50 protein-coding genes (2 of these 50 only partly in view) are annotated in these 57671 nt (G+C 26.8%); 27 read left to right on the top strand and 23 right to left on the bottom strand.

All coding sequences use genetic code 11. The features are described 5' to 3' along the window. Positions 1-1225 carry the 5' portion of an L-lactate permease gene (locus GCL60_RS07350; RefSeq protein ID WP_153419740.1) on the bottom strand. It extends 251 nt beyond the left edge of the window, so the window shows 1225 of its 1476 coding nt (coding positions 1-1225); its start codon is at positions 1223-1225; its stop codon lies off the left edge, out of view. Between the two features lie 395 nt (positions 1226-1620). On the opposite strand from GCL60_RS07350, the gene GCL60_RS07345 reads away from it, so the two are divergent. Then, positions 1621-1920 carry a hypothetical protein gene (locus GCL60_RS07345; RefSeq protein ID WP_153419738.1) on the top strand — a complete coding sequence of 100 codons (300 nt, stop codon included), beginning with the start codon at positions 1621-1623 and terminating at the stop codon, positions 1918-1920. 49 nt (positions 1921-1969) lie between these two features. Here the strand turns inward: GCL60_RS07345 and GCL60_RS07340 are convergent, their stop codons facing one another. After that, on the bottom strand, positions 1970-2653 hold the full coding sequence (locus tag GCL60_RS07340; protein ID WP_153419736.1) for a DUF2461 domain-containing protein: 684 nt from the start codon (positions 2651-2653) through the stop codon (positions 1970-1972). A gap of 231 nt (positions 2654-2884) precedes the next feature. Between GCL60_RS07340 and GCL60_RS07335 the strand changes: the two genes are divergently transcribed. After that, positions 2885-3352: a hypothetical protein gene (locus GCL60_RS07335; RefSeq protein WP_153419734.1), complete on the top strand. Its 468-nt coding sequence runs from the start codon at positions 2885-2887 to the stop codon at positions 3350-3352. A gap of 171 nt (positions 3353-3523) precedes the next feature. Beyond that, on the top strand, positions 3524-4243 hold the full coding sequence (locus tag GCL60_RS07330; protein ID WP_153419732.1) for a DUF1275 family protein: 720 nt from the start codon (positions 3524-3526) through the stop codon (positions 4241-4243). Positions 4244-4287: 44 nt separating this feature from the next. Here the strand turns inward: GCL60_RS07330 and GCL60_RS07325 are convergent, their stop codons facing one another. From GCL60_RS07325 to rpmH, 8 genes are all read right to left on the bottom strand, one after another. After that, on the bottom strand, positions 4288-4488 hold the full coding sequence (locus tag GCL60_RS07325; RefSeq protein ID WP_153419730.1) for a hypothetical protein: 201 nt from the start codon (positions 4486-4488) through the stop codon (positions 4288-4290). After that, complete coding sequence (locus GCL60_RS07320; RefSeq protein ID WP_153419728.1) at positions 4485-5303, bottom strand: enoyl-CoA hydratase/isomerase family protein; 819 nt, start codon at positions 5301-5303, stop codon at positions 4485-4487. The genes GCL60_RS07325 and GCL60_RS07320 overlap by 4 nt, the downstream gene beginning before the upstream one ends. Then, a complete protein-coding gene (locus GCL60_RS07315; protein ID WP_153419726.1) occupies positions 5303-6139 on the bottom strand; it encodes a hypothetical protein in 837 nt (278 codons plus the stop codon). The genes GCL60_RS07320 and GCL60_RS07315 overlap by 1 nt, the downstream gene beginning before the upstream one ends. Before the next feature lie 119 nt (positions 6140-6258). Then, positions 6259-6939 (bottom strand): SMC-Scp complex subunit ScpB, encoded by a 681-nt coding sequence (scpB, locus tag GCL60_RS07310; protein ID WP_153419724.1) that lies wholly within the window; start codon positions 6937-6939, stop codon positions 6259-6261. Positions 6940-6953: 14 nt separating this feature from the next. Next, the gene (locus GCL60_RS07305) at positions 6954-7514 is read right to left on the bottom strand and encodes a hypothetical protein (RefSeq protein ID WP_153419722.1); all 561 of its coding nucleotides are present in this window, start codon (positions 7512-7514) and stop codon (positions 6954-6956) included. 146 nt (positions 7515-7660) lie between these two features. Continuing rightward, entirely contained in the window at positions 7661-8635 is a 975-nt protein-coding gene (gene fmt / locus GCL60_RS07300; RefSeq protein ID WP_161998118.1) for a methionyl-tRNA formyltransferase, read from the bottom strand. Between the two features lie 111 nt (positions 8636-8746). Further along, the gene (gene folK, locus GCL60_RS07295; RefSeq protein ID WP_153419718.1) at positions 8747-9280 is read right to left on the bottom strand and encodes a 2-amino-4-hydroxy-6-hydroxymethyldihydropteridine diphosphokinase; all 534 of its coding nucleotides are present in this window, start codon (positions 9278-9280) and stop codon (positions 8747-8749) included. A 32-nt stretch (positions 9281-9312) separates the two neighbouring features. After that, entirely contained in the window at positions 9313-9465 is a 153-nt protein-coding gene (rpmH, locus tag GCL60_RS07290) for a 50S ribosomal protein L34 (protein WP_153419716.1), read from the bottom strand. 364 nt (positions 9466-9829) lie between these two features. On the opposite strand from rpmH, the gene rlmB reads away from it, so the two are divergent. From rlmB to GCL60_RS07255, 7 genes are all read left to right on the top strand, one after another. Beyond that, positions 9830-11071 carry a 23S rRNA (guanosine(2251)-2'-O)-methyltransferase RlmB gene (rlmB, locus tag GCL60_RS07285; protein ID WP_153419714.1) on the top strand — a complete coding sequence of 414 codons (1242 nt, stop codon included), beginning with the start codon at positions 9830-9832 and terminating at the stop codon, positions 11069-11071. 12 nt (positions 11072-11083) lie between these two features. Then, entirely contained in the window at positions 11084-12025 is a 942-nt protein-coding gene (locus GCL60_RS07280; RefSeq protein WP_153419712.1) for a laccase domain-containing protein, read from the top strand. Between the two features lie 133 nt (positions 12026-12158). Then, a complete protein-coding gene (secE, locus tag GCL60_RS07275) occupies positions 12159-12575 on the top strand; it encodes a preprotein translocase subunit SecE (protein ID WP_153419710.1) in 417 nt (138 codons plus the stop codon). 36 nt (positions 12576-12611) lie between these two features. Next, entirely contained in the window at positions 12612-13232 is a 621-nt protein-coding gene (gene nusG, locus GCL60_RS07270; RefSeq protein ID WP_153419707.1) for a transcription termination/antitermination protein NusG, read from the top strand. Between the two features lie 136 nt (positions 13233-13368). Next, positions 13369-13746: a PilZ domain-containing protein gene (locus GCL60_RS07265; RefSeq protein WP_153419705.1), complete on the top strand. Its 378-nt coding sequence runs from the start codon at positions 13369-13371 to the stop codon at positions 13744-13746. Between the two features lie 20 nt (positions 13747-13766). Beyond that, positions 13767-14942: a tetratricopeptide repeat protein gene (locus tag GCL60_RS07260; protein ID WP_153419703.1), complete on the top strand. Its 1176-nt coding sequence runs from the start codon at positions 13767-13769 to the stop codon at positions 14940-14942. Between the two features lie 100 nt (positions 14943-15042). After that, positions 15043-16836 carry an FAD-binding oxidoreductase gene (locus tag GCL60_RS07255; protein ID WP_161998117.1) on the top strand — a complete coding sequence of 598 codons (1794 nt, stop codon included), beginning with the start codon at positions 15043-15045 and terminating at the stop codon, positions 16834-16836. Here GCL60_RS07255 and GCL60_RS07250 read toward each other — a convergent pair. Further along, a complete protein-coding gene (locus GCL60_RS07250; RefSeq protein ID WP_153419698.1) occupies positions 16726-17586 on the bottom strand; it encodes an SDR family NAD(P)-dependent oxidoreductase in 861 nt (286 codons plus the stop codon). The genes GCL60_RS07255 and GCL60_RS07250 overlap by 111 nt on opposite strands. Continuing rightward, positions 17543-18418, bottom strand: a complete 876-nt coding sequence (locus tag GCL60_RS07245) for a lysophospholipid acyltransferase family protein (RefSeq protein ID WP_153419695.1) — start codon at positions 18416-18418, stop codon at positions 17543-17545. The genes GCL60_RS07250 and GCL60_RS07245 overlap by 44 nt, the downstream gene beginning before the upstream one ends. 259 nt (positions 18419-18677) lie before the next feature. Here GCL60_RS07245 and GCL60_RS07240 point away from each other — a divergent pair, with 259 nt between their 5' ends. After that, entirely contained in the window at positions 18678-20384 is a 1707-nt protein-coding gene (locus tag GCL60_RS07240; protein WP_153419693.1) for a ParB-like protein, read from the top strand. Between the two features lie 13 nt (positions 20385-20397). Here the strand turns inward: GCL60_RS07240 and GCL60_RS07235 are convergent, their stop codons facing one another. Further along, a complete protein-coding gene (locus GCL60_RS07235) occupies positions 20398-21888 on the bottom strand; it encodes an SDR family oxidoreductase (RefSeq protein ID WP_153419691.1) in 1491 nt (496 codons plus the stop codon). A gap of 151 nt (positions 21889-22039) precedes the next feature. Continuing rightward, positions 22040-23062: a hypothetical protein gene (locus GCL60_RS07230; RefSeq protein WP_153419689.1), complete on the bottom strand. Its 1023-nt coding sequence runs from the start codon at positions 23060-23062 to the stop codon at positions 22040-22042. Between the two features lie 237 nt (positions 23063-23299). On the opposite strand from GCL60_RS07230, the gene GCL60_RS07225 reads away from it, so the two are divergent. The 4 genes from GCL60_RS07225 to GCL60_RS07210 are packed head-to-tail and all read left to right on the top strand — an operon-like array spanning position 23300 to position 29833. Next, entirely contained in the window at positions 23300-23608 is a 309-nt protein-coding gene (locus tag GCL60_RS07225) for a hypothetical protein (RefSeq protein WP_161998116.1), read from the top strand. After that, entirely contained in the window at positions 23605-26871 is a 3267-nt protein-coding gene (locus tag GCL60_RS07220) for an aminotransferase class I/II-fold pyridoxal phosphate-dependent enzyme (protein ID WP_153419685.1), read from the top strand. The genes GCL60_RS07225 and GCL60_RS07220 overlap by 4 nt, the downstream gene beginning before the upstream one ends. Beyond that, positions 26871-28841: an acetate--CoA ligase gene (gene acs / locus GCL60_RS07215; protein WP_153419683.1), complete on the top strand. Its 1971-nt coding sequence runs from the start codon at positions 26871-26873 to the stop codon at positions 28839-28841. Before GCL60_RS07220 ends, acs begins: the two co-directional genes overlap by 1 nt. Positions 28842-28867: 26 nt before the next feature. Next, a complete protein-coding gene (locus tag GCL60_RS07210; protein WP_153419681.1) occupies positions 28868-29833 on the top strand; it encodes a hypothetical protein in 966 nt (321 codons plus the stop codon). On the opposite strand, the gene GCL60_RS07205 is transcribed toward GCL60_RS07210, so the two are convergent. After that, the gene (locus tag GCL60_RS07205; RefSeq protein ID WP_153419680.1) at positions 29761-30873 is read right to left on the bottom strand and encodes a hybrid sensor histidine kinase/response regulator; all 1113 of its coding nucleotides are present in this window, start codon (positions 30871-30873) and stop codon (positions 29761-29763) included. The genes GCL60_RS07210 and GCL60_RS07205 overlap by 73 nt on opposite strands. A gap of 168 nt (positions 30874-31041) precedes the next feature. On the opposite strand from GCL60_RS07205, the gene GCL60_RS07200 reads away from it, so the two are divergent. From GCL60_RS07200 to tssK, 5 genes are all read left to right on the top strand, one after another. Next, complete coding sequence (locus GCL60_RS07200) at positions 31042-32835, top strand: ATP-binding protein (RefSeq protein ID WP_153419678.1); 1794 nt, start codon at positions 31042-31044, stop codon at positions 32833-32835. A gap of 99 nt (positions 32836-32934) precedes the next feature. Next, positions 32935-33069 (top strand): hypothetical protein, encoded by a 135-nt coding sequence (locus GCL60_RS17445; protein WP_272914811.1) that lies wholly within the window; start codon positions 32935-32937, stop codon positions 33067-33069. 125 nt (positions 33070-33194) lie between these two features. Beyond that, a complete protein-coding gene (gene asnA / locus GCL60_RS07195; protein ID WP_153419676.1) occupies positions 33195-34193 on the top strand; it encodes an aspartate--ammonia ligase in 999 nt (332 codons plus the stop codon). A 265-nt stretch (positions 34194-34458) separates the two neighbouring features. Continuing rightward, positions 34459-38634, top strand: a complete 4176-nt coding sequence (locus GCL60_RS07190; RefSeq protein WP_153419674.1) for a hypothetical protein — start codon at positions 34459-34461, stop codon at positions 38632-38634. Between the two features lie 109 nt (positions 38635-38743). Further along, complete coding sequence (tssK, locus tag GCL60_RS07185; protein WP_153419672.1) at positions 38744-40063, top strand: type VI secretion system baseplate subunit TssK; 1320 nt, start codon at positions 38744-38746, stop codon at positions 40061-40063. Between the two features lie 40 nt (positions 40064-40103). Here the strand turns inward: tssK and GCL60_RS07180 are convergent, their stop codons facing one another. Both GCL60_RS07180 and GCL60_RS07175 read right to left on the bottom strand, forming a co-directional pair. Beyond that, positions 40104-41363 carry a hypothetical protein gene (locus tag GCL60_RS07180; protein ID WP_153419671.1) on the bottom strand — a complete coding sequence of 420 codons (1260 nt, stop codon included), beginning with the start codon at positions 41361-41363 and terminating at the stop codon, positions 40104-40106. Between the two features lie 82 nt (positions 41364-41445). After that, on the bottom strand, positions 41446-41958 hold the full coding sequence (locus tag GCL60_RS07175; RefSeq protein WP_153419669.1) for a hypothetical protein: 513 nt from the start codon (positions 41956-41958) through the stop codon (positions 41446-41448). Positions 41959-42476: 518 nt separating this feature from the next. Here GCL60_RS07175 and GCL60_RS07170 point away from each other — a divergent pair. From GCL60_RS07170 to GCL60_RS07140, 7 genes are all read left to right on the top strand, one after another. Beyond that, positions 42477-44387, top strand: coding sequence for a fumarate reductase/succinate dehydrogenase flavoprotein subunit (locus GCL60_RS07170; RefSeq protein WP_153419667.1), 1911 nt, complete (start codon positions 42477-42479; stop codon positions 44385-44387). 198 nt (positions 44388-44585) lie between these two features. Further along, on the top strand, positions 44586-46214 hold the full coding sequence (locus tag GCL60_RS07165; RefSeq protein ID WP_153419665.1) for a hypothetical protein: 1629 nt from the start codon (positions 44586-44588) through the stop codon (positions 46212-46214). Positions 46215-46216: 2 nt separating this feature from the next. After that, on the top strand, positions 46217-46873 hold the full coding sequence (locus GCL60_RS07160; RefSeq protein ID WP_153419663.1) for a hypothetical protein: 657 nt from the start codon (positions 46217-46219) through the stop codon (positions 46871-46873). Then, positions 46870-48489 carry a type VI secretion system baseplate subunit TssF gene (locus GCL60_RS07155; protein WP_153419661.1) on the top strand — a complete coding sequence of 540 codons (1620 nt, stop codon included), beginning with the start codon at positions 46870-46872 and terminating at the stop codon, positions 48487-48489. Before GCL60_RS07160 ends, GCL60_RS07155 begins: the two co-directional genes overlap by 4 nt. 18 nt (positions 48490-48507) lie before the next feature. Further along, entirely contained in the window at positions 48508-50700 is a 2193-nt protein-coding gene (locus GCL60_RS07150; protein ID WP_153419659.1) for a contractile injection system protein, VgrG/Pvc8 family, read from the top strand. Positions 50701-50711: 11 nt separating this feature from the next. Then, a complete protein-coding gene (locus GCL60_RS07145; protein WP_153419657.1) occupies positions 50712-51224 on the top strand; it encodes a PAAR domain-containing protein in 513 nt (170 codons plus the stop codon). A 5-nt stretch (positions 51225-51229) separates the two neighbouring features. Continuing rightward, positions 51230-51940 (top strand): T6SS effector amidase Tae4 family protein, encoded by a 711-nt coding sequence (locus GCL60_RS07140; RefSeq protein ID WP_153419655.1) that lies wholly within the window; start codon positions 51230-51232, stop codon positions 51938-51940. Between the two features lie 1444 nt (positions 51941-53384). On the opposite strand, the gene GCL60_RS07135 is transcribed toward GCL60_RS07140, so the two are convergent. The 6 genes from GCL60_RS07135 to GCL60_RS07110 all read right to left on the bottom strand — a co-directional run. Further along, complete coding sequence (locus GCL60_RS07135) at positions 53385-53675, bottom strand: helix-turn-helix domain-containing protein (protein ID WP_153419653.1); 291 nt, start codon at positions 53673-53675, stop codon at positions 53385-53387. A 31-nt stretch (positions 53676-53706) separates the two neighbouring features. Next, a complete protein-coding gene (locus tag GCL60_RS07130; protein WP_153419651.1) occupies positions 53707-54000 on the bottom strand; it encodes a type II toxin-antitoxin system RelE/ParE family toxin in 294 nt (97 codons plus the stop codon). A gap of 804 nt (positions 54001-54804) precedes the next feature. Then, positions 54805-55632, bottom strand: a complete 828-nt coding sequence (locus tag GCL60_RS07125; RefSeq protein WP_153419649.1) for a hypothetical protein — start codon at positions 55630-55632, stop codon at positions 54805-54807. A 46-nt stretch (positions 55633-55678) separates the two neighbouring features. Next, on the bottom strand, positions 55679-56521 hold the full coding sequence (locus GCL60_RS07120; protein WP_153419646.1) for a hypothetical protein: 843 nt from the start codon (positions 56519-56521) through the stop codon (positions 55679-55681). A 21-nt stretch (positions 56522-56542) separates the two neighbouring features. Further along, complete coding sequence (locus GCL60_RS07115) at positions 56543-57379, bottom strand: hypothetical protein (protein WP_153419644.1); 837 nt, start codon at positions 57377-57379, stop codon at positions 56543-56545. Between the two features lie 207 nt (positions 57380-57586). Beyond that, positions 57587-57671: the end of a hypothetical protein gene (locus GCL60_RS07110; protein ID WP_153419642.1), read on the bottom strand. Its footprint extends 737 nt past the window's final position; the window shows 85 of its 822 coding nt (coding positions 738-822); its start codon lies beyond the right edge, outside the window; its stop codon occupies positions 57587-57589.

Genomic DNA, 57671 nt, shown 5'->3' with positions numbered 1-57671 from the left:
GTACATTCATAATAAGAACATTACCTCCTACATTTGATCCAGTAATAAAACCGCTGATCATTCCAAATAGAGGTAAAGTTATTATTTTAAAAATTCCAGCATCCCAATTTTGTAAAGTTTTTGAAATTTCTGAAACCATATTTGATTCATACATAATACGTGCTAATAAAATAAACATAAATAAACTTGAAATAGCTATTTTTGTTTTAACAAAAATCATTTTATTATCAATTGAGATAGGATTTATAAAATATAAAATTAAACTTGATATAAATAAGCTAAAACCAGGGCTGATGAATGGATTAAAAGAAATATTTTGATATTGAAATTTTATAATATTTTCAAAATAATTGTATAAAAATGGAATTCTAAAAATAATAATTACAATTAATAATAAAATATATGGAAAAATAAGTTTTGACATCCCTTTTATTTTAAAAATAAAATCGGTTTTATTTTTTTCAGATAAATAAAACAATATCAACATAATTAAACTTGTTACAATGCCAGTCAAAATTCCTGCAATTTCGGTAAGTCCAATGAAATTAAAGCTAAAAAGTAATGCTGCAAAAAGTAATCCCTGGCCAATGCCTAAAAACCATTTACGTTTTATTAATTCAAATTTTCCTATAACATACAAAATTATAATTCCAATTAATGGAAAAATTAAAAAGCTAACGAGAGAGCTCATTTTTCCAAGATCATGAGTGGAATAGCCTGTTAATTTAGAACCAATAATTGTAGAAATACCAAGAGTCCCCCATGGAATTGTGTTTAAGCTTAGCATTGATAATTGGAAGGCTTGCATTGGAGAAAATAATTTAAAAAATATTGGAATTCCTAGGAGTAAAGATATTCCAAAGCCAGTAAAAGATTCTAGTGCAGGAAGGATACCTAAAATTAAAATTAGTGATTTTTTTTCATTATCAAGCGGAAAGTTATTTATAGATAATACAAGATTTTTTAAAATGCCTTGTTTATTCAATATTTCATTAAAATAAAGACCCGGAATAATTACAAATGCAACTGTAAGAGTGATAATAATGCTTATCGCAAAAGCATTTGTTATAATTTCTTGATTTATATTGAATTTTGAATATGAAATTATTAATAAAAATGAATAAATTATACCTATTAAAGCTGAAAAAAATGCGCTTTTTTTAAAATAAAAAATAATTAAAATACAAATTAATAGTGGGCTTAAAGATAAAAAAAAGGATAGCAATTCAAACCTCTTATTCTAAAATTATAATATTGAAGTAATGTTATAGAGGAAGATTAAATTTTTTTAATATCCTCTATTTAAATTTTTTTCATTAAAATTTCAAATCGTCAAGAAATTTTTAAAAAATATTAAATATACGTATTATAATAAAATTAATATTTCATGAGTTACAATTGTTTTAAATAAAAAATACTTATAATTATAAATTAAATAATTGACAAATTAAAATTTATAAATTAATAGAGTAGAAACGGCCAAAAAACATATATTATTATAAGGGAATAAAGAAGAAAAAAATTATTTTTTCTTCTTTAATGTTACTTTCAACTTCAGCTTTTGCTCATAACTTACCAGTTAATTCCTCTTGGTCTAGCGACTACTTACCTGGTAAAGGTATGTATAAATTAAATGTAATTTCAAGTGAAGAAGTTCAATTAGTGGAAGATAAAAACACATGTGGTTTTGATCAATTAGGAAATCTTTCTTTTTGTACTAGAATGGCATTTTTCCCTATTGAAGGTTTTTTAGAGGTTCTTAAAATTCGTGCGCCAAGAACAACTTTAGTATATAGTTTAGTAAATAGTGAATTTAGAGTTTTGCATAGTACAGTAGATCAAGCTAATGGATTTATTCGTTTACAAAAAGTTGACAATCATGGAAGTGTTGTTGATTCTATCAGATTATTTAAGGATTAATAAAATAATGTATAGGCGTTAAATATAATAATTTTATACGCCTATTTTTTTATTTAAATTTTAGTCCTACTGAATTTGTTAAAAAAGATACAAAATCAGACGAAAGTTCTGTTAATTTAATAATTTTTTTTAATAGATCCGGACTCATAATTTCTTCTTTAGTTAATAAATGATCAATTACAAAGTCTTTTCGAATTAAATCAATTTCAACTTCTGAACAATCTAAAAATTCTTTTGGTAATTTTTTTAAAGAATTTCCTTTCATCTCAAAATTTTCTTTAAATGATTTTTTATTTTTTATTTTTAACCAATCATCTTGATTATCAAAAATAGATTTTCTGATTTTCCCACATGTTAATGTATCTGGATGCCAAATTCCTGCACCAAAAAAACATTGATTCGGTTCTATATGTAAATAAAATCCTGGGGAAGTATAATCTTTTCCCTTATTATGGCGAAATTGTGCAGAAATCCATGTTTTATAGGGTTCATCCCTATTTCCAAATCGAATATCTTTATTAATTCGGAATAATGATCCTCCAGATTTTTTTGCAATGGCTTCATGCTGCGGTGCTATTTTATTTAAATAGGGTTCATAGTCGACAATAAATTTTAAAAATGGATTTCTAACGTATTCTTCAAATTTATCTTTATTCAAGTGGAACCATTCTTTATTATTATTTCTCTTTAATGCAGATAAAAAAGTAAATGTTTCTTTTGTAAAATAATTCATATTTAACCCTTTTAAAATTTTAGTTAAGATCTGTTCTAAATAGAATCATAATCTTTTTATCAATTTGAATAAAAAAATTAAATATTTATTTAAAAAAACTCAATAAAAATCAAAAAAATTGTTAACTTGATTATTTATTCATAATATATTATGAGAATTAAGCTTCATTTTTTTTTCTTAAAAGTGTGTTGAATATTTTTGTTTTTTTATCTCTTAAGGAGAAGTTATCTTATGAATCTTAAATATATTTTAGCTGTTAGTTCGTTACTTTCTATTACTTCAGCTATGGCTTTAGGAAATGATACTTTCCAAGTAAAAAATCTAGATTATCCAAATTCAGTATACTATAAAATTCAAAATAAAGATAATGGCGGTTATATGCATGGCAGTCTTGATGCGGGAAAAAATTCTGGAGTTGTTAATTTTGGATCTCCCGCTGAAATTAATAAATTTAAATCGTATGAGCTAACAGCAAAAGATGAATCTAATAAGGATCCTTTAACAGGAGCAACAGATAAATGTTCCTTTATATTACGAAGAGTAAATGCTGATCTCATTACATTAGATAACAATACTTGTTCACCAGATCATATTAACATAGAATATAATCTTTCAAACCAAAGATTAACAGCTTTAGTAAAAAAAGCTCAGCTAAAGTCAGCAAAATCTGAATCTTCTGATAAAACTACTGTAAAATAATTCCATATCTACTTATAATTAAATTCAAAGTTTTTTTAGGAATACCTTTGAATTTTTCTTATTTAAAAATCGCTTTCAATTTCTTTGATTCTTTTTTAGAATATCAATCATAAAAAAATTATAATTTTTTATGAAAATATTTAAAATTTAATAATTTTTGGAAAATGATATATGGAGAAAAAAAGATTTTTATATTTTGGAGATTTCCCTTCTGAAATTTCATATTTACTTTGTTTTGTTGGCGGTTGTACTGATTGCATCAGTTTTATTTTATTGTTTCATTCCTTAGTAGGATTTATGACAGTAAATACATTGTATGGAGTTGTTGGATTTGCTCAAAATGCAGTAAGTTTTGCATCTCTTTATCATTTATTAATTGTTATTGTTTTCGTTTTTTTTGTCCTATCTCATCAAATCTATAAACAAATATATTCAAAATCAAAGCATCTTCAACCTCAAAAAGAACTTTTTCATGCATTTTTTACAAAGTGCATTTTTTATTTTTTATTTATGGTAAGTGCTCATATTTTGTATAAGTTAGGACATTTAAAAGAAGCTAATATATGGGCATTAATTGTTGTTTCTATTGCTTCGTTTTCAAGCTATATTCAAAATTACAATATTAAAAGTGGTCATCCTATAGCAATTTCAACAGCAGCAATGACAGGAAATTATGTATCTCTTTTGTCAGAATTAGCTCAAACAATAATAAATCCAAAACAATTTAAATCCAAAAAAAATGTTTTAAAACATCATTTATTTGTACAAGCTCATTTTTGGAGTGGAGTTATAGTAACATGTTTGTTAAGTAAATATTTTGATTTTTTGAGTCTAATAATCCCATTTTTTGTTTTAGTTTATTTGACGTTTAGATCTTGGAAAAAGATTTAATCTATTGTTATAAATTTACGTGTCACCAAATAAAAAATAAATTTCTATTTATTATCTTCTTTTTTATCTGTCTTTTTTTCTTTATTTTCAGAGGTCAATTTTTTTTCCGCTTTTCTTCTAGATACTTCTTGATCTATATAACTGGGAGAGGTCGCAAAAAAGGGCTCTGGAGCTGCTTTATAACCACAGCTCATGAAAAATAGAGATAAAAATAATACTATAAAGATTTTTTTAAATTGAATCATTTTTTCTTTTTACTCGATAAAAATTTATGAATTCTTATTTTGTGCTCATCTTTTAGAAAATATTTATTAAAAATATGGGTGTCATATTCTTCTAGATCGGTTAGATTTTCAATATTTTTTCTATTCATTAACTCTTCAATTAGATATTTTGGGCAGTCTAAAATATGATGAACCCATTCATCTAATGCAGTTTGACAAGCTTTTTTAGTGTTAAATTCTTTATCTACTAAACCTAAATTTAATAATTGTGAATTATCAAATTTTAATTTACCTAAAATTATAGAAGAAACCTTGCGAGGACTTAGCTGAGGACAAAGTTCGGTTAAACGTAACATTCCGCCCCAGCCAGTAGGTATTCCAAATTTTGTTTGAGTAAAATGAAAATCATAAGATTTTCCTATACCCCATCGGTAATCTGTCGCAAGGGCGAATTCGACTCCTCCTCCAAAAGAAGGACCTGAAAGTAACGTAACAGAAGGGGCATTTGTTGAATGAAGGAGTTTACAAAATGCTTTGATAGATGAGGAATAGTATTTACAAGCTTCAGGTTCATTTTTTTCTAATTCAGAAAGATTCCCTCCGCTTGAAAAAATACCCTCTACATCCGATTTGACGACAATTAAAAGACAGTTTTGCTCGTTTATAAATTTCTCAAAAAGGCTAGGATTCCCATTTTCTTCAATAGTAATACTTTGCATAATTGAAGACATTCTTAAACTTATTGCATTTTTTGTTGTTGCGCTATTTAACGTAACAAAGCAAATATTATTTTTTGCTATGATAGAAAATTCTTCGCCATCAACAAGTTTTATCATTAATTTATTCCTGATTTTAAATTTGCTAATTCAGCATCTACAGTGTCTTTATTAGATAAATTTGAGTTTGAATTTGCTTTTGGTAATGAGGCAAAAGGATCATTTTTTATTGCTACTTTATTATCAGATATTGCATTGTCAAATGCAGATAAATGTTTGGATCTTGATCCAGCCATTTGTAATTCTTTATCAAGATCTGTTTTTTCTGCACCAGTTAATTCTGTTGAAAGTTTAGCAACAGCTTTTGATTTTTGTCTTGCATTGCGAATTGCTTCAAGATTTTTAGAAGAAGAGTCAACTGATAATCCTGAAAGACGATCGTTTAATTCTTTTATTTTTTGGGAACTAATAATATCGGCAACAGTTTCTGCTTCTTCTTTATTTAAAGAGTCAATTTGAGTTTGTAATTCAAGTAATCTAACCTTGTAACGTTCGATTGCTTGTTGCTGTTCATCTATTTCAGCCTCAAGTTCTTTTACTCTTTGCTCATTTTTTTCGGATTTATCTGCAAGTTGTGCATAAGCTGACTTGTATCTTTCATCCGGATTTTTTTTGTAAAGTTCAATAGCTCCGGCCATTTTTTGTTGAAGTTCTTCGCTTTCTTTTGAAATTTTTTTAACTTCATCTGATTTCATTTCGCGAATTCGAATAAGTTCTGCAACGGCTTCACGCATTTCTTGATAATCTTTGCTCCAATCTTCTTTTGTTTTTCGGAATTGAGAGCGAATGGCGTCTGCATTTGATGTTACCATTTTATCTGTCATACGTTGGGTTTTTCCTTCAGCAAGACCAAATACACTGGAGAAAAAACGCCCTAAACTATTAAAAAAACTCATAAATTACCTCCAAAATCCATATCACATCAAACTCAATTAAATACGAGAGATGTTCGTGCAAGAAATAATACCAGCAGATTTTACTTCTGTTAAGACGAGAATTTAATTTATGTCTTTTTTTATGACTCTTCTTGTGATGAATATCCAATATCAGAAGCACTAGTATTGTCTTCTTGTTGCTCTTCAATAGAGTTTAGGGCAAGCACTGCTTTTTTCTGATCATCTATATTCATTTGTAATGATCTTAAGCTTGGTAATTCACTTAAACTTGAAAGTCCGAAAACTTCTAAAAACTTTTGAGAGGTTTTATATTCTAGTGGATTACCAACTTCTTTTCTTGTTCCAGAAGCATAAATGAGTTCTTTTTCTTTTAACGTTTGAACAATAGATGAACTATCTACTTGTCTAAGTGCATTTATTTGTGCACGAGTAATAGGCTGTCTATATGCAATAATTGCTAAAGTTTCTAAAGCATTTTTACTTAAAGAACGTGCTTTACCAGCATATTGTTTTTTAATTAAACCAATATGTTCGATACGTGTTCTGATTTGGTATTTATTTCCATTTTCAAAAATTTCAAATGCCCTGTCTTCATATTCAAATGCCAATGCTCTTATAGCCATTCGAATATCAGAAAGAGATACTTCACCAATCCAGTTTCGAATATCTCCGGCTTCTAAAGGTGTATCAGCTACAAATAAAATGGCTTCAACCTTAGATTTTAATAAATCAAACGCAGACTTATTGGAAATATTTGATTCATCCGAATTTTGAAGAGAATTTGTTTTTGAATCTTCCATAATCACCTATTAAATTAATTTGTCTCACGCGCTTTGTGGCGATCTTTTTTATTATGTTTTTTTTCAGGATGTTCAGATACAACTTGAGCATCTATAATATTTCTATCAGATATTCTTTTTTTTGCGTCTGAAATTAATGTTTGTGCAATATTTTTTCTAAAGTTTTTAAACGATTCTATATTTGTTGGGGCATTGCTAACAACAACTGAGTTTACATATTTAACAATAGGTAGTAAATTTTTTCCGCTATTATGTTCAACAAGTATACTTATAATTTCGTTACGAACTTCATTTGTTGCAACTTCTGCAGGTTGTCCTTCTAGAAGTTTGTTTACTAATTTAGAGATGCTTTTTTCAATTTCAGTGCTAGTTTTATGTCCAACATCATTAACTTTTCCAAGAAGAAATTGAATTTCTTCTTTAGAGAAAGAACGAGCTTGATCTACTGCTTTTTTAGCAAGTCCGATCATTGCTTTTGGATTCAGATTTTCTTGATTTTTTTTCAAAGTATCAACAATTTTTTCAGAGTTGATATTTTTTAAATTGCTAATTAAGGAACTCAATTTGCTATCCATTGCTCTTTTCCTTTTGATTTTTCGAAATAGTCAATTTAGCACTTACTCGCAAGCTAAATCGCCGCTATTCCTCTGAGAAACTAAAACCTCTAACGTTTCTCATACACCAAAAAACAAATACTTCAAATGAAGAGACTTCTTTGATTTTAGCTATTTAGCTTAAATAGCTTCCCTTTTACTCCATTTTGAAAATCTTTTGCTGACACTGCTTTTTTGCCAGGTAGTTGCAATTCCAGTATATCAAGTAGTTGATCATCCCCACAGCATACACTTAATGTATTTTGTGTAAATAACAAATCACCAATTTTTAAACCAAGATTATTTTGTGACACTTTTGTTGTAATTATTTTAATTTCTATTTTATCATTATTTAATAAAAAGATTGATTTTGTTCCTGGCCAACCTGAAAAAGCTCTAACCTTATTATGAAGTGTAGAAGCAGGTTTAGAAAAATCTAAATAGCTTTCTTCAGGTTTAATTTTATCTGCTTTTGTGGCTTGCGTATGATCTTGTTCAATAGGTTTGCTTAGTCCTGCAAAATAATTTGGAAGAGCTTTTACTAGTAATTTAGCTCCTTTTTCAAATAAATTTTCTAATAATTCAGGCGATTTTATTTGATCATTTAAAGAAAATTCTTCTTGGGCTAAAATAGGACCAGCGTCCATAGCGGCAACTGAGAAAAGAATAGACACACCTGTTTTTTCATCACCATTTTCGATACAGCGTTGAACAGGTGCGGCTCCTCTATAGAGTGGTAAAAGACTTGGATGAATATTTAAAGTTCCAAAAATGGGAATGTCTAAAAATTCTTTTGGTAAATAATTTCCATAAGCTGCTGTAATGCATAAGTCAGGCTTTAGTTCTTTTAAGTCAGATAAAAATTCAGGGTTTTTTGCTGATTGAGGTGTAAAAACGGGAATTCCTCTTTCAAGTGCGAGTGTGTGCACAGGGGAAGGAGTTTCGCTTCCATTTCTACTTGAACGTGCAGGTGGTTGGCTTACAACCAAAATAACTTTTAAAAAGTGTTCGTATTGTAAAATGATTTTTAATGCCAGTGCAGCAACTTGAGGAGTTCCTAGAAATATAACTTTTTTTCGATTATCTGACTGTAAAAAACTCATAGCATACCTTTTCCGTTTTTTAGGGATAGTAGCTTTTCCCTCAACAAAATAACAAAGAATGAACATATCTGAAATTAAAAAATTGAAAAGTAATTTAAGAAGTATTTGTTATTAATAAAATTTAAAGTGTTTCAAGATTTGTTCTTTCGGAATTTTAAACTCATCTTCAACCATGTCTCTCCAAAATGATCTATTAAAATAGTCTCTGTGAGGCACAAAAAAATTTGGTTCTTCTGAGTAATGATAAGGCTTGCATTCAGAAAAGGGTTTATTTTCAAATTCAGCACATAATAGAATATCTATATCTAAAGATCTTGGCATCCAGCGTCGTTCTCTAGGGTGTCCGATGGCATCTTCTATTTCTGATATAATACAATATAGTTCTAATGGATTATAATGAGTTTCAGCTTCGCAGATAAAATTAACGTAATTTTCGTGATCGCTTGTGTCGTATTCTGGATGAGAAAGGGGTTTTGTTTCTTTCCAGGTCGATTGTTTTGTAATCATTATGTGTTTATTTAGCAATATTAAGGACTTGTGTAGGTTTTTTTGTCTATCTCCAACATTTGAGCCAAATGCCAGAATATATTTATACATATTTTTAAATGGTTGCATTTTTGGGCTTTTACAAAAAAAAAGGCGCATAGAATGCGCCTTTTCGTTATAATTACAGTTGGTTACTTAACGTAAACTGTAGCAGCTAATTTAGTACGGCCTTTTGTACGGCGACGTTTGATAACGTTGCGGCCATTTTTAGTTGCCATGCGTGCACGAAATCCATGCTTGCGTTTACGAACTTTATTACTAGGTTGAAATGTTCTTTTACTCATGTTTAAAATCCTCTCAAATCACAGGAACCCTGTAGCTAGCATAAGCCTAAAGATAGCGCAAGTAGAAAGTATAAAAAATGTTAACCCCTATAATTATTGAATAATAATTTAAATCTTATAAATGTCCTGTTTTTGTATTCAGATAAATAAAAAATTTTAAGATAACTTTCCGTCATAAAATCAAGGAAAACATAGAATGAAATCGGTAGAGTAATCCTTAAAAAATGAGTTATTTTTGTTTCATTTACTTTAAATAATTTCATAAATTCTAGATATAAAGTTTGCTTTGAATTTGTTGTTTTGTATGGCATAGATTTTCTGTGTCTTGATATCACGTTTTTATTAGGAAGAGAGAAACATTATTATGGTTTATAAAAAAAGAGAAGGCTCCCCTTCAAGGTCAAAGTCATCTTCAAAAACAGGGAAGTTTGATAAAAAGGGAAATTCAAGATCGGATAGAAACTCATCCGACAGCAGAGCGCCAAGATCAGACAAAAACTCATCCGATAGCAGAGCTCCTAGATCAGAAAGAAACTCATCTGACAGCAGAGCGCCTAGATCAGATAGAAACTCATCTGACAGCAGAGCTCCTAGATCGGACAGATTTTCAACAGACAGCAGAGCACCACGTCCTGACAGAAATTCATCAGATAGAAGATCGCCAAGATCGGATAGATTTTCAACCGACAGTAGAGCACCACGTCCTGAAAAAAGAGATTATACCTCTTCTCCAGAACGCAATCGCGTTATGAATGAAAGACCGCAAAAATTGGAAAGAAAAGATTTTTCTTCCCCTCTTAGAGCAAAAAAGGGAATGCCAAAAGAAATCTTTATTTGGGGCCGCAGAACGGTTGAAGCATTCTTAGAAAATCTTCATCAACAATCGAAAGATATTGATAGTTCCAAATATGGTCTTCACATCATTGTAGATAAATCTCACAAAGCACCTTCTCAATTAAAGCCTTCTGTTGAATCTGCAAAACTTTTAGGAATTAAAATTGTTCCTCATGATTCCGCAGAAGAAACATGGCCTTTAGCGGATGCATCCGAAGAATTAAATCACCAACGTATTTGTTTGAAAGTTCCTGAGTATCCTATTCAAAATATTGTAGAAGCAATTAATCATGTAAAAGCGGCGAACGAAAATTCAGAGCATGGTTGTGTTGGAATTGTATTGGATCAAATTCAAGATCCACGTAATTTTGGTGCTATTATTCGTAGTGCTGCTTTTTTTGGTGTAAAATTTGTTGTTTACGGTACTGATAGACAAGCAGATATTTCTTCATTGGTATTAAAAACTTCAGCAGGCGGAGCATTTTCTATTTCTTTGATTCCAGCCGTAAATATTAATAGAACTTTACAGCAATTAAAAGAAGCCGGCGCTTGGATAGCAGGGGCTGCTTTGGCTGAAAATGCAGTCGCTTTAAATACAGTTCCGAAAGACAGAGCATGGGTTGCTGTTATGGGGAACGAAGGAAAAGGTCTGCGTAACGAAGTGTTAAAAAATTGTGATTATGTTGTTCAAATACCTGGCGGCCAAGGAACAGTAGATTCATTAAATGTAAGTGTTGCTGCTGGAATTATGATTCATGCTCTTTCAAAATAAGAGGTTTTTCTTATGAGGTTATTGTCTCATTTAAATGAAACGGAATATCCATTTTTTATTCCTAAAAGTTTTTTGCAAAGTATTTCTTTGGAAAAATTTTCTTTAAATTTTGATCCTTTTTCTTCCTTATTAGAAAAAGAATCTATTCCATTAAATGGTTTAAAAAGTTCTGTTACTTATTCATTAAATGAACAATTATCTAAATCTTTTACGGTGAAAGCATTTCATAGCAATATAATTGCAAGAGCGTCTGAAAACTCTCCCGAGGCAGATGCTCAATTTATTGTTGCCCCTTTTTCAAATCTTTCTTCTATTTTTCAAGGCAAACAACATTTAGGATTACGCACAGCCGATTGTCTTGCAGTTGTTTTTAGTTTTGAAAATAAAGAGTACTTTGCTGGCGCTATTAGTCACGCAGGTTGGCGAGGGTATTCTTCTGGTATCTTACAAAATACAATAGAAAAACTTAAAAATGAAACTAAATTGCTTGGCATAAGTGCTTCTGAATTATTAACTGGTTTAAAAGTACACATCGCTCCCGCTATTTTTGGTGTATCTTATGAATGTGGGCAAGAGGTAAATGAAGCTCTTTTAAAGCATGGAAATAATTTATTTTCGAAATACTCTAACCAGTCCCAATTTCAGGATTTATACAATAAATTAATAAATTTAAATCAGGATCCTGAGCTTTCGCTTGTTATTAATGATCTTCTCATAAAAAATCAGCAATCTATTTATATTCCTTGTAAAATATTTCCAGATTTGCAGCTATTAGCTGCTCTTGAATGTTTTCTTTCTGGGATTCCTCATGAGAACATTGAGATTTTGAGAGAAAATACTTATAGTCATCCAGCCCTTTTTAGTTTTCGCGAGGCAAGTCATAAAAAGACGAATGCGAGCCATCGACAATGGACTCACTTGAGTTTTCCTTCTATTCCTAGGAATCTCATTTAATTTGCCCCTAATTGAAAGGGGGCATTTTGTTTATTTTGCCTTGCCCATGTTAATAGAACCGTGTTAGCTCTTTAGCATTTATAGGGCGCTTGACATAAGTTTGGGCATAGGCCCAATAGGAGATAAAAACCAAATGAATGAAGTTTCTCAGATAGCTTATCGTTATGCTGCTCTTTTTTATGGAATCATAGCCGCTTATTTTTGGTATATATTTTATTCTTTGTGGGGATTTTTAGGGAAAAATTATTTTCCTCAAGATGTATCCAGCGTTTTTAGTATCCAAAATAGCAACTTTCATATTGTAAGTATTGTGATAGCTACGGTTCTTACTTTAGCACTTACAGCTGGTTTAATAATACATAGTAAACTCAAAGAATTCATTGTAGATGTTGGAGATGAGCTATCTCGAGTGGCATGGCCTACATTTAAAGAAGCTCAAAAAACAACAGCCATAGTTATTGCACTTGTAATTGTTTCTTCCATCGTTTTGTTTTTTGCAGATATGGTATTTTTAAAAGTGATTAATCTAATTATGAGCACAGCAGCTTAATTTAAAATTATTATCAAAATCAAGGAACATAATTTTATGGTAGATCCAAAAGTAAGTGAACATGAAACTTCAGTAAAACCAACTTCTTTTACACATGAAAGATTCAAATGGTATGCTGTTTTAACTCAATCCGGAATGGAAAAAAAGGCAAAAGCAACTCTTGAAGAACGCATTAAAAAGCTAAAAATGACAGATCATTTTGGCCAAATTTTAATTCCAACAATGACGGTTGAAAAAATTGATGAAGGTGGAAAAAAGAAAAAGGTAGAGCAAAAAATGATGCCTGGATATTTGTTTGTGCAAATGGATCCAAATCATAAAGCAACATTTGGTTGTGTAAAAGATACTCCAAAAATCTCTTCTTTTATTGGTTCAGCTGCAAATCAAGATCCTAAACCAGTGCCAGATGAAGAAATTAGTCGTATTTTCAATCGTGCAGCAGAAGCAACAAAAGCAGCACCTTCTAAACCACTTACAGCCTTTGAAAAGGGTGAAAAAGTAAAAGTGATTGAAGGTCCGTTTACAAACTTTGTTGGTGATATTGATGAAGTTAAAGCTGATAAAATGAAACTTCGTTTACTTATTTCTGTTTTTGGTCGTGCAACACCTGTTGAGTTAGAGTTCAACAAAGTTGAAAAATTAAAAGACGGAGAATAATTCCAAAGGTAACAAATAAATTTTGTTATAAAAATAAAAAGGAGAGCTTACACTGCTCTCCTTTTTTTCGTATGATAATGATATTATGATTTCAAAATAAAGTTTGAACAAATAAATTTTCCTTATTGGAGATTTTATGAGCTTATCTGATAATAATGATGAAAAACGTCAATTTGAGAGATATAAAAGTAGTATTCCTGTTATTATCCAAAAAAAAGGGAATATAGGAACTTGTGAATGCACTTTACTTGATGTTTCGTTAAATGGTTTTTCTGTTCGTTTGGAAAGTGGAAAATTTAAAATTGATGTTGATGATAATTTTTTATTAATTATTGATCCAAAATTATTTGATATTGAAATAAATGATAAAATTATTATAAATTCAATCTGCAAAAGAATTGATCTAGAAACATTAATAATTGGTTCGGTTTTTTATAAAAACACAGAAAGTATTGATAATTATATTAAAATCATTGTAAATAGTTTTAAAAAAATAAATGAAAATGATTATTAAAAAGTAGGAGATTTTTAATTATGTCTCTAGTACTTGAGCTTCCTGACGATTTATCATTTCTTATAATAGATGAAAGTGATTCTTTTCGTAACGTAATGGCTGCAGGGTTAAAATCACTTGGTTTTAAATTTGTGAGTCAAGCTCCATCTTCAATGATTGCATTAGAAAATTTAAGAACTAAAAGTATTAATTTTGTTATTTGTGAACTAGAAATGCCGGTTATTAATGGAATAGAATTATTAAAAGAAATTCGTGATGCGAGTGATATAAATCGTACTGCATTTTTAATGATAAGTAGCAATGCTACAAGAGAAGATATTGCTTTATTAGCAGAATACGAAATTGATGGATTTTTAAAAAAACCGTTTTCATTTCAGTCTTTGGCTCAAAAAATTCCAAGTTGTATGTATAATTATAATGATCCAAATAATATTGAATCCTATTTTCAAGAGGCAAAATCATATTTAAAAAAAGGGGAAATAAGTATTGCCTTAATAAAATATGAAGGGCTTTTAAGAAAATCTCCTAATTCTTGTCGTGCAAGAATAGGATTGGCAACATGTTATCGCGCATTAAAAAATTATGTAAAAGCAGAAAATTTATGTAAACAAGCGATCGAAAAAAATGGATTATATGTTCAATCTTTTGATGAAATGGGTCGAATATATATGGCGATGAATAAAATAGAAGAAGCAATAAAGTTTTTTAAACAGGCTGTTTCTTTAAGTCCAAATAATCCATTAAGGTATGAAAAAATAACAAATTTACTAATTGAGCAACAAAGATTTAAAGAAGCAGAAGGTTTTTTGGAAACAGCAACTTCTGGTGGTGTTGTTTATACAAATATATACGAGCAATATGGCAGAACATTATTTTATCAAAAAAAGTTAGAAAAAGCTTCATTGTATTTTGAAAAAGCTTTAATTCAAGATCCTAATAATCGAAGTTTGATAAATTTAATGGGTATTTGCTTAAAAGATTTAAATAAATATGAAGAAGCTCTTCGCTATTATAATTCAGCAATAAAAGCATACCCATCTGATACAAAAGTTTTATTTAATAAAGCACTTTGTTTTTTTGAAATGAAAGAATTTGAAAAATCAAAAAAATTATGTGAATATATTCTTACATTAGATCCTAATAATCAAAAAGCAATTAAAAAAATTCAAGAAATTGAATTAATGCCTGCACAATAAATACAATTTAATATACTCGGTTGACTTTTTTTGATTAATTTGCGATTTTTTACAGTCAACTTTATTAGTCTGAATCTATAAATAAATGGAGATACATTTTATGATGAAGTGGTGGGGTTGGGGTGATCCTCAAAAAACATTTCCAATGGAAGATAAACCAAATTTATGGTCTTGGGTATGCAACATTTTAGCGTTACAAGATAAAAATAAAATATCTGAGCCTGTTTCAAGAGAGCAAGTGATCCTTCCTGAAGCAAATATAAATCAAGAATTTTTATCTGAAATAACAAGTAAACTAGAAGCAAATCAAATTTATACTTCAGACGACGAAAGATTAGAGCACGCATATGGAAAATCTTATGCAGATCTTTTTTATGCTCGTAAAGGTATTATAAAAAAAGCTCCAGATATCATTATTTATCCCCATACTCATGACGATGTCGAATTTATTATGAAATCTGCTCAAGCTCATAATGTGTGCGTCATTCCATTTGGTGGAGGGACAAATATTGTTGGTGGAGTCGATCCTCGTGATCAAACTATGACTGCAAAAGGAATGCGTTGTATTGTTTCTTTAGACATGAAGCAAATGGACAAAGTAATTTCAATTGATACACAGTCTCAGACTGCCATAATTCAAGCTGGCGCATTAGGTCCTATTTTAGAAAGTCAATTATGTGAAAAAGGTTGGTCTTTAGGACATTATCCAGATTCATTTGAATTTTCTACTTTGGGGGGTTGGCTTGCAACACGTTCTGCAGGTATGCAATCCGATGCTTACGGAAAAATAGAAGACATGCTTGTTTCTTTAAAAATGGTAACACCTACTGGAACCGTTATTACAAGAACAACACCAGCTTCAAGTGCAGGTCCCGATTTAAATCGATTTATTGTTGGCTCGGAAGGAATACTTGGTGTTATTACTGAAGCAACAATGAGAATTCATAAATCACCTGAAGTTAAAGATTATCGTGGCTTTTTGTTTCCTTCTTTTGAAAAAGGGGTGGAAGCAATTAAAGAGTGCATTGATAAAAATTGGATTCCAAGCATGATTCGTTTACAAGATGAATTTGAATCTCAATTGGCTTTTAATATGAAATCTCCTAAAAAAGGATTTGAAGCACTCATTCAAAAGCAAGTAAAAAAATTTCTATTAGCTACAGGGTATCAAAAGCCTTGTATCATGATTGTTGGTTTTGAAGGTGATTTAAAAAATACTCAAGTTATTAGTCAGGAAGCTGTTAAAATATTAAAGAAACATAGAGCCTTTTCATTAGGGAAAAGTGTTGGTAAAACATGGTCAAAAGATAAATTTAATATTCCCTACTTGCGTGATTATATGATGGATTATGCAGTTATGGTTGATGTTGCTGAAACAGCTGCTGTATGGTCAAAACTATTGAACGTTTATCATAAAACAATTGAAGAAATGAAAAAACGTTTTGCTGAAGAAGATAACGGAACAGGAACGGGTTATATTGGATGCCATATATCTCATACATATCATACAGGAGCTTGTTTATATTTTACTTATGCAACAAAACAAAATCCTAATAAAGAAATGGAACAGTATTATGGTTACAAAAAACTAATCACAGATACTTTTCTAAAGAATGGAGCAACATTAACGCATCATCATGCGGTTGGTTATGAACACTCTCCATGGATGGAAACAGAAGTTTCAGCTACAGGATTAAAAGCATTAAAGGCAGTAAAAGATGTTTTAGATCCTAAAAATATTTGTAATCCTGGAAAAGTATTACCAGTTGAAGAAGAAATGAGATTAGGAGTTTTTGGAATTGACGCCCCTGAAGCTGTTCACCAAAGTAAGAGCAGAGCTAAAAAGAGAAGTGGGCAAGTGAGTCGCAATTTGAACGAAAATACGATTAGTTAATCCAGGAATACATATTAAATCACCTCTCATGAGCGCTTTATAGCCTTGTTCAGCTACAAGATCTGCACTCATGCCAGAGGTTTTTTTATGCTTAATTGAATTTATATTTTTACCTATATTAGAGCGAATTCTAAATTCTGTTTGTGTAATGCCAGGGCAAAGAGTTGTTACGTTAATTTTGTACTTTTTATTTTCATGAGCTAGAGATGTTCCAAATGAAAGTAAAAATGATTTACATCCGCCATAAACGGATTGGAATGGTACTGGGCTAAATGAATACACTGAACCTACATTTAGTATAAAACCAGAGCGTCTTTCTTGCATATATGGTAAAACTAACTTTGTTAAAGAAAGGGTAGATTGTATTTGTAAATTTACCATATTTAATTCTTTTTGAAGTTCTGTTTCGTGAAAAGCTCCGTGAACTCCAAATCCAGCATTATTAATTAAAACATCAACCATTAAATTTTCTTTTTTTAAAAATTCAGCTATTTTATCAACCGAATTATTTATTGATAAATCTAAAGGAAGAACATAAATTTTTGCATTAAATTTAGTTAATAATTTATTTTCTAATTCATAAAGACGTTGATGGTCTCTTGCTATTGCGATCACGTCATAACCTTTACTTGCTAAAAGACAAGTAAAGGAATAACCAATTCCACTTGATGCTCCCGTAACTAAGGCAATTGGTTTTTTCTCGGTTTCAATTATTTTTGGTTTCGATTTGATTATTTCCGATATTTTCATGTCTTTCAATTACTCCAGCTTTTCTTTCAAAAAAATAATCATTTTCTTGAGTTTTAATAACACTTGCAATTTGATGAACAATCTCAGAGCATCCTTCGCGCCCAGATAATTCAGTTTTAGGAGTAACAAGATTCATGGAAATATAAAAGGATGAATTTTTAAGTGGATAGTTGGAATAGGTTTCTTGTTTATCGCCTCTAACATAAATACAAAGAACCCTGCAATTAGGAATATTTTGAATGATTTTTCCAACTCCATAAGTCATTTGAGTTTCCTCAAATCTTCCTGTCCGACTTCTTTTTCCTTCTGGAAAAATAGTTATGATTTCTCCTTTTAGTAAGAGATTTTTACATATGTTTAAAATTTCATTATGATGACTTGCAGAAGCATCTCTGTGTATGAAAATACATTTAGCTAAAAAAGCAATGACTCTATAATACCATTTTTTACCAAAAAAATCTCCTGCAGGTAAGTTCCAAGAAAAATATTTATAATTAAATTGATACCAATAATTTGGTGCTAATGCCCAAATAATTAAACATGAATCAATAAATGTAAGATGATTTGCACAAATAACTAATGGTTTTTTATTTTTAAGAATCGATTTAAATTGATTGCGAATGCTTTTAATATTTTCTATTTTATAGCCCATAATAAACTTAAATATAAAAATAATTGTATAACAAAACGGTATTAAAACTAGAAAACTAAACGTTCTTTGAAAAAGAAGTCGTTGGTTGGTATAATTTACGAATATGGAACTTTTATTTTTTTTCTTTTCTTTTATACCAATGACTTCTGAAGTTATTTTTGCATTCTCTTGATCAAGCATATTTTTAAGACCCTCCCTCTTTTTCGTATCATTTATGATATTTGAATCGTTAAAATGAGTAAATACTAGAAATTGAAAATTTAATTTAGCTTTATTGATCCAAAAATTTTTATAAGTATCAATTTGATATCCAAAAAAATTAATACTTGTTGTTATTATTTTATTTTTTTATTTACAAAAATTATGAATTCATTGTTTATTTATTATGTTTTTGGTATATATTAAATACTTGGTGTTTGGCTGTAAGAGGTAAATGTAAATGTTTAAATATTTAAAGAAATACTTTAAAAATTGTGTTTTTTTTGTTATTGTAATAATATTTGTAAGTTGTAAGTCAAGTGTCTCTGATAAAGAGATTTTTTCATATTATATTCAAAGCAAATGTATCAACCCAACAACTAAAACTGAAATCAATTACCCAAAATGCAGCAATAATACTCCTGAAAATCAAATATGTTCGCTTAATTTGCTAGATCTAAAGCCAACTCAATTTAATTATGGGCAAGATTATGTAATAAAATTAAGCGAAAAATTTCGAAATAACACGAGTTCATTGCAGGAGCTTTTGTGCTCTAAGCCTTTGAATGTTGTGATTGGTCCAAAGGCTGAGTCTGGATTTTTTCTTACAGACGGCCATCATAGAGTGAAATTAGTCGAAAGAATAGCAAATGAGAAATCAATAAACTTTACTATTCTTGTAAAAGTTGAAAATAATTTTATGTTAGATGATCCTAAATTAGATAAGAATGTTTTTTGGAATACAATGATTGCAAATAATAATGTTTATTTAAAAGATAAAGGAATTATTAAGTCTTCAAATAAATTACCAACTAAATTTTTAGAATTAACAAACGATCCATATAGATCGCTTGTAGCCTATATTGAAGACGATAAATCTAAATTTTGTTTTGATTCTTCATTATCAACTTTTGGTAATTATGGGGAGTTTTATTGGGCTGATTATTTTAGAAATTATAAAAAATTAGATAAATATACAGATAGAAAAGTATATAATTTTTATAAAAATAAAATACTTTATTTTGTGAATTTAAATAATGGAAAAAAAGAAAACATTTGTAAATTATCAAGTGCAATTCATTTACCTGGTTATACAAACCAAAATAATAAAGAACCAACTTTAGTTATAGATAGCATTAATGAAAAAGGTGAATTAAAGAATTTTAGAACAATGCAAATGATTGAAAAAGTATCTAAAAATAATATAAAAGGTTTAAATAAATTAAAAGCATCTGGAAGTGCTCAGTTTTCAGAAAATCAATTAAACTGGATTATTCAAAATACGTCTAAAAATCTTATATTAGTTGATTTAAGACAAGAGTCTCATGGTTTTATTAATGGAAATCCTGTGACATGGACGGCTCCTTTTAATTGGGCGAATATTGGTAAATCTAAAAATAATATTTTGATAGATGAATCTGTTAGATTGAATGAGCTTTTGTTTCAAGATTATATTGCCATTCCTACTTCTAAAAACTATAAAAACGAAAACTTTAATTTTAATGATTTAATTAAGTTGGAAATCAATGAAATATCTCGAGAAGATGAATTGGCCAGTAAAAATCAAATTGGTTATTTTCGTTTGACAGTTACAGATCATTCCATGCCATCAGATGAAGATGTAGATGAATTTTTATCATTTGTTAAAACTTTAAAAGAAGATACTTGGCTTCATTTTCATTGCAGGGGAGGAAAGGGTCGTACAACAACATTTCTTGCTATGTTTGATATGTTATTTAATGCACATTTAGTTTCGTTCAATGATATTATTCAGAGACAATCTGATGTTAAGCCAAATTATAACTTATTAGATGTTAAAAGATCCAGAAATTCAAGCCTATCTTTAAATAGACTCGAATTTTTAAAAGAATTTTACAAATTTTCTAAAGATTACAATAATGGCTATAAAGGAACATGGAAACAATGGAAATTACAAAAAAACTCTTAACAATTTAGTTATTTTATGGGGCATTTTTTTTACCACTTGTTAATGCCTTTAATTGCGGTAAGCACCATTGTTTTAATCCTGGAATATGAATTTCATTCCAATACTTATCCCATTTAATATCAGTAGGTGTGTATGAAAATTCTTCTTCTACAACTTTATGATTTAGTAAATTATCAGACTTAAAAGTATAATTATAATCATAGATAAATGGTTTATATACTTTCATAATTGTATCAATTGTTCTTGCTTTTCTTTTAATTGTAGTAATTACTTTTTCAATCCCCATTTTAGATATTAATCTTGCAGAATTTTTATCAAGTTTAATTAAATCAAAAACAAAGGATACTGACTTTTCATATTTTGTAATACTAGAGCCTGATAAAATATGCTTTGGTGTAATGAATTTTGGTCTTGGATTAGGAAGTAACATGTGACTTAATGATTTTTGAGCATCTTTTTTAAAGAAATTAAAAACAAAATAAGATGCATGTTCGACGGAAAGTGGATTTACAGAGGAAGTTGAACTTTGGTAAACTTGCGCATGTTTATTTATTAATAATGCAGATGCAGCAATAGTTAATCCTTTTGCAACATAATCTACAGGTATTATATCTAAATTATGATTTGGTTTTGCAACAAGTAGTCTATATCTTGAGCTTAGCATTTGTATAAAAGGGGCTGTTCCATTAAAATCTTCATTCCAACCAGGAAAAGGATATTTTTCAGCAGATTCTACTATGCTTGGTCTAAATATACATAATCTATTTTCAGGAAGTTTTTTAGATAATAAAGATTCTCCTAGGGCTTTTGAATAAGTATATGTATTTGGCCAACCTAATCTTTCAGCACGGATAGCACCTATTTTGATGAGTTCTCTATCATTTGCATTGCGTGAGCGTGCTCCAAGTGATTCTTGTAAACCGCCTTTTAATTCATCTTCTGCGGAAAATTTTGTTCCGTTAGGAGAAACGTCTTTTAATATTTGCTCAGACACAATACCATCTGCCATTCCTGCTACATAACAAGTAGATATATGTAAAAGTTTTGCATGTTTTGTAGATAATATAAAGTCAGCAATTTTTAATGTGCTTTCAGAATTCGTTTTTAGCATTTGATCTAAAGGGGCAATAAATCTTAAATCAGCGGCAAAGTTAACAACAAGATCAAGTTCATTGCATAATTTTTCTTCAATTTGTTTATTTAAGCCAAGATATTCGGAGCAGATATTTCCAGAAACAACTTCAAGTTTTTTAACTTTAGAAAGACTGTTTCCATAAATTTGATGCAAGTTTTTAAAAACAGGAGAGTTAGAATATATTTCATCAAAGCGGGTAAAAGCATTTTTACCTTTATCTGGACGAATAAGAACATAAACTTTTTTTATTTTAGGAATATATTCTAGTAGCATAGAGATCCAGACCTTGCTAATAAATCCACTCCCTCCAATAATTAAAATTGTTTTACCTTCAAATGAGTTATGAATGGAGAGATTAGAAATTGTCATATATGGTACCCTTTCTTGTACACTTTAGCCTAAAAAACAACCTTTGCATAAGTTGGTTTTCCGAAAGCGGTTTTCCTTAGATTTGCGCAATGTCGTAATATACAAGGTTGTCATATTGCTAATATTCTTTCAAGCATTTGGACGTTTCTTATTAAAATTGCCAGCTACCAGCAAGATTGATATAAGGTGACAGCCATCTTCTCGCAGGAATATCAACATCCGCGTTACCTGATTGTGTCGTAGATATTGTGCTTGTTGCAAAATCAAACCCAATACTACTAAGTAAACTAAATCTTCCTGTTTTTGTACCTTCAGAAGATTCATATGATCCCGTTGCGGCAATCCTTATACCAAAATTTTGTTCCGTTTTTTGTAAAGAGACATTATTATAATTAAAATTTAAATTATTTTGGATATAAAATGGTTCTAAATGTGCATAGGTTCTAATTGGGGAACTTAAGCCTGTTTGCTGTGCAGACCAATTTGCAAATTCAATATTAGCTGGTAAGGAAACTTGATAGGTAGGATATTTTTGTGAAACTCTGTAAAAGTAACTAGCGTAATTAGAAAAATTACCGTGATTTTGAGCATCTTTACTTATATCTTGTTGATCATTTGTTGTTGCATTTCCTGCAAAAAAACCAGAAAATGAAATTCCTTGTGTATAAATGGGAGTAATTACTTGTGAGTAATTTACTTTTGTTGTTATTCCTTGGCTATTTAAATTAATTCCATTATAATCGTAATTAATTCTTCTATATCCAATTTGTGCATTCATATAAATTTTATTATCAACATCTCTAAGAATTTGAAAACCACCGAAGGCATCTATGATATAAATATTTCCACCAACCCAATTAGGATCAAAATACTGTCTAAGTGGAGAATAAGCCATTCCAAATACGTCACCTCCGATAACAAGTCCTCTTGTTAATCCAAAAACGCATTGCTCATAACCGCAAAAAATTTCAGCTTCATCTGGATATGAAGAGGGTGTTAATCTTTGAGCGGAAAGTGATCGTGCTTGGGCATTTAAAAAAGGACTAATTCCTTCGGAATAATCTTTTTGAGATTTATATTCAGGTCTTCCATCACTTTGTGCAAATATATTTAAATGTAAAGAACTTATCATGATAGTTAAAGATAAATAATTTGGGACTCTCAATATTTTCATAATATCCTCATTGATTAAATTCAAAAACTAAAAGTATTCGTTTTACCAAATTCCTTTAGTAAGGCTTTACCAAATTAAAGTTATACAGATATTTTTTATTAGTCACAATTTTGATTTCATATTTAATAAAAATTTTAAAACTTACCTTATTCAGTTTAGTTGCGATAATTTGATAATATTGCTACTCTATGGCATAACAATATAAATGTATATTCGGGCTTAACATGGAGGTTATTATTGAGTATGCTTTTTTCAATTGATTCTTTAATGCAACTTAATCTTCCTTTAGAACTTTATTCCTTTGCAATTGTATTTTATTGGGTATTAAGTGGAGCTATTGTTCAGTCTTTATTTATTAAAATAGATAAATATTTACCAGTAGGTTTTTCAAGCCCTACAATTGAAACATCAATGACAAGGCGGTTATTTTATTTTATAGCAGGTGGAGCTATTTTGCCTATGATAATTGTTCTATTTCCACCTGTTTTTTTAGCAACCATTATTGGTAAACATTTAGAAGAAAAAGTTAACAGGAAAAGTTTATGAAATCTGAAAAAGAGGGTAAAAAAAATGCATGGAATTTTGATTTAAATGCATTCCTCAGTAGCTGTAAAAAATCTACTAATCAAACATTCGAAAATTTAAAAGAAATTTTAAAATATTTAGAAGATCCTTCAACAAGAGTCAAGGCTCGTTGTGCTTTAACGGAACTTTACCAACATTTTTTAAATTTAGAATCTGGACATGATGCTGTTCTTAAATATCATTTTTCGATTGATAAATTAATTACTGATGGAGATGAATCAAGTCCAAATACGTTGTTACTTTTGCAATTGCCAAGTATTTTCACTCCTGAAGATTGGTCATTTACTTTTTTTGAAGGATTGGCAAGATACCCTTCTTCCGAATTTCATCATCGTGTTCTTGCAGAACTTGGTTGTGGAAATGGATGGATAAGTATTGCATTAGCAAAAAGAGGAGCTCCTCAGCAAATATATGGTCTCGACATAAATCCGAAAGCAATTATTTGTGCACGTATTAACTTATTTTTAAATGCTCTTGATAATTCAGGACAGGCTTATATAGATTCAGAAGGTAAGTCAATATTAGAAAGAGTTCAATTTCATCATTCCGATCTTTTAGAATATTGTATTACGAATCAAATAAAATTAGATAAAGTAATAGGTTGTATTCCTCAAGTTTTAGCACCTGACTCTAGTTTAATTCCAAACATATTACCTGAATCAGTTACAGATGAATCCTTATATGCATTAAGTAACTACTGTTCTAAACAAGGTTACATTGAAGACCAGTTTGGTTTGGGTTTAATTGCTCGTGCTGTTGAAGAATCAATTGAAGTTATGAAATCGTCAGGAAAAATAATATTAAATTTAGGAGGAAGACCAGGTAAAGCTGTTTTAGATAGATTATTAACAAGGCGTGGTTTTAAAGTAACAACTGTTTGGCAAACAAAAATAGAACAGGCTTTTGATACAGAAATAAAACCTTTAGTTGAAATTGAAAGAAATTCTGCTTATCGTTTTGAATTTTATATGGGTGCCAATTCCTCGGATTCTATTTCTGCACGTACAGCTTATGCATATGCACAAAATGGCGGAAGAATTTTTCATTCCTTACAAGTTTTAGATGCTGAAATGCGTGATAGTCTTAAAATGAAAAAAGTTTTACGTCTATTAAAAAAAGATGAATATTCTGATGCTCGAAGTGGTCTTGATCTTACTTTTAATGATAGATCTTTAGTAGAAGAAAAGCTGTCTTTTTTATCACGATTATCAGAAAAATTAAATTCTTTTTCTGCTTTTGATTATGAAGATATTAGAGGAGAAAATTCATTTAGAAGAAATATTGCTGAATATTTTAGAACGTATTGGAGAGTTCCAATAACAGCAAAAAGTGTTTTGATTGCTCCATCAAGAGTTGCAGTTATAAAAAATATTTTTTCAATTTATGATATTCATAAAGCTATTGTTGATAAAGAATTGTGTAAAGACCTTCCTGCAGAATGGTTACAAGCAGATATTTCCCAAAATAATGATAATATATTTGTGATTGAATCTCCAAAACAATGTGAATTGGTTTGTAAACTTGTTTCGACAATATCTCCAGAATTTGTATTGTGCTCTTTGAGTGATTTTGAGATTAAAGGCCAAGATTCAATTAAAAGACTTATAGATACAACTGAAAAATATGGCACAAGATTAATTATAGATTTTAGCAATGGTTTTGATCTTTCAAGTTATCCCAAAGGCAATGGTATTTTTGAATATTTATCTGACCAGCAATTACCAAGGCATGTAAGTTTAATATGTAGTTTTATTCATAATAGATTGTACTCAGATGTTGAAGTTACTTTTTTATTGAGTGAAAATGATTCTTTTTTAAGTGCAATATGTAATGCCGCAGAACTTACATATAGTAGAACTTCAGTGGTTCTTCAAGAATTTTATAATACTATTTTATTTGATTTATTAAGTTTTCATGTAAAAAATAATAAAAGAAGTTCATCACAATCTTTAAGATTACCTATAACAGAAGATTCTAGCTTTTTAAATAAATTTACTGGGCTATCAAAAGACTGTGCAAAGGCATTTGAACACCCAGCAATAAAAAATTCTCACCATGTAATAGATAGTAATGTTGTAAGATTAGATTATGGAGAAAATACTTTTCCAAGTCCAAATTTTGTAAAAGCAGCTATTTTTGAAAGTTTTGTTAGACAAAATATTTCAAATTCTGAAAATAATCCTGAAAGTGAAATTGCTCATACATTAAGTAAACGATTTGGATTTAAATCAATTCAAAATAAAGATATATTTTTAGCAAATGGTGTTTCTTCTTTATTTGCAGGAATTTCAGAATATTGTTCATTAAATAAAAATCCTATCTTAATTCCTTCTGGAAATTATGGATATTTTGAAGCAACAGCTCTTTTCTTTGGCTCTGAAGTTTTATCACTTAAAACAACTATTGATCAGCAATTTAAAATTCAAGCAACAAAATTAAATGATATTTTATCAAAACAAAAGAAAAAAGTATGGATTTATTTAAACTTGCCTATTGTTAATCCGACAGGAGCAAAATATTCAAAACAAGAATTTATTGATATTTTTAAAGTTGCTGAAAAACATGATGCTGTTTTAATTTTAGATACTATTTTTTCTGAACTAGAGTTTCATAAATCTGATGAAACATATGATATTTCATCAATTATAAAAAACTATTCTTCAAAGTTAAAATTTATATTACTTGGAGGTTTATCTAAAGAGCTTTCCTCAGGTGGTCTAAGAATTGGTTTTGGCTATTCAGAAAATCAACAATTACAAAGCGCAATGGAAAGAGGAATTAATAACTATATTCCAAATACAATGCGATATGCAGCTAGAAAAATCTATTCAGTAATAAATTCTCAAAATAATGATGTGATAAATCATTACAACGAGCAAAAAGAATTTCTTCAAGAACGTTTTGAAAAATTAAGTCATATTTTATCAATTTGTGGTTGGGAACCTTTAGATTCTAAAGGTGGTTTATTTATTATAGCCAAGCCCACAAAATTAATTGGTAAGAAAATCACAATCAAAAAAAATAATGAAGAAATTAATGTAGTTATTGATGGTAAAAATATTCATGAGGTTTTATTTTATAAAACGGGACTCTTAATTAATAGTTCTGAATGGACTGGTATTCAAGATTATTCACGTTTTGTATTGTCTGTATCTGAAAAAGAATTTGAAAGTGCTTTAGAAAAATTAAAACTATTTTGGAATACCGTAAGTCGGGGTGCATAATGGCAAATAATGAGTTAGCAGAAGTTTCAATTGATTCTTTATTAAAAGAAAATAGAAAATTTTTACCAAATAAAAAATTTTCAGAAAATTATATTTTAAAAGATTATAATACATATAAAAGAATGTATAATAGTTCAATTAAAGATCCAAAAAAATTCTGGGAAAAAATGGCTGCAACTCATCTTGTTTTTTTTAAAAAATGGCGAAGCGTATTTAAATGGAAAGATTATAAAGCGGAATGGTTTATTGGTGCTACTTTAAATATTTCTTATAATTGTTTAGATAGACATGTAAATTCGGATAGAAAAAATAAAGCAGCACTTATTTGGGAAGGAGAACCAGGAGACGTTAAGACATATACTTATCAGCAGCTTTATTCGGAAGTCATGATATGTGCAAATATGTTAAAAAGTTTGGGATTAGTAGCTGGAGATAAAGCGGCTATATATATGCCTTTAATTCCTGAAGCAATGATAGCAATGCTAGCTTGTACAAGAATTGGTGTTGTTCACACTGTTGTATTTGGTGGATTTAGTAGCAATTCATTAAGAGATCGAATTCAAGACTCAGGTTGTAAAATTTTATTTACAGCTGATGGAGGATTTCGCAAAGGCAGTGTAGTTAAAATGAAAGAAATGGCTGATGAAGCGCTTTTAGAAACCTCCACAATAAAAAATGTAATTGTTGTTAAAAGAACTTCTGAAAAAGTAAATATGAAAACAGGACGAGATTTATGGTGGCATGAGTATTCTGCTAAACAAGCAAAAGTATGTGAAGCAATTCCTTTGTCATCTGAGCATCCTTTATTTATTTTATATACAAGCGGAACAACAGGCAAACCAAAAGGATTACTTCATACAACAGCGGGTTATTTATTAGGAGCTACCGTAACAACAAAATATTTATTTGATATTAAAGAAACAGATATTTATTGGTGTACTGCAGATGTGGGATGGATAACAGGACATAGTTACGTTGTTTATGGGCCTCTGAGCAATGGAGCAACCGTATTCATGTATGAAGGAGCTCCTACTTTTCCAGAGCCAGATAGATTTTGGAAAATGATATCAGATCATAAAGTAACAACGTTATATACAGCGCCAACGGCTATTCGTTCCTTTATACGACTTGGAAATGAATACCCATTAAAACATGATTTATCTAGTTTAAGACTACTTGGAACGGTTGGTGAGCCTATAAATCCTGAAGCCTGGATTTGGTATAATGAAGTCATTGGTAAGAAAAAGTGTCCTATCGTAGATACTTGGTGGCAAACAGAAACAGGAGCAGCCATGATAGCTCCTTTTCCTGGAATAATGGCAACAAAACCTGGTAGCGCAACAAATCCTTTTTTTGGAATAGAGCCTGTTATCTTAAAAAAAGATGGTACAAAAGCAAAAGGGAACGAGGGCGGTTATTTATGCATAAAAAATCCTTGGCCATATATGGCTAGAACCATATATGGTGATCATGATCGTTATAAAAAAACATATTGGAAAGAAATTGAAGGCCATTACTTTACTGGAGATGGGGCTCATCAAGATAAAGAAGGTTATTTTTGGATAATGGGAAGAGTTGATGATGTCATTAATGTAAGTGGACATCGACTTGGTACAATGGAAATAGAAAGTGCTGCTGTTCACCATCCTAGTATTGCGGAATGCGCGGTAGTAGGAAGACCCGATCCCATTAAAGGACAAGGAATTGTTGCTTTTATTACTTTAAAAAAATCAGAAAAAGTAAATTCTCATTTGAAAGAAGATATTTCAAAGTTTATTGTAAAAGAAATTGGAACTTTAGCTAGACCTGATGATATTCGCTTTACGGAAGCCTTACCAAAAACACGGAGTGGTAAAATTATGAGAAGGCTTTTAAGAGAATTGGCGACTACGGGAGTAATTAAAGGAGATACGACTACTTTAGAAGATTTTTCTGTGTTAGAAAAACTCAGAGAAAAAGATGAGGATTAAAAGGCAAAAAAATAAAGAGAAATAAAATGAAAACTAAATCAACTTCTCTTTTTAAGAAAATAGATGAAAATATTAAAATACCGTTTTCTTTTACTATAAATTCTTATATGGATGCCTTGTCAAATGAGAACTTAGAATGGGTCGAAAATATTAAATTTAATGATGATAAGAATGTTAATCAAAAGTTAATTGCTTTATCACCTTGGATATTATCATCATATATATTTCCAAATTGTTCTTATAAATATTTAAAATGTTTTTCTAAATTTGCTAGTTTTTATATTATTTTTAACGAAAAATTAAAAGACCTTGATACTTATTTTCAAATAGAAATTTTAAATATATTAAATGAAACAAACTCAAACGAATATGAAGAAAATAGTTTAGTTGATAAATTTAATCAATTTATTATGGATTTAAAAAAATATTCAAGTTTAAATTGGTTTCAAAATTTTAAATTAAATATAAAAAATTATAATTATATATTAAATAAAGAAAGTTTAAATAAATTAGAGATCTTAAATAATTTAGAAAATAACTCAATTTTAAGTAAAAATTTTATTTCAAGTTTTGATCCTTTCATTGATTTTGTTGAGTTGCTTTTAGATAATGAATTATCTGAAAACTTTAAAAACTTAGATTTATATTGTAAAATGAGATCTTCAATAAATAAAATAAATATTTTGATAAATTCTATATTTTACTTATTAAAAGAAGAGAATATTAATTTAAGTATTAGTGAAAACCTAAATTATTTAATAATTTCTCATAACAAAGAAATTGAAAAAATAAATGAATATGAATATGAACTAAAAAATTATTCAAATAAAGAAGAAATTGAAATTGTTTATCAATGGATTCAGCGTTTAAAATCTCTCGTTATTGGATATTGGTATTGGAAAAATGAAGTTTATAATAATCATTCTGCATTGAATGAAATAACAAACTTTGTATTTTCTGATGTTTCATCAAAACGAATGGAGCCATTATGAAATTCTACTAATCTTTTAGAAATACTTAATCCCAGTCCAATTCCTTTTTCTCTATATTTTGTAGTATAGTATGGTTGCATAAGTCTAGGTATTATTTCTTTATCAATCCCTTTACCACTATCTGTTATTGATATTTCTAATTTATTATTATTAATTTTACTCTCAATATTTATCCATCTTTCGCTCAAATTTTTTGATATAATAGATTCATAAGAGTTTTTTATTAAATTAATAAATACCTGTATTAATAGCTCAGGTGAAGAAATTACTTCTATATTTTCATCGCAATTGATATTTAATCTGATATCATTTATTTTTAATGTGTCTTCCATTAAAAATTTAGTATTTTCTAAAATTGGTAAAAGTTTATATTTTTCATTTTTTAATTGCAAGTTATTAGGATATGCAAGCATTTTTATGCTTTTAATAATTTTAGATATCATTTCTGAATGAGATTGAATTTTATCCGCATACTTTAATGAACTTCTCATTGCTTCATCTTCTGGATTGTTAATTAATTCTTCTTCGAGGTGTTTTTTTAATAAATAAGAGGATCCAGATATATAAGCAATATGATTATTTATATTATGTATGATTCCAGCAGAAAGCTCAGAAATAAGGGCAACTTGTTCATTTGGAACAAGATTTGTATCTTCTGCTTTTTGCTCTAAGTGAATTTCTTTATCTTTTAAAAATTTTCTAGTAGCTCCTAAAATATCAGAAACTAAAAAGGGTTTGTTAAATAAAGCATAACCACCCATTTCATAGGCATCTTGTAAGGTTAAATCAGCATAGGCAGTCATGCAAACAATAATGGGATTATAATTGCTAAAGTTTTTTAAATCTTCCAAGAACTGCATTCCAGTGGATTCTGGCATTTTCATATCTGTAATGATGACATCTGGTGAATTTTGTTTACAAATGACTAGCGCATCTTTACCATTATTTGCAGTTAAAGTCTCATATCCTTCTTTTTGGTATTTAAAGGATAAAAATTTAAGAATCATAGGTTCGTCGTCAACAATTAATACGGACGGCATACTACTCCCAAGTATTTAAAAATAAAGAACTTTAAAAACATAAATTCTTAGATACTATCGGAAATAAATTGAAAATTTAAAGGCTAATTTTGGAAAAAAAATATAAAGAAAATTAAAATACTTACGAAACAATAGGATAGCTCTGAAAGAGAGGTAGAAAAATTTTAAATGTTTGAGATAAAAGATATGAGTATAATAATTCCTTATACCAATCAGCTAACGTTGATAGACTTAGCTGTATTAGTGTTTAGTGGAATTTTAATTTCTCTATTATTTTATTCTTTAAACTTGTTTCTTTATTTAAAAAATAAATTTTATTTCTTTTCTTTTATTTACATATTTTCAATTTTATTTTTTGTAATTACAATTACTGGAGTTGGTGATAAATATTTATGGTTTGAAATAGATTTGCTTAAAAAATTTAGTTTTTCAATGTCTTTATCTTTTTTTGTAATTTGTTCAACATTATTTTTGAACAAAAAAATGAATACAAAAAATCATAGTAAAAAAATGAGTAATGTTTTTTATTATTATATTATATTTCCAGTTTTTGTTTTAATATTAAATTTTTATAACTATAAATATTCAATTTACTTATCACCTATTTTAATAATATCATACTTTAGTATTATCTTAATAGGATTTATTTATTCTTTGACTTCAAAATTATACAAATTAAATTTGTATTTAGTCCCAAAAATATTAACCACGATTTTTATTTGCTCTTATTTGTTCAGTTATTTTTATCTAAATAAAATAAATTTAACTATAGGAATTATTGTGTTATTCTCTTTTTTAACAGAAATTTATATAATTATATTTTTAATAAACAAAAAATTTGAAAAAATATTATTGGATAAAGTTAAAATAAAAAAAGAATCATTGATTTTAGAATCTAAATTTAAAGAATTGCTTGAAGTTACATTTGATTGTTTTTGGCAAACAAATCAATTTGGCGAGATTGTTTTTATTTCTAATAATATATATGAAAAACTTGGATATAAAAAAGATGAAATTAAACTAAAAAAAATAGATGATCTTTTCGCAAAAAATGCTCCTAATGAATTAAAAATTCAATTTAGAGCAATAATGAGTAAAAAAAATTCCTATAAAAATATTGAAGTAGTTTCAGTCACAAAATCTGGGGAATTTAAATGGTTTAAAGTTAATGGAATTGTAAGATATAATGAAAAAAATGAGTTTACTGGGTATATAGGCGCACTAATTGATGAGACTTATGATAGGCATAAGCAATATGAACTTTTTGTTAATAATAATACAAAAAGTTTAGCTAGGATTGCTGGAGCAATCGCTCATGAAATAAATAATCCATTAACATATATTTTATTATGTATTGATTCTTTTTTAGGTCATCAAGACTCATTTGAAAAAGTTAATTTTGAAAAATCAATGAGCAAAATTCAAGAAATGAAAAAAAAGACTTTAAAAATTACAAAAATTGTTTCGAAGTTACAAGGATTATCTCTACAAGGAGTAGAGTTAATTAAGATTGATTGTAAGCTTTCTGAAATTATTGATATGGCCATAAAATTTTGTCAGTATGAATTAAAGTCATTAAATATTCCTTATTCAATTGAGCTTGAAGAAAATGAAAAGTTTGTAAATGTAAAAAAAGAAGAAATATACAAAGCATTAGTGAATTTGATCCATAATTCTATTGAAGCAACAGACAATATAGAAAACCCTTGGATAAAGATTTCTCTAAAAAATGAAGATGACAATTACATTACACTTTCTGTAATGGATAATGGAGAAGGCATTCCACTAGATAAGAGGGCGAGTATATTTGAACCATTCTATACTACGAAAGATTTTAAAAAAACGGGTCTCGGATTAACTCAATCATATCAATTTGTTGAAAGGAATCATGGCGTTTTAAGCTTAGACCTTCAATCGGAATTTACAAAATTTTCAATGAAATTTAAAACAATAGAAAAATAAATTATTTGTTAATTTAAAAAAATAATTGACAGTAATATTTTGATCAATTACTATTGTTCTGTTACAGGTAAAATTAACACTAAAAAAAGGTGTGTTGCAATGAAAACAGGTATTTTTATTACTAAGAAAGTTTATGAAACACCATGTTGTGTTTCTATTTCAATATCTTCTTCTATTTATACCTCCTCTAATAATTGCAATTCTAATAATATCAATCCAAATAATAATAATTAATTCAAAATAAAAATTTCATAATTAAAATTTATTTACAGATTTTTAAATAAACTAATTCTAGACATATGTTTACTTATTCTTTCTGTACTTATGTACCAACAACAAATCATAATTTGAGGTGTATTATGTCTATATGTGTATTATCTTGTGAATCACAAGTTGTTTCAGCTAGTGAGTTAAAAAAAGTTGAAAAACAAATTCATTTTGTGAAAACTTTTTTTCCCCAAAAACTTTCAGACTCCTTATCTTTATTAAAAGTTTCTGCTCCACTATTTGTCGAAAAAGGAACAGGAATAAATGATGATTTAAATGGAATAGAGAGCCCAGTATCATTTAAAATTCCAGAATATAGTGAATTAAAGACAATAGAAGTTGTTCAATCATTAGCTAAGTGGAAAAGAATGATGCTTAAAATATATGATTTTCCAGTTGGAGAAGGTTTATATACTGATATGAGAGCAATTCGTCCTTCCGATAAAATTGATCCCACTCATTCAGCTTACGTAGATCAATGGGATTGGGAAATTACGATAAGTAAAGAGCAAAGAAATTTATCGTTTTTAAAAGAAACGGTCGAAAAAATATATAAATCTATTAAAGAAACTGAAATGGAACTTTCAGAAAAATTTTCTGACTTTAGACCTATTTTACCAGAAAAAATTACCTTTATTCATTCTGAAGAATTATTAGATCTTTATCCACATTTAAGCCCTTATGATCGAGAAAGGGAAATTTGTAAAAAGCACGGAGCTGTTTTTTTAATTGGTATTGGTGGGAAACTTAAAAATGGCCAACCACATGATGGTAGAGCACCTGATTACGATGATTGGACAACAGAAACATCAGAAAAATTTAAAGGATTAAATGGTGATATATTAGTTTGGCATCCACAATTAGAGTTTTCTTTTGAATTATCTTCTATGGGAATTCGTGTTGATAGGGACGCATTATTAAAACAACTGTCTCTAACGGGACAAGAATCAAGATTGCAATTTTTATTTCACTCCATGTTAGAAAAGGGAGAATTACCTCTATCTTTAGGTGGCGGAATTGGGCAATCCAGACTTGCTATGTTCTTATTGAATAAACGTCATATTTCACAAGTACAAGCTTCTGTTTTTTAAATGTATTGCCACAAAAAATATCTTTTTGAGTAAAATAACCTGAAAAGATATTTTTTTAAAAAAATATCTTGTAAAAATAAAGATATAATTATTATATATAGATTAACTTCTAATCGGATTAGATGTTAATCTATTTTTTTTGTATTTCTGGTTCATTTTATAAATATAAATGTCAGTTGATTGTAAGAAGTAAAAAAAAAATCTAAAAAGCAACTTCATTATAAAAGTGGTTACTTTATAATGTCTTGCTAAATAAGAGAAGATCATGAATAATATTCAATTAAAAAGACAGCTTTTAAAAAGTAGAGATTCCTTAGAGGGATTTACGCTTAAAAATAAGTCAATATTTTTTAAGACTAATGACGAAACTACGATTAATTTATCTTTTGAAGAATCTATGGGTGGATCTGGTATTTCAAGTGATCCTACTTCAAATCAAATATTAAGATGGAGTTCTAAAGAGTTTGATCTTCTATTTAATTCACAAAAACTAGATTTAAATGTCTATATATCAATACAAGAAAATGAAAGTTTGATAAGCTCTGCATTATATCAAAAATTAAAAAAGTTCAATTACATAAGTGATAACTATGAACATGAATTTGATGCTCCTTGTCTTTATTTATTAGGACCTTTTTTGTCCTGGAAAAGTCAATTTAATGTAACAAATGCGCCTGTATTTAAAATACCAATTTATTTAAAGAGAAATAAAGAAAATAAGTTTTATATAAAATTTCAAAGTAAAACTTTCTTATTAAACGAAATTTTAGTTTATTATCTTGAGCATTTTTTTAATATTAATTTGGAAAAAGAAAAGGAATTTTCTTCTGCTAATTATGCTCTGCACTATTTGGTTGAAAATTTAACCAACCATAATATTGATGTTCAGTTTTTAAAGTACAAGTATGATATTAACAGTCAAGAAGATAATAATTTAAATCAATTTTTAATTTATGATTTTATGTTTATTGATTTTATGGAGAATGATAATTTAACATTATATAAAGATTATAATAATATAATTAAAAATTTAGATAATAATAATTTGATTTCAAAATTATTTACAATTAAAACTAAAGAAGATTTTGAATTTTTAAATTATGAAAGTCAAAAAGATAAATTTAGCTTATTTCCATATAAATTTGATTCTTATACACAGAATTTATTGGAACAAATAGATAATAATGAATCTGTAATAGCTTCTTTTCCTACTGGTGTAGAAAAATATAATTCAATATTAAATATAATGGTGAAATACACAATAACAAATAAAAGTGTTTTGTTTGTTTCTGAAAATAATAAAATATTTGAATATATTAGATCGGAATTGGAGTCTAAAGGTATATTTAATAAAATTGCTAAACTTCCAAAATCATTAAATAGCAATAAATATGAAATTTATGATCAGATATTTAATTTTAAAAGTTTTGAAAATATTGATTTTAGTGAAAATAATTTTAAAAATAATTTGCATAAAATAAATCAAGTAAGATTTGATATAAATGAATATATTAAAATATTGCAGGAAAAGCATTTAAAGAGTGGTTTAACAAATTTAGAAATTATACACAAAACATTTCTAGCAAATAAAGATTTATATGACTCAAATATTTATCAAAAATTCGGTTTTATTGAATGGGAGAAATTATCTAATATTTTAGAAGAAATTAATGGAATACAGTATTTTTATATAAGATTAAATAATAATTTAGATAGCCCTTGGAAATATAAGTTAGAAGTCACTTTAAAAAATAAAATATTATTTGATGAATTAATTAATATAAAAAATAATATTCATAATTTAAAAGGCAAAAAGAATTACTTACAATATAAAATAAATCAACATGTAATTCAAAATCAGTTAGAAGAAAATTTAAATCAATACTCAATTTTTATGTCTAGAAATTCTGGTAAATTAGATATTTCATACGACTATAAGAATTTATGGGAAAATCAAATTATTTATATTGATAATTTAAAATCTATCTCTATCAATATGCAAAGAATATTAATTGATATGGAAGATTATAAATTAGGTTATCAATCTATAAAAGAAGGTACTGCTCCTAAATTAATTAAAGACTTAGAAGAATATATTAAAAATGAAAATAGCTTTTCAAAATATTTTACTAAAAAATATTGGGTGAATAGAGCTTTAATTAAAAAGCTTTGCTTAAAGTGGGATGGAACTAATAAGCAATTTGAACATTATTTAAAATATATAGATTGTTTTGAAGAATTAATGCATATTGTATCAAAAATAAGATGTAATATTTATTTAGAAAGTAATAATCATGAATATATTATTAATTATATTTACAAAATTCAAATAGACATTGAAAATATTTATGATCTTTTTAAAGACGCAAAACAAACATTAACTGAAAAGCATTATCAAGAAGCAATTCAGTCATTCTATAGTTATAAAAATGTAATTCAATTAATCAAAGAAATTTCAGAAACTATTAATCAAATTGAAGAATGTGATCAAAATATAAATAAAGAATGGAATAAATTATCTAATTATATACAGCTTGATAAAATACAATTAAATTCTACTGAAAAAAAGTTGAGTTTTATAAATGTTATGATTGATAGAATTGATGATATAGACTTTATGCATCAATATAATAAAATTGTTTGTAATTTACAAGATAAATATAATTTAGTAAATTTGGATATCGACATCATAGAATCTTTGTCACACCATAAATCTAAATGGAAAGATATTGTTTATTCTACTGTAATTTTAGGTTGGTTTAGTGATCTTTTGTCTTATAATCCAGCCATTAAAAATTATGGACGTGAAACCATTCGTTCTTTATTTTCAGATCTAAATGAGATAGATGAATATGTGAAATTTAATTTAAATGATTATTTTAATTATAAGACGAATGAAAACTTTAAAAATGTTAAAGATCATAAGCTATATCATAATTTAATTAAAAAACTAACTGAAGAATCTTCTCCTAAACTTTTGCCCGATGAAATTCAATTGTTTTTAAAAATGAAATCTTGTTGGTTATTAAATCCAAAGGATGTAAGTAACCTCATTCCTTTAGCAAATGAAATGTTTGATTTGTTAATTATTGACGATGACTCTAAGTTAAATTTGGATCGAATTATACCTTCGATTTACAGGTCTAAAAAATTATTAATGATAAAAAATAATAATAATAATTTAGGCTCATTAATCTTATATAATATGAGTAAAGATCTTAACTATCAAAGTAAAGATATAAAATATTACATAGAAAAAAAATCTTCTTCTACAATATTTAAAAATGCTACAGGTGAATTTAATGAGTCTTTACTTTCATTTGCTAATTATGCATTTTATTTAGGTGAATTAAAAATAATCCCATCTCCTTATAAGTTTTTATCAGGAAGTGAAATTGAATTTTATGATTTAAATACAATAAAAAATATATCTATTAAAAATGAAAGTTTTTATGAATCTGATTTTGTTTTAGAGACTCTCTTAAATGAAATAAACTTGTTTCCAATAAAATCATATGCAATTATTACTACAAGTATTGAACAGTCTTTGTTTTACAAAGAAATTTTAAATATGAAGTTAAAACAAAATCAAAAATGGAATTTGCTAGTGTCTCGTCTTTATGGAAAAGAAAACTTTGATTTAGAAACAAAAATTGTAATAAAAGATATAAAAAGTATTGGAAATGAAAAATTTGATACTGTTTTATTTTCAACAGGATCTATCTTTTTCCAAAATAAAATTGATTATTCTGAAACTTTAAAAATATACCGTGATAATAATTCGAATATATTAATAAATAACTTAATTTCTTCTGTTAAAAATAAATTAATTGTAATAAATACTATACCTTTGTATTTAATGGAAACAAACGATAAATATTATACAGAAAATTATAATATGTGCATTTTAGGAAGATTTTTAAAGTTTACAAAATCTTTGTCGGAAAAAAACTATGAAAAAGCTTTAAATATTATAAAATCTTTTAAGCCAAAAAATGCATTAGATGGCTATAAGCCTAGTGAGTTCTCACAATTTGTAAAAACAAAGTTAACAAACTTGGGCTATAATGTTATAGAAATGTTTGGCCATAATAACATCTATCTCGATCTAGTTGTTCTTCATCCTTATCGCGAAAATTATTTTGTACTAGGTATCGAATGCGACGAGTGTATTATGCATTCCTCTCAACACTTTGGCGACAAAATTGATATGAGGGACAAAAAGCTAATAGAAAATGGATGGAATATTGAAAAAATTTATTCAATAGATTGGTTAAAAAATCCTGAAGAAGAGCTGGAGCGTTTGAATTTACTTATTAAAAATTTAATTCAAATTAAAATGGATATAGATGAAACAACTTCTTATATAGATGTTCAAGTTCAAGAACCTAAATTTGAATTTGATCCTGGGCGTTTTCAACTAAAAATGGGCGTGCTTTAATTTTTTTCTAATCTCTTTTCTTTATTTTTTAAAAAATGCTAAATGATAATAAAGTTACAAGTCTTAATTTATATTAGATTTGTATCTATTATTACTAAAGGAAACAGATATGATAGCAAATACTTTATCTTTACCAAAACTTATAAAAATAGAAAACTCCGATACAATTACTGAAAAATCTGTATTTAAATTATTTAAACAATCTGAACTTTTAAATGAAATGCGTTATAACTTATTAAAACCAGAAAACTTTGGAATTATTAAATTTGAAATTGACAAAAATGCTCAAAGAAAAGGTATTTTTAAAATCTCTGAAATTGAATGTATTTTTTCAAACGGCTCCGAATATTACCATAAAGCAACAAACCTTTTATTTTACTCAATAGATATAAAAACTTTAGATCCATTAGAAAATGATGGCGCTTATATTTTTATCACAATTAATGATTATAATCTTATTTCTGGTAATTTAGAATATCAATCACCAAATCAAAAGCACTTTATTAGAGAATGTATAAATTCAGAAAATAGTATTTATACGATAGAAAAAAATATCAATCTTGTTGTTGCAAATACCACTCCCTCTAATTGTGGATTTTTGCCAATAGCTAAATTAAAATTAAGTAAAAATGGCTTGGAATTAGATGATTACAAGCCTCCTGTATTTAATATAAAATCCGATCAAAAAATTATTGCAAAATTAGAAAGTTCAATGGAACTTATCAATAATAAATTTTTAATGATCAAAAAAGATATTGAAGATAATAAAAGTGAGCTTAATCCAAAAAAATACCATGACCATTTTATAAAAATTAAGCATCTATCAAATTCATTAAACATGATGGAACAGGTTTTAAATGAAGATCAAATTTTACCAAAAGATTTTTATTTAATTTTGAATAAAATATTTGCAAATGTTATTTCAATTAACCCAAATATTAATCTACCTAAATTGCCTGAGTTTAAATATTTAAATATTGAAGAATATTTTACTTCAATTATGGATTTCATGAATGAAATTTTAAATAAAGAAATTTCAGAAAAATATAAGTTATATTTATTTACCAAAAAAGATAATTTGTATTATTTAAAGCTTCCTAAACAAAGCTCCTCAATTTACAAAATTGCCCTTAAAAAACCTGCACGAGTTTCAGATGCTCAATTAATGGAATGGCTTCATGCTTCTCTTATTTGTGAAAAAAATGAATATCATTTTATGATTGAAAAACGAAGTTTAGGTTATGAACGAAAACATGAGCATGCGGATATTGAAATTAATTTAAAAAATGAATACTTATTTTTTAACGTAAAACTTGCACCAGATCAGGCTTTAAATGACAACACACTTGTCATTTCCCAAAGCAGCTCGAAGTATAATTTATTTGAACCCGATGCCATTGTTCTTTATTGGGAAATGAAGGGTAAGTGAGTTTTGGTTTTTAATTACATACCTTAATTTTAAATGCCTATTAATGTTTATTTAATTCAGATTCTAAATTAACTTTTTTTGACTTTAAAATATCAAATTTTTGATTGAGATTTTGGCATTCTATTAGTTTCGATTCTTTGCATTTATTTAAAAGATTAAATTTTTCAAAACGAGCAATAAATTCATTAACTTTATTTAAATCAAATTTTAATAAAGCAATATTGGCATCTATGGCATTAGGTACATTATAATTTTTCAACCTCTTTGACATATCTTCCATTAAAAGTTCATTTATTTTTAGATCTTTTTCTAAATATATAATTTCAATTTCATTTCTTGAGAGTATTGGAATAACAGATAAGCGAGGAATTTTTTGTCCCCCTTCTAGTTCAGATGCAAAAATAAAAAAATGTTCATAATCAATATTACTGTTCCAATTTCCTTCTGTATTTATAATATCATTAAGATTTGAGCATTTAGTTCCACCTTCATATGCTTTTTTAATTCCATCAATATTGGAACTTTCAGAAATAATAATTGCATCTTTTGTATTTTTTACATACTTACAATTTTCAAACCATCTTTTATCATTTAATTTATCTTTATTTAATACTAGTGTAAATTCGCTAAATCCGTTTAAAAATCTTCTTACAATGTCAAATTTTAAATCTGTGATATCTACTTCTTTTGGAAGACTAGTTGATATGGCGTATGATGAAGTATCTGCATCAGAAATACTTGCTGTTGCTATTCCAGAATATTTAGAAATAAATATTTTAATAGAAGGAACATTATTAATTTTAATTTGTGTTGCTGCTAAATATATAGAAGATGATTTTTTATTTTTATTATCCTCATTTGCTACAAACAATTTTTCACCAGGAAAAGTTAAATTCACCTTTTGATCTTTATCTACAGAGGATTTAATAATATATCCAGTTTTATCAGCTTTTGAAATTTCATAAGTATTTTCACCATGTATAAATCTATTTATAATAATGTCACAGTTAGATTTTGCAGGCAATTCAATTGTATTATTTGGACTGCTCTCATCTAATTTTAATTCTATTTTGTCATTTTTATAATTTGTATCAGGGCAATTTATATCTAAAGAAACAGGTAAATTTGGAACTTTTACACTATCTATATTTTGATTTGCTGAAAAATTAATTTTAAGCATTTTTCCATTATATTGATCGCCATTTTTTTGTTTGTTTTTACCTTCCATTTTAGAAACACCGCAGCTGATAAATGCTAGTGAAGTGATTCCATAAATTCCAAATTTTATTAATTGATTCATTCTATCTATTTCTCCATGTTATTTAAGTTAAATTAAAATCTTATCTTTTTTAATAGTAAATACAAATTATCGTTATCATTAATTAATTTGGCTTTATTCCCCTGAATTCAGATATATGAATGATTATCAGATTGTTTTTTATTTCTGAAGATAAAAATGCAGAATAATTATTTAATTTATTTTTGTATAAAAGATTTTCTGTAGTATTAATTTTAATATTTGCTCTTTCCTTAGGATTAGGATTTGCTTCTGTTTTAAATAAAACTTTCTCCTCTACGAGATCATAATGGATGTCATTAGATATTGTAAACTTTTTCAAAGTAATATCACAAGATCCTTTATTCGGAATTTCAAAATTACTTTTTTCATAGTTAATTTCTATATCATCTTTTGTATAATCTGCTTCTGCACAATGTATTTTTATAAAAATTGGTATATTATTTATTTTTATATTGTTAGCACTTCCTTTTGAAGACATATTAAAACTGGTCATTTGTACTTTATTATTTTTATTTTTTCCTTCTTTTTGAGAAGTGCCGCAGCCAATAAAGGCAAATGCAACAATTGAACACACTCCTATTTTTTTAAAAGACATTTTATCCCTCAAGTGATTATGTAATATAATTAAAGTAAAATTTTAATTTCAGCTTACCTCTTTCATTTGTTTAAAAAATGATCAAGTTTAGGCTGAATATCTATTTTATATGTAATCGTCTTATTATATTGCTTTATTGTTACAATATTTTCAACGTTTTATTAATTTAGTATAAAATTTAATATTTACAAACTTTATTTAATATTTATTTTAATGAATAAGTTTTGAATAAATAATATCTAAAAAACTAAATTCACAATATGTAATAAATATTTTTTAGATATTATTTTAATTCTAAATCCATATAATAATTAAAATCGCATTTATTTAGCGCATTTTTTTTCTGGATTAAGTGTTAAAATACTTTATATATTGAAAATCATTATCATTATTGCAAAAAATGCATTACTTATGTATTAAAATAATGGTGATTCATTTTGAATCTATTTGCATAGCTTAATTATTAAAAAATTATAAAAATTTTTTCAAACATTTAAAATGAAATAGGAATTTACAAAATGCTTAAAAATAATGTACCAAGTGGTCCTATAGAAGATAAATGGAAAAAACATGTTTTTGAAAGTAAATTAATCAATCCGGCCAATCGAAAAAAATTTTCTGTGATTGTTGTTGGCACTGGATTAGGGGGTGCTTCGGCAGCAGCTACTTTAGCAGAAGCTGGTTATAAAGTGGACGCATTTTGTCTACAAGATACTCCAAGAAGAGCTCATTCTATTGCAGCACAAGGTGGAATTAATGCATGTAAAAATTATAAAAATGATGGAGATTCCACCTACCGATTTTTTTACGATACGGTAAAAGGTGGGGATTATCGCGCTCGGGAGGCTGGTGTTTATCGGTTAGCAGAACTTTCAAATAAAGTTATTGATCATTGTGTCGCTGTTGGTGTTCCTTTTGCACGAGAATATGGCGGATTATTAGACAATCGATCTTTTGGTGGCACACAAGTTGAAAGAACGTTTTATGCAAAAGGTCAAACTGGTCAGCAGTTATTACTTGGTGCTTATCAAGGAATGATGCGTCAAGTAACAGAAAAAAATATTAGAATGCATTCCCGCAAAGAAATGATCGATCTTATTGTTGTGGAAGGAAAAGCGCGCGGTATTGTTGTTCGCGATCTTTTAACAGGAGCAATAGAATCGTATTCTGCAGATGCTGTTGTTTTAGCAACAGGTGGTTATGCAAATTTATATTATCTTTCTACAAATGCTAAACCTTCAAATGCAACCGCAATTTGGCGCGCTTATAAAAGAGGAGCGGGTTTTGCAAATCCGTGTTTCACTCAAATACATCCTACATGTATTCCTATTGCGGGTTCAGAGCAATCTAAGTTAACACTCATGTCAGAATCTCTAAGAAATGATGGACGAATTTGGGTTCCAAAACTAAAAAATGAAACAAGACTTCCTAATGAAATTCATGAAGAAGATAGAGATTATTTTTTAGAACGCTGTTACCCAAATTTTGGAAATTTAGTACCCCGTGATGTTGCTTCTCGCGCAGTTAAAAAAGTATGTGATGAAGGTTATGGTGTAGGAAGCTCGGGACTTGCTGTTTACTTAGATTTTAAAGATAAAGTAGCAAGCCAAGGAAATAAATTTTTAGAAGAAAAGTACGGTAACTTATTTCAAATGTATGAAAAGATAGTGGGAGATAATCCTTATCATTCTCCTATGAAAATTTATCCTGCCATTCATTATACAATGGGAGGTCTTTGGGTTGATTATAATTTAATGTCTAATATCCCTGGTCTATTTGTATTAGGAGAAGCAAACTTTAGTGAACATGGTGCCAATCGTTTAGGTGCAAATGCTCTTTTACAAGGTCTGGTAGATGGTTACTTTATTTTACCAAGTACACTAGGTAATTATTTAGCAAATACTCATTTGCATACACTTCAAAATAATAAGGTAGAATTTTCAGATTCTATTGAAAGCAATAAACAAAAAATTCAAAAATTAATAAAAATAAATGGAAATGTATTAGCAGATACCATACATGACAAGCTTGGTAAATTAATGTGGAATGCTTGTTCTATGTCTAGAAATAAAGAAAAGTTGCAATTCACTTTAAATGAAATTCCAAAAATTAAAGAAGAGTTTTGGAGTCATTTAAAAATCCCAACGGATGCTAATACATTAAATCAAGAATTGGAAAAAGCTTTGCGTGTTTCCGATTACATTGAACTTGCAGAGCTTATGTGCCGAGATGCCCTTGCGCGCGAAGAATCCTGCGGCAGCCATTTAAGAGATGAATATCAAACTTCAAACGGCGATCCGCAACGTAATGACAAAGACTTTAGCCATATTGCATGTTGGAAATTTACAGAAGAAAATAAAGTACCAGAAAGGCTAATAGAACCTTTGGAATATGAATACTGCAAGCCAACTCAAAGAGATTACCGTTAAAAAAGAATTATTTTTTATCTGAAAAATAATACATATTTTTCAGATATAAGAACAGAAAAAATAATTTTATAGTTAACTATTTAATAATAAAAATAATTTGTAAAAATTTAAATACCAGAATATAAATTTCAAGTTTTGAAATATTCATAAATTTTTATGAATATCTTTTCTATTTAGTTCAATTTAAAAGAATATGTTATGAATATTAATCAAAAAAAATTATCTCACACGTTAGAAGTCTTTACTACTAAAATTCATGAAATTACATTAAATAATCCAAGTTTATTTCCCGCTTTATTTTCTGACCTAAATGCATTGAATGATCCAGAAACAGATAGGTTTAAAGAGTGTTATGCTTACATGCTTGCGCAAATTGAAACAAATTTTATAGCAAAGGCAGAAGTTCAAAAAAATAGCAATCTTAGCAATTATTTAGAAGAATGGTTTCAGCCTCTTACTTCTTCTTTTGTCTTAAAAGCTGTGCATCCTAATAATGGCCTTTTCAAAACAAATACATTAAATGAAAATACCTTATTTTACTTAAATGAAAGTTCTGTTGATAATAAAATATTTTGTAATAATTTACCCATAGTATTGCAACCTATAGAAATTGTTAATTCCTATTTCGATAAAAATGGTAAAAATTTTTCTGCTTTCTTAGAAGTTAAAGCATTAGCGGATATTGAAAATTTAAATTTATTAAAAATATACTTTGATTGTAATAAATTTAGTTACTTTTATAGATTTTTAGATGAACTGCTTCTGACCCAAAAAAAAATTAAAATAACATATATAGACAAAACTTATGAATCAAGTGAAGATAGAAATATTTTGAAATATTCCTTTTCTAATATATTTGATTTATCTATTCATAAAAATAATAATTATTCTTTTTATATTCACCAATTTGTGAATTATTTAAACAATTATTCATTTATTGATATTGATTTATCTATGTTTAAAATGAATTTAAAAGCAAATGAAACACTAACAATAGAAATCCCTTTGAGCAAAACGCTCCCTGAATTTCAAGATCTAAATCATTTTGCGCATTTAAATTGTTTTCCTGTAAAAAATGTATTTCGAAAACAAGGTGATCCGCTTTTTTTTAAAAAAGGGAAAAAAGGATATTTTACTTTAGATAGAGGTTCCAAAAAGAAATTTATTGGTATAGATCATATCCAGTTTTTTGATAGAAACCATAATGATGTCGAAATGAAAGAAGGTATAGATTATAAAATACATAAAAAATATATCGTTCAAGACAAAAAGCTAGATATCATATATTATTTAAAAATTAAAACAGCATTCGCCAATGATACGATTGTTGTTCCTTATTTTAAATGCTCTAATTTGACAGAAGTTCATTCCATTCCTCTATATTCAAAATTTAGTATAAAAAATGATTCCTCTCTTAAATTTGAAAATATTACTTCAGCAAGTAAAACAACTTTTCATTTTGAAAATTTTAGCAATGAATTTTTTTATAATGATATATTTCAAATGAATGAAGCTATTATGAACTCAAAATTTTATATAAAGAAATTTTTTGATATTTTAGAAAAATTTTCAAGCACTTCTTCAAATTATAAAGGAATTATGCCTAAAATAATTGAACAGGTTTTAATTCATAATGAAAAAAATATCAAAAAATATGACTTACAAATTTATAAAACAATATTAACAAATAGATATGAAGTTGACATTAAAATAAACAAGCAAATTTATAAATTTGGAGGGGTGAGTTTAATGATTCATTTTATAGACGAATTTTTAAAAAAAGTTTCTTATTCTGGTTTTCAACACAAAATTAAAATAAAGAATTAATTATGCAAAATATTATTAAAGAAATTGAAAGAATGCTTCATAGTTCTGTTGTTTTTTATCCAGATGCTCAAAAAAATGTTGCAGGCTCCTTTAAAGTTGTCTTTCCTGAAATTTATTATGATAAATTTAGGGAGCTAGATGAAAAGCAAAAAGAAGTATTGTCTAAATTTATAAAAATATTTTATAAAAAACTCTATGAAATTGAAGAATATAATAATAAAATATTAAACGAAGGTGTTTTAAATTTTGAAAAAGATAAAAAAATATTATTAAACAAACAAAATATAATGAATTATTTTATTGAATATTTTGGACAATATGTAAATGCTTATACAGATATTATTTTAGATGAAAACTGTCCTTACTATGCTTTAATAAAGAACAATGAAATAGGTGTTGCAAAATATAAAACCTTATTAGGAAAAAAACATGAGGTTAATGGTATAAAATATGCTGTTTATTTAAAAATAAATTCAAAATATATCCCCATTGTTGAAAAATTTAGAAAAGAACATTCTTTAGCTCTAAAAATTTTTCCAGCTACTAAAGAATTTACTTTATATTATGCTTTCGACATTTTTGATGGTGATGTTACGTACATAAAAAATATGGATAATGAACAAATTGAAAAATATTTTAAAGGCTCTAAAATTATATGAATTTTGAAAACTTTTTATCACAAAAAATATTTGAACTAAGACATGAATTAAACAAAATGACAAATGAGCATCCCGAGCTAAAACCTCACTTTGGACTCTCACATGCTGGTTTATTAGATAATGAGACAGAAAAACTTGTAGAATCTTGTTCTTTCTTTTTAACACTAACCCATTCTAAAATGCAAAGCATTATTGCAAACCAAGTTCGAAATTTTATGGAACCCATTTTTCCAGAATGGTATATTCCAGAAATTCCCTCTTACATTGTTGAATTTGATAATTTTGAAGAGTTTTACTCCATTCAGGAAGAGTTTGATGAAAAAGAATATATTACTTGTGAATGTCAGATTGATGAACAATCATTAAAATTAAGTACTCTTGGTAAACAAGAGCTTTCTCCCTTTAAAGCTATTAATAGTTATTTTGTCGCTGGAGATCGAGAATGTTTTTTAAATATTGAATTTAAAAATATGCTTGAATTTGAAGATTACGATTTTAATGCAAAACTAAGAGTATATCTTCAATCTGATGATCCTGAAGAGATGGTTAGTTTAATTGGTTATTTATTTGATAGAGATCTTTTTCATAAAGAAATTATTTTTCAAAATGAAGAAGAAGAATATAAAATAAGTAAAGATATTCTTTCTTTAAATTTTAATTTTTCAGAAAAAAAATATATATTTTTTGAGTCAAAGAATAAGCTTGAAAATACAAGAGATATTTTAAATAATTTAAAAAATATGCTTTATATTGATATTGATCTGTCCAAATTTAAAATTTTAATGATAAATGAATTTAAATTAAAAATTCCTCTTTTAGGAAGTGGATATTCTAATTTTAAAAATTTAAGAAATTTTATAAAAACAAATTGTTTTGTGTTTTATAATATATATAAACAAACTTTACCTTGGAAAATTTTAAATTCAGAAACTGAAGGAGAAATAGAAATAGCAGATTTAAAAACAAATGGTGTAATTTCTGTTTCTGATATAAAATTTATAGATAATAAAACAGAGAAAAAAATAGATCCATCAAGTTTCGGCAATATTTCAAAATATATATCATTCGATTTTGAATTACCATTTAATATTGAGCATAAAATTAAATATAACACTTTTCATATTAAAAATGATATAAGGTTTGAGCAAACTGCAATATGTACAAATTTGTTTATAAATAATGAAAAATTATTACAAAAAAATATAACGGTCTTAAATTCTTTAAGTACGTCTTTTGGGAAAATTTTAAATTCTTCGAGTGACCACATTTTTTATAGTGAAGCTTTATCTAATCCTCTTTTTTTTCAATACTTATATAATATGAATTATTTTATCGGAAAAAAAATAAAACCATTGAAGTTACTAATTCAATATTTTAAAAGTTTAGAACATTTATTTTTTAATAATAAAAATTTATTTTATACTTATATAAATAATATAATGGAACAAAATTGGACATTAAAAGTTGAAGTAATTAACACAGAACTTGATTTTTATTCTGACTTTTTATTAACAAAAATGCCAGATAAGAAATACTTTTTTTATGATAGATATATGGAATCACTAATGACTAGTATAAATGATAAAGATTACAGGCATATTATAAGAAGAAACTAAAATATTATAGGAATTAAAATGAAACAAGATATATTTTCTTATGTCAAAAACAAAACTGGTTATACATTAATAGCTACCTTTTATAAAAATGATAAAAAAATTTTAGAAACAGGACTTTCCCAATTTCTTGTATTTGATGAAATCAGCTCCTTAACAGAAATGGAGTTACAGTTTATTCTGGATCCTATGCAAATTCATGAAATATGTACAAAACTTTCGTTTGATTTAGAGAAATCTTCCTCATTTTTTTATTTCTCTAAGGTTCATATAGAAATCTTTAATTCACTAGGAATTCCAATTAGAGAATATTCTTCTTTTGTAAGCCAAACAAAGTTAGAAGATTATTATTCAGATAAAAAGAAATTCACATTTTATGCAAATCCATTACCATGGTTTTTACAAAAAAGTAACAATTATCGAGTGTATATTGATAAAAAAGTTGAAGATATTATTAAAGATGTATTTTCTGATTTTGAAAAAATGTCATTTATTAAGTTTAATGTCAAATTTAAATTTTCACCAGAAAAAGATACTATTAGAATAAATTGTATTCAAAATGGAGAAAGTGACTGGGATTTTATATTGCGGCTTATTGATGAAGAAGATTGGGATTTTATTTTTACTTATGAAAAAGGCGAACAAATATTTCATATTTTAAATGATGTAAATTTAATAAATACATTAATAAGTGAATCAAAATATAGAAAAATAGCTTTAGATATTGAAGATAATTCTCAAAATTTAATCAAATCAGAAGATAATCCATTAAAAGAAGCCCTCGCATTTAGAAAAGAAAGAATAACAAATATAAATTTTGTATACTCAGGCGCTCCTATAGAAATAGATTCTTTTGATTCTGATCATAGAAATTTTGGAAAAGTAATGAAAAAGGAGAGTGAAAAAAAATCTGGAGATCATTTGCTAAAAGTAAAACAAAGATTAGGATTTGAAGGTGCTAAAAAATATAAAGAAAAAGCTTCTTCTGTCAAATTTTTAGAAAATAAAACTACTTCTTTAGAAAAAAAAGTAAATTCTAATTTAAAAAATATTTCCGCTATTTCTAGTTCATTAAAAATCCATATTGGTTCAATGATAAGTGCCAATTATAATTCGAGTCAAAAAAAGCCATTAACATCACATTTAAATGAAATAAAAGATTATAGAGTTCAATCTTATACTTTTGTTTTTATGTATGTAGGTGGAGATGAATTTCATTATGAGACCAATATTATTCTTCATCATAAAGATGTACAACATAATGTTTCGCATAAATACAATAGGAATTATATTGATGGAACTATAACTGCGAAAGTTTATGGAGAAGAATACGAATTAAATTTAGATGAAAATTATTTTATAAAAGTTCAATTGCCTTGGCAATATGATAAGTATTCCGATAAAGCAGAATATATTTATGCGCGATACATGAGTCCTTGGGCAAATAAAAGTTATGGATTTTTTGCAATACCTAGAGGTGGTGAAGAAGTATTGGTTGCATTTGAAGACGGAGATCCAGATTTACCAGTTGTTATTGGTGGTTTATATAATGAAAAAAGACCAGCTCCTATAAGTAATTTAAAAAAGCAACATATTCTTGCTTTATATGATCAACCTTCTGAAAATAAAAAAAATAATTTTTTAGAAATGGATCATAAAACAGCTACGGTTAATATAGCAGCAGCGAAACATATGCGCATTCGTTCTTTTGGAGATCATTTAACTCAGTCTAAATTAACAATGACTATGAGAACTTCAGAAAATATGTTATCTAAGTCTAAACTTCAAATGGAGTTTATTACAGATAAAAATATGCTATCTACCTCCAAAGAGCAAATGGAATGTAAAACTGAAAAGAATATGCTTCATGAATCCAAAGAGCAAATGGAATTTATATCTAAGAAAAATATGCTTCATGAATCTAAAGAGCATATGGATTTTATAACAGAAAATAAAATGAGTTTTGAAGCCGAAAAAAACATTGAATTTAAAACAGATAAAGAATATTTATTAGATGCAATAGAAAATATTAAAATTAAATCAGAAAAAGAGGTGGTAACTGAAGCTCAGGATAAAATTTCATTAAACTCACAAAAAGAAGTTATAATAACGGTTGGTTCTGCACAAGTTAAAATAGAAAGCAGTGGCCTTGTTTCTATAAAATGTAAAAAGATGAATATAAATTCTGCAAGTAGTAAAATTGAAATAGAATAAGAGAGGTAAGAATGAAAAAATCTATAATTGTTTTAGGAGATCCACTTAGTAGTGGTGGTAGTGTTGTTAAAACAAATCAAATAAATATAAAATTTAATGGCTTTCCTGTAGCAACTCTTGGAGATAAAGTCTCTTGCCCTATTCCTTTGCATGGTTCCACAGAAATAATTGAAGGTTATCCAAATATAAAATTAAATGGTCTCCCTATTGCGCTTCATGGTCATAAAGTAGGCTGTGGTTGCACTTTAGTTGGTCAAAATGCTTTAGAAAAATTTTCTATTACAGAGGAGCCAAGTCTTTTTAAAAGTGAACTTGAATTTAAAGTATATGATGAGCAATTTACAGCGCTTGATAATGAAGGTTTACCTATTAAAGAGTTGCCTTACTTGGTTATTTACCCTGATGGGAAAAAATTATTTGGCAGAACAAATGATGATGGGAAAACAAGAAAAATTAGAACGAATGATGAAGAAGAAATAGAACTGTATTGGGGCGATGAAGCTTTAGCAAGACATAGGAAATAATAAAAATGCCTAAAAATAACAATAAACCAATAAAAACCAAAACAAATAGCAAAAAAAATACAAATGTAACTGTAAAAATATTTATTCCAAAATTTGAAGATTTATGGAATAATCATCCAAATATAAATGGAATAAAAAAAGCATGCGATGAAAAAAATTCTAAAGGTTTATATTTATATGATAACCAATGTGCAATAAATATGCATTATTGCTTTAAAAAAAGTGAAGTAAATATGGCATCTTTTAAAGGAATGAAATGTAAGCACGGATTTGCTAGAGGTGCTGAAGAAATGGCAAATTGGTTAAGATATTTAAAACCTTTTGGTAATATAATAACATGTCAAGATTTTAAAACTCAAGAAACAATAGATAAAGAAAATGAGAAAATTAAAAATGAAAATGAGAAAATTAAAATTAAAAATGAAAATGAAAAAAATAAAAAAAAGATGAAACCTTTATTGGCAGAGATTAAAGAAAAAAGTAAAAATTTTAAGGATGAAATAGATGGAAAAACGGGAATAATATTTATAAAAGATTTCTGGATGAGATCAAATGAGAGCGATCAAAATAGAAGTGGTGATCATATTGACCTTTGGAACAAAGACAAACTAACAGCATCATCTATGATTATGCATGAGTTTTTAGGTTTTATTCCTTTTACTGGAGTCACAAGATATAGCAAAAATAAAGAAGTTTGGTTTTGGGAAATGAATTAAATGTATAAATCTTTAATGGTGAAGTTAAAATCATTTTTAATATACATATTTGTAAATATTTCATTTTGTATTTATTTATTTATTTTTGATAATGAAATAAATAAAATGTACTCAAGTGATTATCAATTTGGCTTTGTTAAAAATATTGAGATTTTTGAATATTATTATTACATAAAATATTTTTTCGTTTTTTATGGTTCTTTTATTATGGATAATGATTTTTATAAAATAAATTGCAAATATTTTTTATTAAAAATATATTTATCCTTATTTAATAGTATATTATTAATATTATTGTATTTAATATTAAAAGAAATGATTTTATATCGCTTAATGTTATTTCAAAATAATTATCTAATATTAGAATTAATTTTTGTTTTATTGATTTTACCAATTTTTAGTATTTTTCTAACAAAATTATCCTATTATGTATTAATTAATTATAATTTAATTTCTATAAAGCAATGTAATTTTAACATTTATATATTTATGAAATTAAAATCTATTCTTTCATATATGAAATATCCTGTTCTGGGGCATATGATATATATTTTTATTTGCTTAGTAATAGGATGGCTGAGTGAATATAATAAAAGTTTTATATTTTTAGAGAAAAATATTGTTTTAAAAAATAATCAAAGTGATTATTTGATTCCTTATTATTTTTTTAGTCTGCTTACCTCAATTCCTGCATGTGTTAGTTTTTTTATAATCAAAAATAAATTAAAAATATTTAGAATTCTGTTGTATTTGTCTCTTGTATTCATATTTACAAGTTTATTTTTAATCATAAGAAATTATTTATCATTAATTTCTTATGATAGATTTTTAATATATTTTAATATATTGATAATTATACCATATCTTATTTATGTATTATTAAAATTAACTTTAAAAAAGTAATTATTTAAAGATATTTACTTCTAATTTATAAGGAATAAATTGAAAAAACCAACTTTTAAATTAATTTATTTTGTTTTATTCAATTTTCTATCCTATTTTTTAGTGTTTTTAATTGCTAGATATATTGAAAATAGGAATCAAAAAAATAATTTTTATAACGAATTTCAATATTCATCAAGTATTGAATTTATTTGGTGGCTTTTTGTAATACCGATTAGTTTTTACTTATTATTTAAATCTAGAAGAAATAAGTTTATATATATTATTATACTTTTATATTACTCTTTCTGGATATCTCTTGTATTTATATAATGCTTTGGACCCCATTTGAGTTGACACATGATTAATGTGAATTTTAATACTGTATTAAACTCATCATTGCAAGCCCGGAATTGGGTCCAAAGCAAATTCGATTTTTCAAGTAGCATTCGACTTAAAAAGATTACATCTTTTATCGGAATACACCCTGCTTAAAAATTTGATACAAAAGCTATGCTATTTCATTTTTTTTAATTACTTTTTCTTCAAAATATTGAGGATCTTAACTAGTATAATTTAATAGACGTAAAGCCGCTCCATTGGGATGGCTCTTACCGTATTCCCATGCTTCAACTGTTTTTTTAGATACTCCTAAAAACTCTGCAAAAATAGCTTGAGAAAAGGATAGCTTTTCTCTTAATTTACTTATTTCTTTTGCAGTCATATCCTGCACAGGATGAATTTTTACACTTGTCATTTTTAGCTTTTTATTTCCTTTTGCATGCTCTAAAGCCTCGTTTAGAGCGGACAAAATTTCATCAAAATATTCATTTTTTCTTTTTTGTTTTTTCATTTTCAGCCTCACTTTTAATATTTAAAACTACTTAAGCAAGAAAATTTCTTTCAGATTTTGTTAAATTTTCTTTCACATTTTTTGGAAAAAAAGCGATGATATAAATTCGTTCTATCAATTTAATATCCAAATAAAGAACTCGTAACCCTCCACTTTTCCCTTTACTTCCATCAGAAACTCGAAGCTTTCTCAAGCCATAAGTCCCTTCTATTAAATCTCCAGCCTCTGGATCATCACGTAATTCTTTTTCGATTTTTCCTACTATTAATTGAGCTTGATTCTTTGAAAATGCTTGTTTAATTTGTCGATAAACGTAATTTACCATAAAAAAACTTTACCCCTTTAGTCTCAATTAAAATATCCTATTTTATAGGGTTTTTATTTTATATCATTATTATTAATTAGTTGACTGCCTGGTTTGTTTTTTATCTGCAGACAAGTATTAAATGGATTTGAAGGTAAAAGTTTTTTTTATGTAAAAAATTACATTAACTCTTTAAACTAAAAAAGGCTGAAGAAAAAAATATAACGAGGAAAGCTATGAGTATTATTAAAAGATCGTTTAATTTAGATCCTTATTTAGCACAACAAATATATGAAAATATTAAAAAAAATATAGAATTATGTTTTCACTATAATTAAATCAAGCATTAGGGCAATGGCTAAAAAAACCCGTTCTTACGCTAAATGTTAAAAAAGCAAGCGAAGATGAAAATGATAAAATTATGGAAGAACATTCTTTACTAATGGGTAGGTTGTGGAATGAAAAATTAAGTAAAAAAGTAGCAGGAAAATTTTAATAGAAATTCATTTAAAAATAATAATAGAATTATTTATCCATCACTTAAAAAAATAATATTTCAAGGATTGATTTGAGCAAATAAAGAATAATTAAATATAAATACATAACATACATGATATATATGGATTAAAATCTTGCCTCGGTGGCATCTTTATGTTTGATATCTCTGCTTAATATTATCATTTACCGATTGAAAAAATGGCAGGTTTATTGCTGTATAGAATTTCTCAAGGAAAATATTTTACAGATGGAAATGATGAACCCAATACAGTATTAAAATTCAAATTAATCATGTGTCAACTTCAAATGGGGCACAAAGCACGTGAGTTATTTATCAACAAAAACAGATGCTATATCAAGAGTAAATCCAATAGCAAATATAAATATAAATAAAGCAAATAATTTAATGCTATAAGCGTGTATTATGCAAATGTATATATTTAAATTACTTTCATTTTTTATACAATACGGAAAATCTGAGAGATTTGGTTTCATAACATAATTATTTTTTAATTTAAAGATCTTTTTTTCGGCTAAAAAAAGATCTTTAATATAATTTGAAACATCAAAATATTTATTGTAAAAAATATTCAAACTTTTATCTATCCTGACATTATATTCTAATTCTATTTTTTTAAGAACCTTGAACTTAATGATGGGAGTTAGAAATAAGTGAATTAATAAAAATGTTATTGAAATATTAAATATAAGTAGAATTGTGTCTTTTGAGGATTTAGTGAATAATAAATATCCTTCCTGAATCACTCCCGTGATATATGCTATAAAAATAAAAATAATAAAAATAATTCTATGTGTTATTGAAAATAATATGCAAATTATAATATTAAATTTTGATTCATCATTTAAAGTGTAATTTATTTCATAAAGTATTGGTTTAATTAATTTTCGTTCTTTAAATTTTAAAAATCCTATTTTTACTAAGAATAAATATGTTATATAGTCAGAAACATTAAAACTTCTAGCTCCGATCGAAAATGAAGCACTTATAAATAATGGGGTATCAAGTATAGTGTGGTATCTTTTTTCAATATTTTTTATGACTTTATATCTAACTAGTAATAATGATATAATGCAGATTGGAAGAATAAAACTAATGGAATATAAACTTATAATTAATTTAGTTGACGTTAACATATAGTGGTTCCAATATTTATTAATTATAAATCAAGAATAAATATTGTTATTTATTTCCAAATAGTGATATAAAGTCCAAAGATAATCCAATTAGAGATAAAGCAATAAAAATTCCAAATAATTTTAAACTATAAGCATGAATGAAACAGATTTGAATATTAAATTTACTCTCATTTTTAATTGAATATGGGAATTCAGAAAGATTTGGTTTCATTATATAATTGTTTTTTTTTAATTTAAAAATATTTTTTTCTGCATAAAAAAGGTCTTTGATATAGTTTGAAACATCAAAATATTTAGTATACAAAAAAGAATGGCTATTTTTAATAATTACTTTGTATTTTAATTCAATTTCTTTAAGTATTTTAAATTTTATAATAGGAGTTATTGATAAATGAACTGTGAAAAAAAATATTGAAATATATAAAAATATTAAGCTAATTAAATTCATTGAATTCTTAAATTCAATGAAATCTTTTTTTAAATCTCCTATAAGGTATGAGTTAATTAAGATACCAATTAAAAAAATAAATGATGATAATGAAAATAAAATGCATATTATAATGTTAAATTTAGATTCATTATCAATTTTGTAATTTAATTTATATAGTAATGGCTTTAAAATTAATGGCTTTAAAATTAATGGTTTTTGTATTAATGGCTCTCTATGCTTAATGAAACCTTTTTTAACAATTAACAAGAAAATTACATAATTTGAAATGTTTAAATATTTAAATCCACCATAAAATGAATTTCCAATTTTGGAATTATATTTATCTTCAATATTTTTAATTACTTTGAAATGCATTAAAGGTAATGTTATTAAAAATAATATAATAGATATTACTATTATGTAATCAATTATATCTAATTTAATCCATATTGACATACAATCAATCCTAAAGGTGAGTTATTTGTCACCAAAAATATAAGCTATATCAAGAGTAACACTTATAGCAAATATAAATATAAATATAAATATAGCAAATAATCTAACGCTGTAACTGTGTATTATGCAAATGTAAATATTGAATTTACTTTCGTTTTTTATTGAATATTGGATTTCTGTAAGTTCAGATTTTAATATATAATTTCCTTTCTTTAACTTAAAAATATTTTTTTCAGATAAGTAAAGATCTTTAATATGGTTTGAAACATAAAAGTATCTGTTGTAAATAAAATTAAAACTGTTTTTAATTATTATATTATATTCTGACTCTAATTTTTTTAAAATTTTAATTTTTATTATAGGAGTAATTATTAGATAGATTAATAAAAAAGAAAGTGAAATATAAAGCAAAATAAAATTTGTAAAATAAAGGGATTTAATGAATAATAAATAAGCTTCTTGAATTGTACCTGTTATGTAAGCTAAAAAAATAAAAGCTGCAATATTAATTCTATGAGTAATTGAAAATAGTATGCAAACCATTATATTGAATTTTGATTCATCTTTTAAAGTGTAATTTATTTCATATAATAGAGGCTTATTATATATACGTTCTCTAAATTTTAAAAGGCCTATTTTTATAAGATACAAATATGTTATATAATCAGCTACATTAAAACATTTTGCTAAAGCAGCAAACTGAGCTGGAATGAATAAAGGTTTCCCAAGTTTTATATTGTATCTTTTTTCAATATTATTTATAATTTTAAATCTAATTAAAAATAATGAAATTATAAGTAAAGGTAGTATAAAGCCTATACAATACAAATTTACTTTGAATTCAGTTGATGTTAACATATAAAGGTTCCAATATTTTTAATGAATAAATTAGTAAGTAAATATTTATAATAATTAGCTTATTTGTTTTTACTTTCATGATTAAAATTTTTTTATGATTAAAAATCTAATTTGGTTTCAAATTTTAGCTAAATAATTTTAAAATGGTAATTTAAAAATCAATTAACTTTTTATTTAAAACAAAAAATAGAAAATATATCTTGTGAGTTATTTATCACCAAAAACTAAAACGAAATCAAATGTTAATCCTATAATAAATATAAATGAAAGTATTATAAATAATTTTAAGCTA

Source organism: Silvanigrella paludirubra (assembly GCF_009208775.1).
Taxonomy (GTDB): Bacteria; Bdellovibrionota_B; Oligoflexia; order Silvanigrellales; family Silvanigrellaceae; genus Silvanigrella; species Silvanigrella paludirubra.
Note: the sequence above shows the minus strand (reverse complement) of the source record. Positions and strands in the feature narration are given on the sequence as shown.

Bases quoted from the DNA above. Each gene is read 5' to 3' on its own strand.
- GCL60_RS07170 (WP_153419667.1), top strand. From the start codon at position 42,477: ATGCTTAAAAATAATGTACCAAGTGGTCCTATAGAAGATAAATGGAAA.
- secE (WP_153419710.1), top strand. From the start codon at position 12,159: ATGAATGAAGTTTCTCAGATAGCTTATCGTTATGCTGCTCTTTTTTAT.
- GCL60_RS07220 (WP_153419685.1), top strand. From the start codon at position 23,605: ATGAAATCTGAAAAAGAGGGTAAAAAAAATGCATGGAATTTTGATTTA.
- GCL60_RS07120 (WP_153419646.1), bottom strand. From the start codon at position 56,521: ATGTCAATATGGATTAAATTAGATATAATTGATTACATAATAGTAATA.
- GCL60_RS07320 (WP_153419728.1), bottom strand. From the start codon at position 5,303: ATGATAAAACTTGTTGATGGCGAAGAATTTTCTATCATAGCAAAAAAT.
- GCL60_RS17445 (WP_272914811.1), top strand. From the start codon at position 32,935: ATGAAAACAGGTATTTTTATTACTAAGAAAGTTTATGAAACACCATGT.
- GCL60_RS07210 (WP_153419681.1), top strand. From the start codon at position 28,868: ATGAAAACTAAATCAACTTCTCTTTTTAAGAAAATAGATGAAAATATT.
- GCL60_RS07305 (WP_153419722.1), bottom strand. From the start codon at position 7,514: ATGGATAGCAAATTGAGTTCCTTAATTAGCAATTTAAAAAATATCAAC.
- GCL60_RS07280 (WP_153419712.1), top strand. From the start codon at position 11,084: ATGAGGTTATTGTCTCATTTAAATGAAACGGAATATCCATTTTTTATT.
- GCL60_RS07330 (WP_153419732.1), top strand. From the start codon at position 3,524: ATGGAGAAAAAAAGATTTTTATATTTTGGAGATTTCCCTTCTGAAATT.
- GCL60_RS07345 (WP_153419738.1), top strand. From the start codon at position 1,621: ATGTATAAATTAAATGTAATTTCAAGTGAAGAAGTTCAATTAGTGGAA.
- GCL60_RS07325 (WP_153419730.1), bottom strand. From the start codon at position 4,488: ATGATTCAATTTAAAAAAATCTTTATAGTATTATTTTTATCTCTATTT.
- GCL60_RS07150 (WP_153419659.1), top strand. From the start codon at position 48,508: ATGAAACAAGATATATTTTCTTATGTCAAAAACAAAACTGGTTATACA.
- GCL60_RS07145 (WP_153419657.1), top strand. From the start codon at position 50,712: ATGAAAAAATCTATAATTGTTTTAGGAGATCCACTTAGTAGTGGTGGT.
- GCL60_RS07125 (WP_153419649.1), bottom strand. From the start codon at position 55,632: ATGTTAACGTCAACTAAATTAATTATAAGTTTATATTCCATTAGTTTT.
- GCL60_RS07260 (WP_153419703.1), top strand. From the start codon at position 13,767: ATGTCTCTAGTACTTGAGCTTCCTGACGATTTATCATTTCTTATAATA.
- folK (WP_153419718.1), bottom strand. From the start codon at position 9,280: ATGCGCCTTTTTTTTTGTAAAAGCCCAAAAATGCAACCATTTAAAAAT.
- asnA (WP_153419676.1), top strand. From the start codon at position 33,195: ATGTCTATATGTGTATTATCTTGTGAATCACAAGTTGTTTCAGCTAGT.
- tssK (WP_153419672.1), top strand. From the start codon at position 38,744: ATGATAGCAAATACTTTATCTTTACCAAAACTTATAAAAATAGAAAAC.
- GCL60_RS07155 (WP_153419661.1), top strand. From the start codon at position 46,870: ATGAATTTTGAAAACTTTTTATCACAAAAAATATTTGAACTAAGACAT.
- GCL60_RS07160 (WP_153419663.1), top strand. From the start codon at position 46,217: ATGCAAAATATTATTAAAGAAATTGAAAGAATGCTTCATAGTTCTGTT.
- scpB (WP_153419724.1), bottom strand. From the start codon at position 6,939: ATGGAAGATTCAAAAACAAATTCTCTTCAAAATTCGGATGAATCAAAT.
- fmt (WP_161998118.1), bottom strand. From the start codon at position 8,635: ATGAGTTTTTTACAGTCAGATAATCGAAAAAAAGTTATATTTCTAGGA.
- GCL60_RS07245 (WP_153419695.1), bottom strand. From the start codon at position 18,418: ATGCTTGATCAAGAGAATGCAAAAATAACTTCAGAAGTCATTGGTATA.
- GCL60_RS07340 (WP_153419736.1), bottom strand. From the start codon at position 2,653: ATGAATTATTTTACAAAAGAAACATTTACTTTTTTATCTGCATTAAAG.
- GCL60_RS07115 (WP_153419644.1), bottom strand. From the start codon at position 57,379: ATGTTAACATCAACTGAATTCAAAGTAAATTTGTATTGTATAGGCTTT.
- GCL60_RS07205 (WP_153419680.1), bottom strand. From the start codon at position 30,873: ATGCCGTCCGTATTAATTGTTGACGACGAACCTATGATTCTTAAATTT.
- GCL60_RS07135 (WP_153419653.1), bottom strand. From the start codon at position 53,675: ATGAAAAAACAAAAAAGAAAAAATGAATATTTTGATGAAATTTTGTCC.
- GCL60_RS07200 (WP_153419678.1), top strand. From the start codon at position 31,042: ATGTTTGAGATAAAAGATATGAGTATAATAATTCCTTATACCAATCAG.
- GCL60_RS07180 (WP_153419671.1), bottom strand. From the start codon at position 41,363: ATGAATCAATTAATAAAATTTGGAATTTATGGAATCACTTCACTAGCA.
- GCL60_RS07265 (WP_153419705.1), top strand. From the start codon at position 13,369: ATGAGCTTATCTGATAATAATGATGAAAAACGTCAATTTGAGAGATAT.
- nusG (WP_153419707.1), top strand. From the start codon at position 12,612: ATGGTAGATCCAAAAGTAAGTGAACATGAAACTTCAGTAAAACCAACT.
- GCL60_RS07315 (WP_153419726.1), bottom strand. From the start codon at position 6,139: ATGAGTTTTTTTAATAGTTTAGGGCGTTTTTTCTCCAGTGTATTTGGT.
- GCL60_RS07255 (WP_161998117.1), top strand. From the start codon at position 15,043: ATGATGAAGTGGTGGGGTTGGGGTGATCCTCAAAAAACATTTCCAATG.
- rpmH (WP_153419716.1), bottom strand. From the start codon at position 9,465: ATGAGTAAAAGAACATTTCAACCTAGTAATAAAGTTCGTAAACGCAAG.
- acs (WP_153419683.1), top strand. From the start codon at position 26,871: ATGGCAAATAATGAGTTAGCAGAAGTTTCAATTGATTCTTTATTAAAA.
- GCL60_RS07175 (WP_153419669.1), bottom strand. From the start codon at position 41,958: ATGTCTTTTAAAAAAATAGGAGTGTGTTCAATTGTTGCATTTGCCTTT.
- GCL60_RS07235 (WP_153419691.1), bottom strand. From the start codon at position 21,888: ATGACAATTTCTAATCTCTCCATTCATAACTCATTTGAAGGTAAAACA.
- GCL60_RS07140 (WP_153419655.1), top strand. From the start codon at position 51,230: ATGCCTAAAAATAACAATAAACCAATAAAAACCAAAACAAATAGCAAA.
- rlmB (WP_153419714.1), top strand. From the start codon at position 9,830: ATGGTTTATAAAAAAAGAGAAGGCTCCCCTTCAAGGTCAAAGTCATCT.
- GCL60_RS07230 (WP_153419689.1), bottom strand. From the start codon at position 23,062: ATGAAAATATTGAGAGTCCCAAATTATTTATCTTTAACTATCATGATA.
- GCL60_RS07165 (WP_153419665.1), top strand. From the start codon at position 44,586: ATGAATATTAATCAAAAAAAATTATCTCACACGTTAGAAGTCTTTACT.
- GCL60_RS07335 (WP_153419734.1), top strand. From the start codon at position 2,885: ATGAATCTTAAATATATTTTAGCTGTTAGTTCGTTACTTTCTATTACT.
- GCL60_RS07250 (WP_153419698.1), bottom strand. From the start codon at position 17,586: ATGAAAATATCGGAAATAATCAAATCGAAACCAAAAATAATTGAAACC.
- GCL60_RS07240 (WP_153419693.1), top strand. From the start codon at position 18,678: ATGTTTAAATATTTAAAGAAATACTTTAAAAATTGTGTTTTTTTTGTT.
- GCL60_RS07190 (WP_153419674.1), top strand. From the start codon at position 34,459: ATGAATAATATTCAATTAAAAAGACAGCTTTTAAAAAGTAGAGATTCC.
- GCL60_RS07130 (WP_153419651.1), bottom strand. From the start codon at position 54,000: ATGGTAAATTACGTTTATCGACAAATTAAACAAGCATTTTCAAAGAAT.